Below are 47,457 nucleotides of genomic sequence, written 5' to 3'. Positions count from 1 at the left end.
ATTCAAGCCGGAGTGAGGGCATGCCGAGCCTAGGCGAGGTGCCGAGTGGTGGGGCAAGAGCCCTTTTGGTTACTTTTGGGGCTCTTTTCCAAAAGTGACCCGCTGTAAGAGCGGAACCCATATCCGCCATCACCCAAATAACGGATATGTACACAACCAACCCCGTCTAATCTCGAAGAAACATTACCAACACGAATAAAAATATCAATAAATAATGAAAGTAGAGAATATTAGCTTATGCCCAAATAGCATTATATTTTTAAAATCCATTCCGTTATGTTTGATCGCAACAGCCTACCCCTGACCTCGGATGGTACCCAGCGTGATTCAGATTCTGCGCGCCATAACCGGGTAAAGACCCCGCGGCAGAATCGTTGGAACGGAGTTCAACGTATGTTGCCCATTCAAACCCCTCGCTCGCCCCACACCTAGTTTCCAATCGCCGAAACACCTCGGAAAAAACCGAGCACCGCGCACGACCGCTCGACTGCCCGACTTCGCGATTTGGAAAGTTTGGAGCGACCATGAAGCAAGTTCTACCCCCCACCGCCGCACTGGCGCTGGCCCTGCTGACAAGCACGGCCCAGGCCCAGGACGACAGCACCTTGTCCACCGTGGTGGTCACCGGCAACCGTGGCGCCGAACAGCGCACCGTCACCAGTAGCCCGGTGCCGATTGATGTGGTCAGCGCCAAGCAACTGCAAAGCACCGGCAAGCCCGGCCTGATGGAAGCCCTGAGCGCCGTCATCCCATCCCTGACCCTGCCGGAAAAAACCGGTTGGGACGCCAGCGGCATTGCCCGCGCCCCGAACCTGCGTGGCCTGAGCGCCGCCGAAGTGCTGGTGCTGGTCAACGGCAAGCGCCGCCACACCAGCGCCACCTTGAACATCAACGGTATCAACACCGGCGCCGCGCCCGCCGACCTTGACTTGATCCCCATCAGCGCCATCGACCATGTCGAAGTGCTGCGCGACGGCGCCGCCGCCCAATACGGTTCCGATGCCATCGCCGGGGTGATCAACGTGATCCTCAAGGCCGACACCAGCGGCACTTCGGTGACCAACGTCGGCCAGGGTTACGACGGCAAGAAGCAGACCGTGCAACAAAGCCTCAACAAGGGCTTCGAGATCGGCAACGGCGGTATCGTGCAATTGGCCCTGGATGCGCGCAGCCAGAATGACGACAACAAGGCCAGCGCCAACGGCTACAGCTATGCACAAGCCTATGAGCAGGCGGGTCGTGCAACCTATGGCGGCTATGGCACACCCAAGACCAACCTGCTGACCCTGGGCTACAACGCCGAGCTGCCGATCGACGACAGCCTGAGCCTGTATTCCTTTACCACTTATTCGCGGCGCAAGGCCGAGCAGGGCCAGAATTTCCGCCTGCCGACCATCACCAACACCATCACCACCGGGCCGAATGGCTACCCGGCCGGGTATACGCCGACCTGGTACATCGACGAAGACGATTTCCAGGCCGCGTTCGGCGGCAAAGGCACCGTCGGCGCGTGGGACTGGGACCTGTCGACCACCTACGGGCGCAACGAAGCGGAGCAGGGCACCACGCATAACCAGAACCCGTCGCTGGGCGAGTACACACCCAACAGCTTCACCTCCGGCACCTGGATTTCCACCGAGCTGACCACCAACCTCGACTTCAAGCGCGGCTTCGACATCGGCCTGCAAAAGCCGCTGGACCTGTCCTATGGCTTCGAGCATCGGCGCGACACTTATGAGGTGCAGGCCGGTGACTATGCGTCCTATGCCAATGGCGGCTACTGCGTGGCGCCGGGCAATTGCGCGTCGTCCGGGGCGCAGGTCACCAACGGCATTTCACCGGCTGAAGAGAGCAGCGCCTCGCGCAACAGCCTCGCCACCTATGTGGATGTGGGCTTCAACCCGCTGCCGGACTGGTACGTGGGCACCGCGTTTCGCTATGAGCATTACAACGAAGGCGTCGGCGCGACCCGCAGCGGCAAGCTGACCACGCGCTACGATTTCAACCCGCAATTTGCCGTGCGCGCCACGGTCAGCAATGGCTTCCGCGCGCCGTCCCTGGCCAACAGCCTGTTCAGTGCGCGCTCGACCACCTATGGCGTGGTCGACGGCGTGTATCAGTCGATCAACTACGGCGTGCTGCCGGTGGGCTCGGCGGCGGCCAAGGCTCTCGGCGCCCAGGATTTGAAGCCCGAACGCTCGACCAACTTCAGCCTCGGTTTCACCCTCACGCCCACCGACCGCTTGAACTTCACCGCCGACGCCTACGTGATCAACCTGCGCGACCGCATCACCCTGACCGGCACCTTGCTCGGCCCGGAAGTCACCCAGGTCTTGCAGAACAATGGCATCAATTCCACTTCCGGCGGCCAGTACTTCATCAACGGTGCCGACACCCGCACCAAAGGCGTGGACCTGGTCAGCAACTACAACCAGGACATCGGCCCGTACGGCTCGCTGAAGTGGACGGCGGCGTTCAACTGGAACCAGACCAAGATTCTCAACTACAAGGCCTCCACCGACATCCTCGGCACCTCCTATGACCTGATGGACCGCCAGGCCCGTGGCCTGATCACCGATGTGCAGCCCAAGACCAAGCTGATCCTGGGCGGTGACTGGAGCATCGACCGCTTCAACCTCAACCTGGCCTTGACCCGTTATGGCTCGTACAAAGAGGTCAACGTCTCTGCCGACCGCAGCCTCGACCGGGTCTACAGCGCCAAATGGATCACCGACCTCGACCTTGGCTACAACCTCACCAAAGACCTCAACATCGCCGTCGGCGCCAAGAACCTGTTTGACCAATACCCCAAGAAACAAGGCGTGCCGAGCAGCACCATGCTCGCCAGCTACGGCACGTATTCGCCCTACGGTTTTACCGGCGGGTACTACTACACCCGGCTGACTTACGCCTTCTGAGGCCGCAACCCGCGAGGAATAGACCATGCCCATTGTCGCCAAAACCTATGACCTGATCGATGAGGTCACCGACTACCCGGTGCGCCAGGCGCGCGTCGCCACGCCGATCAAAGCCTTGCACGTGGTGCCGGCCCGGCACCCCTGGCGCTGGGCCGGGTCGATTTTCGCCGCGCTGGTGCTGCTCGCTATCGTGCATTCGCTGGCCACCAACCCGCGCTGGGAGTGGGGCGTGTTCGGCCAGTGGTTCTTCTCGCCGTCGGTGCTGCGTGGCCTCGGCCAGACGCTGTTGCTGACATTGCTCAGTACCGTGTTCAGCATCATCCTCGGCACCGCGCTGGCCCTGGCGCGGTTGTCGGGCTCGCCGCTGCTGGCGGCGTTGGCCTGGGGCTATATCTGGTTTTTCCGCTCGATGCCGGCGCTGCTGGTGCTGATCATCCTCTACAACTTTGCCTACCTCTACGACCACATCGTCGTAGGCGTGCCGTTCACCGGTGTGGTGTTCGCCGAATGGTCGACGGTGGATGTACTCAGCCAATTCACCGTGGCGGTGTTGGGCCTGAGCCTGATGCAAGCGGCCTACGCGGCGGAGATTATTCGCGGCGGCCTGATCGGCGTGGATGCCGGCCAGCATGAAGCGGCGGCGGCCTTGGGTTTGCCGGCTTCGCGCCGCATCTTCCGCATCATCCTGCCCCAGGCGCTGCGCTCTATTCTGCCCTCGGGGTTCAACGAAATCATTGGCCTGGTCAAGGGCACCTCCATCGTCTACGTGCTGGCCTTGCCGGAGCTGTTCTACACCGTGCAGGTCATCTACAACCGCACCCAGGCGGTGATTCCACTGCTGATCGTGGCCACCGTCTGGTACTTGATCATCACCACCGTGCTGACCAGCGCGCAGTACTACGTCGAGCGCCACTTCGCGCGTGGCACCGCGCGCGTGCTGCCGCCGACGCCCCTGCAACGCATCCGCCGCTGGCTCAAGGAGAAAACCCATGAGTGAAGCACGCGCCGGGCGCATCCAGATCCAGGGCGTGGGCAAGCGCTTTGGCAACCAGCAGGTGTTGAAAGACATCGACCTGACCATCGACCCCGGCAAGGTCACGGTGATTCTCGGGCCGTCCGGCTCGGGCAAGTCCACCTTGCTGCGCACCATCAACCACCTGGAGAAAATCGACAGCGGGCACATCACCATCGACGGTGAATACGTCGGCTATCGCCGCAAGGGTGACCTACTCTACGAATTGAAAGAGCGCGAGATTCTTAAGCGCCGCATCGACGTGGGCTTCGTGTTCCAGAACTTCAACCTGTTCCCGCACCTCACCGCCTGGGAAAACATCGCCGAGGCGCCGCTGGCCCACAAACGCTGGAGCAAGGCCGAAGCCCACTTCAAGGCCGCCGAGTTGCTGGCCAAGGTTGGCCTGGCGGACAAGGTCGATGCTTACCCGCGCCAGCTCTCCGGTGGCCAGCAACAGCGCGTCGCCATCGCCCGTGCCCTGGCGCTGGACCCCAAGGTGCTGCTGTTTGACGAACCCACTTCAGCCCTCGACCCGGAACTGGTGGGCGAGGTGCTCGACGTGATCAAGGGCCTGACCCAGCTGGGTGTGACCCTGGTGATCGTCACCCATGAGATCGGTTTTGCCCGCGAGGTGGCCGACCACGTGGTGTTTCTCTGCGATGGCCAACTGATCGAAGAAGGCCCGCCCGAACAGATTTTCCGCCAACCCCGACATCCCCGCACCGTGGCCTTTCTCGGCAAAGTGCTTTAGTTCAAGGAGTGATTGCCATGTTCATCAATACCGCCCGCGTGGCCCTGTTGGCACTTGCCGTCAGCACCGCGCAAAGCGCCTTCGCCGTGCAACAGGTCGACTTCAGCCCCGACCGCGTGCGCATCCATGTGCCGCGCAATGAAGCGGCCATCGCGCAGATCCCGCCAGGCTTCAAGTTCGCCCAGCCGGGCAAATTCACCGTGGCCGTGTCCGGCGTGGCCGGGCCACCCCTGGCGCTGCTGGCCAATGACGACAAGACCACCATCGGCAGCGAGGCCGACACCGCGCAGTTGGTGGCTGACAGTTTGGGCTTGCAACTCAACGTGGTGCAGACCAGCTGGGAGGATTGGCCGCTGGGCGTCAGCTCGGGCAAATACGACGCGGTGATCAGCAATGTCACCGTCACCGAGGCGCGCAAAAAGCGTTTTGACTTCGCCACTTACCGTCAGGATGTGCTCGGGTTTTATGTGAAGAGCACCAGCAAGATCACCGAGATCAAACAGGCCTCGGACATCGCCGGGCTGAAGATCATCGTCGGCTCCGGCACCAACCAGGAAAAAGTCTTGCTGGCGTGGAACGAGGCGAATGAAAAGGCCGGCATCAAGCCGGCGCTGTTGCAGTACTTCGACGACCAGGCCGCCGCGCAACTGGCGGTGCAGTCCGGGCGCAGCGATGCGCTGTTCGGGCCTAACTCGGTGTACGCCTATTCGGCGGCCATTACCGGCGGCATCAAGCTGGTCGGCACGGTGAATGGCGGCTGGCCGTTGAAAGCGGATATCGCCGTGACCACGCGCAAGGACAACGGCCTGGTCAAGCCGATTCACACTGCGCTGGAAGGCGCGATTGCTGGTGGCCAATACGAACAGGTGCTGCAACGCTGGGGCCTGGACATTGAGCGCGTCGACAAATCGCTGATCAACCCACCGGGCCTGCCGGACTAGGAGTCGCGAACATGGGACTGACACGACGTGAAGCGCTGTCGAGCATCGCCGCAGTCGGCGGTGAGCCGGCCGTCAAGGATGCACTCGCGGCATTGGGCCTGGGGCCGTCATCGCACCGGCGCCCGCAACCGCTGAAACTCAAGCCCGGCCTGGGCCAGGGCACCCGCGTGCTGGTGCTGGGCGGGGGGGTTGCCGGGCTGGTCACTGCGCTGGAACTGACCCGCGCCGGGTTTGATGTGCAAGTGCTGGAAGCCCGAGACCGGGTCGGCGGGCGCACCTGGACCCTGCGCAATGGCGATCGCGTGGACTACAAGGACGGCCGCACGCAAACCGTGGCGTTTGATCAGGGCCTGTATTTCAACGCCGGCCCGGCCAGGATTCCCAGCCAGCACCGTACGATTCTCGACTATTGCAGCGAGCTGGGCGTGCCGCTCGAAGTCCTGGTCAACAGCAGCCATGGCGCCCAGGTGCGCCCGGACCTGCAACAGCCCGCGTTCACCGTCGGCCAGGCGATCAACGATGCACGCGGGCACTTGTCCGGCTTGCTGGCCACAGCGGTGCAGCGTGATGCGCTCGACGATGTGCTGAGCAGTGAAGAGCGCACGCGCTTGCTGGCATTCCTGCAGGTATACGGCGACCTGTCGCAGGAGCTGGCCTATGAAGGCAGCCTGCGCGCCGGCCACCTGGAGTCGCCCGCGCACCCCGGCGCATTGCCCGCCAGCCGCAGCCCGCTGGCGCTTGATCGGCTGCTGCACCCCGAACTCTGGGGCGCGTTATTGCACACGGAGTTCCCGGAGTTCTCGGCGACCATGTTTCAACCCGTCGGCGGCATGGACCGCATCACCGACGCCTTCTACCAGCGCGTGCGCGACCACGTGCAACTCGGCGCCCAGGTGCGCCAGATCCGTCAGCTGGAAGACGGCGTGGCGGTGACCTACCACGATAAAAACAGTGGCCGCGAACAGGTGGTGCGCGCCGATTACCTGGTCTCGACCTTGCCGCTGCCGCTGCTGGCCAAGCTCGACACCGATTTCAGCGACCCGATCAAGGCCGCGTTGCTCAGCACCCGCAGCGACCAGGCGACCAAAGTGGCGTGGCAATCGCCGCGCTTCTGGGAAACCGATTACCGCACCTACGGCGGCCTGTCCTGGATCGAGCATCCGGCGCGGTTGCTCTGGTATCCGAGCAACGACCTCAACACCCGCGAAGGTTTGCTGGTGGCCGGTTACGTAACCGGGGAGGGCGCCGACGTGTTTGGCGCGCAACCGTTCGAGCAGCAGTACGCCACTTCGCAGGAAGCCGTCGAGCTGTTGCATCCGGGTTATTCCAAACACCTGCGCAACCCGCTGGCGGTGTCCTGGGAACAGATTCCCTACAGCGAAGGCCCGTGGCTGCAACGCGAACATTTCCCCGCCGACGCCAGTGCCTTGCTCGAACAGGCCCATGGCCGCGTGTACTTCGCCGGTGACGGCCTGGTGCAAAGCGGCGTGGGCATCTGGCAGGAATCGGCGGCCAACTCGGCGCGTCATGTGGTTGCGCAATTGGCTGACCGTGTGGCCCAACAAACCTACCTTGCGGCAGTGGCCGCCTCTTAAGGAGCACCCTCATGAGCGACAGCATTCAACGTACCAGCGTCGGTGATTTTCCGATTTCGCAAACCGTGACTGTGCCGGCCTCCGCCAGCCTGATTTTCGTCAGCGGCACCTTGCCGGATCTTGCCGACGCCCAGGCACCCGCTGGCACGCCAGCCGCGTACGGCAGCACTGAAGTGCAGACGGTGTCGGTGTTCAACAAGCTGCGCAAGATCCTTCAACAGCAAGACCTGGACCTGGGCGATATCGTGCAGCTGCGGGTGTTCCTGGTCGGCGCCGAAGAGACCGGCGGCAAGCTCGACTTTGCCGGGTTGCAGCGCGGTTACACGCAGTTTTTCGGCACGCCCGAACAGCCGAACAAACCGGCGCGCACCGCGTTGCAAGTGGTGGCGTTGCCGCTGCCGGGGGCACTGGTGGAAGTCGAAGCCATCGCCGCTAGAACCGCTTGATTTGAAGTGAGCTGGCTTGTTGTGGCGCGCGGGGCTTTTGTGGCAAGCCCGCTCACCACATCAAGCCCTGCTTGCCACAACAAGCCCTGCTTGCGACATTACCCCGGCTACTTAGGGCAAATGCCTAGGCACCCTTGCCGGGCAGTGGCCAGATCTGCTCGCGCACCGATTCGCCGAGCCAAACCATGCCGTGCATGAAGGTATCGCGCTCCTGTGGCGTGGTGAGGGGGAAGCTGGCGTAGTGCGTGTGCGCCATCACCCGCAGTTCTTCGGCCCACGCCTGCTTTTCCTGCTCACTGTCGAGGTTGCAGCCCTCAAGGACGTCAGCCGCAAGGAAGGTGCTCAACGCTATGGGCAGCGCATCGTGGGTGCCCAGGCGCGCGTTGAGCGTGGCGCTGCAGATCTCTACGGTCAGCCCGCTGATACCCTTGGCGAGGAGCTTTTTCAGCGGTTTTATTTTGTTGTTGGCGGCGAAGTTGGTGGACTTGAGCAGGGTGTTGTAATGCGGTTTGAAGTGGTTGATCAGGGCGGCCTCAGCCAGTGTGATGACCTCATCACGGTTCAGGCGCACATTGCGCAGCCGCTCAAAATGCTCCGCCTCATCCTGCTCGCTGGCCACCGGTTCAGCATTGAAGTCTCCGCCGTTGCTGATCATCGTCCGGCCGTGCTCGAACCGGTAGAGCAGGATCGACACCTCCAGCTCGGGGTTGTTGGTTGAGGTTTCTGCAAGGATGCGTTGCAAGGTGGTGTGGTTCAACAGCCGGTCCACCGCCGTACGCGCGTGAACCTTGCCGATGCCCTGGCCGACATACAGCACGTTCATGTCCCGATGTTCGGCTTGCAGGGCGCTGGTCGCGTTTGCCACGACGATGTGCGCGGCGGTGGTCATTTGCCGTGAGGTCGAGAGGATAGTCAGGTGCGTGCCGTTGGGCGCGACCAGCACCTGTTCGATGTCATCCTGATCGTCAGGCCCGATCCTCGGAATGTCATAACGGAAAGGGATGGACTGCACGCCCTGTTCGCTTATCACGATAAAACTGCCGTGCGCCGATCGACCGAGCAGGTACAGGTCATGCGGGTTGATCAGCACCCGACGCCTGGCGGTGATCAGGTAGATATTGCTGCCGGCAATCGCCTCTCGGAAATGCCCATCGCCCTTGGCGCGGTAGAGGTCGGCGGGTGTCAATACCGTGGGTGGGCTGGAATAGAGGTGAGTTGCGCCTTCGGCAGAAAACTGTCGAATGATCGAGTCCATGCTGGTCATCGTTCCGTCCTGGCGGGGCTGCGCGCAACGGCAGCGTCGCGCCGCAGTGTGGCAAAAAAACGCGGCCATGGGCACTGACTGAACGGATAGGTATTCAGTTTTACCCATGGGACGTACACCTGACTGTGGCCGGGGCTTACTACCATTTCCAGCGACCCTGTTTTTTCAGGGTCGCGATGATGGCTTCGCGTTTATGGCGGATCTCTACCATCTTGTGGCGCAGTTCGCGGCAGCGGTGGCTGTTGAGGATCAAGAGGCCGGTCAGCGGGCCGAGGAGGGCTGTGGAGTAGAGGTAAATATTGGGGGCGTGGATGATTGAGGCCAGTGAGACCATAAAACAGATGATGTATAAGCCGACATGTATCCAGACCCAATGAATGTGACCGTACAACACTCGAGCTTTGGCGATACCAAACACTATCGTGATTGCCAGCCCGGAAAAAAACCAATTTCGCAACGTTGTATCGTCCGGTGCACCGGAAAGATAGGTGACCAATACCAGCAAACCGGTCAGTGCAATTGAGAAACACCCGGCAAGCACCCATCCAGCAATGACGGGTGTGTAGCGTTTGCGCAGTAAACGAGGGTCTTCTAAATAGAAAACTGAATAATTGAAGTCTTCTGCGCTCATATTTTTCCAGTCAAGAGCGGATTGATTGCTGTAACCCATTTCGTCCAGGGCTTTTTGGGCTCGCTGCTTTTTCACGGTCTGACTTCCTCGTAAAGACCGATAGCGAGGGTCTTGACGTTCCCTGACATTGCGCTGCTTGTTATCCCCAGTACTCCTGCACATGCATCCCTTATGTGATTGGCTGTGGCACGTTGCATGTGTGTCGCACTGATGCGCTTAGACGCGTTGCCAGCAGCTTTTTTCAACTTGAGTAGTTTCGTCGTCAGTCGCGCATCGTTGATTCTGAGCAATTCATCATTGAGTTTTACCCGCTCTTGTCGTGTAAGCCCTTTGAGTATTTGTCTGAGGGGTTTACCCGTTACCCTGGTACCGACATTAATGGCTTTGACTGTCGTCAGGGCTGATGTTCCAATCCCAAGTAAAGCGACGCCATCCAGCACAGAGGTAGCGGCCTCATACCAAACCTCGTTGTCGAGACGATCAAGAATTTGCGGAGCAATCAACTCAGCGCCGGTTCTACCAACGCCGATAAAACATTGGGCGAGACTGGCTGCCAAGGCAGCCTGGCCAATAAACGTAATTGCCGTACTCGCTCCCGCTGAAAACGGTATTAACGCAATTCCACTCGAAACTACCATCCAACTCAACAACGCACCCGTACAAGTGACCGCCGTATTCAGAGACTCCGCTACCAGTTCCGACTCCCGCGGCTCATGCTCCAACATCCGCTTGAACTCCGCAGGCCCTACATAGCGAGGCGCCTCGCGTAACACCACCTTCTTCGGCACCACGCTGCATACCGCCTGAAACTCACGCAGTGTCACGACATTGAATTCATCATCGATATACACCACCCCCGCGCCAATCAGCGCCGGATCAGCATCAATGGCGAAGAACAGCTTGCGTAGATCAATACGGCTTTCAATCCGCTGACGCGCAGTGCGGTGAGCCGAGGGGAATCCATCGTTCAACAGGGACGCAGTCATCCTTAACTCCTGGTTTTTGCGAGAGTCGAGAGCGTAAAGACGAGCAGGCAGCTATGAATGTCGGAAGGTTCGCCAATTCAAGTGGGGTGCGTCTCTATCCCGATTTGGCGTCTTGCGTGCAGCGTGGTGGCTAAGGAAAAGTGCGCCCCACGTCACTACCGACGCACACCAAGACAGGGAACAAGCATGGCCGTCGATATGTTTTTGAAACTGGGCGACATCAAGGGTGAGTCAAGGGATCAAGCCCATCGCGATGAGATTGATATCACCCACTGGGCGTGGGGAATGTCGCAGTCGGGGTCGATGCACAGCGGCACGGGTGGTGGTGCGGGCAAGGTCAATATTGCCAATTTGAACCTGACAAAGCCGCTGGATAAATCCAGCCCCAACCTGATGATGGCCTGCGCCAGCGGCAAGCATTATCCGGAAGCGAAACTGGTGGTGCGCAAGGCGGGAGGCGCGAGCCCGGTGGAGTATTTGGTGATCACCCTGAAGGAGGTCATGGTGGTGTCCTACAGCACCAGTGCTGAAAACGGCGCCGATGTGCTGCATGACAGCTTTGCCTTGAATTTCGCCACCGTCGACGTCAGCTACCAGCCGCAAAAAGCCGACGGCGGCAAGGACGGTGGACCGGTGAAATTTGGCTGGAACATCCGGCAGAACGTGAAGGCCTGAGCCCCAGCCAGTCCTTTATTGCTGCAACTGCAATGCCTGCTGCTTAAGTTGGCGTTTACGCTCAAACGGCAACTTCTCATCATCCCCATACGGCGCGCTGTACCAGTTGCCATAACTCGGGTTAGGCAGCAAAAACCAGCGTTGTCCCAGCCAATTCAGGTAGGGCGCTACGGCCTTGCGCTGGTCCGCGAGGGTGTTGTGTTCGGCCTGCACGAAATCCCCCAGGGAATCGCCCGCCATCAACAACACGCGGGCGTGGCTGGCGACCCATTGGCGGCGGCAATTTTTGCCATAACCGGCGCTTTCGCAATGGCCGGTCGGCGTGCTGGCGGCGAGCACCTGCTCGTCGCTGTCCACCGGGAAGCCGCGCAGGCGCAGGTTGGCGACCGTGGCCGCGACCTGGCTGTGTTCGCGGTTGGTGAGGTAGTAAACCTTGATGCCTTTTTGTTGTGCTGCTTGCAGGAACGCCACCGCGCCGGGCAGCGCCTGGGCCTTGGCCTGGTCGACCCAGGTGTTCCAGCGGTCGTAGGAGTAGACCTGATTATTGATGATGTCGCGGGCATTGAGCGGCACGTTGTCGAGCAGGGTTTCGTCGATATCCACGACCACCGCGGGCGGCAGGCCAGCCAGGTTGCGCGGCGGGAAGGGCAGGGCATCCCAGGTTGGGTCGGCCAGCGCCACGTCGAGCTGGCGGGTGGCGTTGGCGAACAGCTGGCGGTAGATCAACTCATGTTCGATGGAGGTTTGGGTCCAGAGCACGGCGTCGAGTTGGTCGTTGGCCGGTGGGGTTTGCTGGCAGCCGGCGAGGGCGGTGGTCAGCAGGCAGGCACCGGCGAAAATCAGGTTACGCATGGGCAAGTCTCGAAGAGGAGGGCGCGTCGGCAGCACCTTAGCCTAAACACCGACCTTAAGCTGTACCTCAACCTAAATGTGGGAGCGGGCTTGCTCGCGAAGGCAGTGTGTCAGTTGATATTTCCGGCGACTGACACTCCGCCTTCGCGAGCAAGCCCGCTCCCACATTTGGATCTTCGTGAATCAGACAGAGAGGATGTGGAGTGCCCCCTTCAAGGCCCGCACACCAACGCCTGGCGCTCATAGTTCAGTGCTTTATTCTGCGGCGCTAACGCATAGCTTGCGCTGCACTGTTGATCGCCCCACTTGATGATCAACGTACCCTGGTCCTGTTCCACCAGCGCCAGTGCATTGCCGTTCGGGTCCGCAATCGCCAGTTGCTTGCCGGCCGAGTCTTCCAGCGAAGCGCCAAACGCCAGCGGCTTGTGTTGCGCATCAAACAATTCAAACAACACCCGCCGCCCGGTGGTGCCGCTGTAGTGCGCCACCACGATTGCGCCACGGCGCGGCACCACTTGCTGGGTGGCGTTGGTGATTTCCACATCGCCGCCGAGGTCGCGGGTGTCCAGGCTCACCCAGTTGACGCGGTAAGGCTGGGCATTCGGGATTACGGCGTAGCCGTTGTAGCCGGTCTCGACGCCGCTGTAGCTGCTGATTTTCGCCCCGGAGATGCCCGGCACTTCGGCCAAGGCGAACGTCTCGCTGACGGTCTGGCCAAGGTTGATGCCGCCGGCGTGCGCCACCACGGAACCGGCCAGGTTGAGGTTCTGCGAGTTATAACCCTGGCCCTGGCTGTAGCCGAGGCTGACGTCCGCCACCGACGTGCGGCTGTTGAGGTTCACCGAGCCGGAATCGCCGCTGGTGTCGCTGTGGCCTGCCTGTACCGAGTAGAACGTGTCGCTGGTGTCGGCGACATAGCCGTTGACGCCCGCCTGCGTGGTGGTGTCGCCGTGCTGCCGGCTGGTGGTGACAAATGCGCGTGGCGCGCGCGCCTGGCTGCCCAGCGGGAATGAGACGGACAGGTTCAACTGGGTGTCGCTGCTCGGCTGGCCCCAGGCGACGATTTGCTTGGTGCGCGTCACGCCGAGGTTGTAGCTCAGGTCGCCCCAGTTGCTGGTGTAGCCGGCCGAAAAGCTCTGCGAGCCGCCACGGTTCCAGTAGCGCTGGTCGCTGGCGTTCACGTACACGCTGCCGAACTCGCTGTTGCGGCCGATGCTCTGGTTGATGGTCAGGTCGGTGCGGGTTTTCGAGTGGCCAGTGCGCACACGCACATCCTGGCTGTTGTCTTCGACGTGGTCGGTGAGGGTGCGGTAGCCCTCGGTGGAATAGCGGTAGGCGGCCAGGGTGAAGTTGGTATCGGTGCCGGTAAAGGTTTTTGCATACAGCGCGCGCACGCTGCTGCCCTGGGTGGTTTTCCCCTGGGCCTTGCTGGACGAGTGGGTGGTGTCCAGCGAGAAGGCGCCGAACGCGGTGTTCTTGCCGGCGCCGACGGACAGCGCGTTGTAGTCCTCGCTGGCCTGCAACCCGACAATCCCGCTGAGGTTGCTGGTCAAGCCATACGCCAGGGTGCCGCTGAGAAAACGCGGGCTCGCCAGACCCTCGGCATTGCTCTTGAACGTACCCGCCGAGAGGCTGTACTTGACCTGGCCTTCACGCACCATGATCGGCAGGCTGGAAAACGCCTGCGTTGTCACCCGGCGCGTGCCATCGGCCTCGATCACGGTGATTTGCAGGTCGCCGTTGGAGCCGCTGGGGTAAATATCATTGATCTCGAACGGCCCCGGCGCGACGTTGGCGGTGTAGAGGATGTAGTCGTTCTGGCGGATTTCCACGGTCGCGTTGGTCTGTGCCACGCCACGAATCACCGGCGCATAACCGCGCTCGCTGTCGGCGCGCATGCCGTCATCGGAGGCCAGTTTCAGGCCACGATAACGCACACTGTCGAACAGGTCGGTGTCGGAGAAAATCTCACCGGCGCTGAACTGGCCCTTGAGCGCGGTCACGTCGTGCTGCACGTAGGTGCGGTTGCTGGTGTAGGTGTTCGGGCGGCCGGTGCCGCCACTCAGGTTCGACTCGTTGCGCAGGCGCCAGGCGCCGAGGTTGATGCCGTTGCGCAGGCCGAGGTTATTCGAGATGCGCGCTTTAGCGTCGCCCGCCGTGCGGCTGCTGTTGAGTTGGTAGTTGATGAACGCAGCGGGCACGCCGTCATCCCATAACTGTGGGTCGACATACCCGCGCAGGCCACGCTGCATGGCCACTTGCGGAATGCTCGCCATCAGGCGCAGGCGGCTGCTGTCGTAGCGCACGCTGGCGTCCTCTATCATGTCGGCGAGGGCGTAGCATTCCTGGGGTTGCTGCGGGTCGACTTTGCCGTCGGCCTGCAGGCGTTTCATGTCGATGCCCAACTGCGTGAGCAGGTCGAGGGTCAGGCAGGCTTCGACCCGGCCGTTTTGCGGGTTGCGCTTGAAGTCGATGTCGCGCCGGCCCACCAGCACTTCGTTGCTGTACAGGTCGACGCGGTAGTTGCCCGGCAGCACGCTGTTGGCCGAGAGCAACTGCTGCAGGTCGACCGGTGACTGTGAGCCTTGCAGGAACGTGGTGTTGAAGGTTTCCGCTGCCTCATCGGCCATGGCCCAGGCCGGCAGGCTGGCGGCAATCGCAAGCGACAGCGTCCTCAACTTCAGTGCGCTACGCGCGGGCCTGTTGCTGGAAAGAAAAGACATGCGAAGACCTGTGACATCCCTGATTGGCGAACAGGCGGGCACGCAAACACGCACGCAACGTGAGCCTGTGGGTTAGAGAAAGTACTTAGGGGGTGAGGCGTGATTCAGTCGCGTGCGCTACGGCGCTCGACAGGGCTGCGCTGTAGTGGTTCTGCGCGCCGTAATCATTGATGCTGGAAAACGTCAGTTGCACCGGGCCGGGCGCTGGCGCCGCCTTGAGCGGGAACTGTTTTTCCTCGCCGGGCGCAACCATGGTCGAGTCACTGGCCAGTTGCGCCTGCACTTTCACGTCGGCCATGGACACGTGGTACAGCGTCGGGTTTTTCACCCGCAGCAGCGTTTGCGCGCCGTGTTTGACCAGGCTCCATTCGAGCTGCGCCGGGGCCTGCAACGCACTGCCCGTCAGGCCGGCAGGGCGGTAAAAAATCTTGATGCGTTGGCGGATGGCCAACTGCAAGGTGTTCTCGGTCTCACTGGCCTTGGGGATTTCCTGCACATTGAGCCACACCACCGACTCACGGTCCGTGGGCATGCCCGTGCCTTCATACAAGATGCGCAGCAGTTGCTGTTCCTTGGCGAAGACGCGCGCCAACGGCGGGGTGACGGCAAACGGGGCGCGGCTGCCGCTGGTGTCGTTCATGTCGACCCAGGACTGAATCAGCACGTCCTGGTTACCGTTGCGCACGGTGATATTGGCTTCTTTGTGGTCGCCATCGAACACGATACGGGTGGCGTTCAATGAAATGCTGGCGGCGGCCTGGGTAGCCATAAGCATGCCCAGCAGCCCCAGGCACGCGGCGATAGAACGAGGCAGCATGAGGGTTATCCGGTGTAATCAAAAAGAGAATGGCGAGGCCGTTTGGCCTCGCGCGTTCGGTGCACGGGGTGCCGGGGTTACTCGTATTGCAGGATGAACGGCAGGGTGGCATCACCACGACCCGCGGTAGACGCACCGGCGGCACCGGTGGTGACGTAGGCCGCCGCGAAGCTCAGGGTGGCGTCGCCGCCGGCAGCGCCGTTGCCGTGCATGGTGCTTTCGATGCGCGCAGTGGCTGCCGAGCTGAGGTCGATCAGGGTGCCGTTGCTGTCGAGCAGGGCGATACCGACGTTTTTAGCCGAAGCGGAACCAGCGTTCAAAGCCAGCACGTTCTTGCCGGTCACCAGGCCCGAACCGCCGTTGTTGGCGTCAAAGATCATCGCGACTTTGGTGCCCTGGTTGCAGTTGACGTTCAAGTTGAAGTCTTTGGCGGTCACACGGCCTGCGGTTGGGTTTTCTGCGGTGCCCATGTCTTTGATCGACACGTTGCCCATGTCCACCGAAATAGTACGGTCGGAGTTGGCGCCGTCGACCGAGCAGGCGTCGTTGTTGATCACGCCGGTGAAGGTAATTTTACCGCTGCCGCCCAGGGTAGGCGTCGGTGCCGGGTCTGCGGCAAATGCACTGCCGGAGGCAGCGATAACGGCCGAGGCGATAACAGCCAGGGAAAACTTCTTCATGATGATGTCCGTAAGTGTTAGTTGGAAAATGCGGTTGTTGAACTGCGAGGAAAGAGTAAGCGGCAAGACGCGGCGAGCGAATAAGACGATTCTTATAAGCCGCGCAATAGACGGGTTAGTTGCACCGGGAGAGGGGACAGGGGAGAGGGGGGAGAGGAAAGGGGGCCAGTAAATAAAGGACCAAGCCATTGTCCAGGAATGGCTTGCAAGGGGTGCTTAGTTGAACAGGTTACGCGTCAGGCAATAGGTGAGAAGGTCCTGGTCGCTGCTCACTTCAAGTTTGCGCATCGCCGATATCTTTTGCGCACTGATGGTCTTTGAACTGCGGTTCTGGCTGCGCGCAATATCACTCACGCTCATGCCGGAAATAAACAAACGCAAGATCTCGAACTCTTTGGGCGACAAACTGGTGAAGCGCTCGTCGATGGCGGTCAACGTCTCGATCACCGAGGTTTTCGGCGGCTCCAGGCTGCGGTAGGCGCTCTGTTGTGCAATCGCCTTCAGCGCCAGCTGGATCTCGGTGTGCAACTGGCTTTTCTGGATGATACCGACCACGCCCAGCTCCTGCAGACGGGTGAGGATCAGGTGGTTGGAAATCATCGTCAGGATCAGAATCTGCACCTGCGGGAAATGCCGTTTCAGGTACTCCACCAGTTTCAGGCCATCGCCGTAGGGCGAGTCGCCCGGCATGTTGTAATCGGTGATCACAATGTCGGCGCCCTGGCGCTGCAACAGCTCGATCAGGCCCGCCGAACACACGGCTTCGCCCACGACCTGAAAGCGCGTGTCGCGCTCCACCAGCTCGCGTACCCCAAGCAGCACGATCGGGTGATCGTCCGCGATAACCACGTTGAATTTTTTCATAAAGGGCCGTCCGTAGTGCCAGTTCAAGTGAGGGAAGTGTGCCCGGGCTGGAGCATGTCCAGGACGGCTGACAGTCGCTGCATCACAGCCTTCACCTTAAGCTCAAGCGAGGTGTCGAGGCTGCCGCGATTCAGTGCGCTTTCCAGTTCGATGCAGGCCTGGGCCAGGTCGAGCGCCTGCACTGCGCCGAGGGCACCGGCGGCCGAGTGCAGCAGTTGGCCGAGGGTGCGCGCATCGCGCTGTGCCAGGGCCGCGCCGATACGCTGCAAGTCTTGCTGCACGCTGCTGATGAACAGCGGGCGCATCTTGTCCGACAGCTGCACGCTGTCATTGAACGTCTGCGGCGGTGGTTCTACCGGTGGCTTGCCTTTGCAGTGCTTGGCCAACTGCGCGCGCAAGGTTTGCAGGCTCAGGGGTTTGACGATCCAGGCATTCATGCCCACCGCCAGGCAGCGCACGCCTTCTTCGCGCATGGCGTTGGCGGTCACGCCGATAATCGGCAACTGCCGATCATGCGCCCTGAGGGTCTTGGTCAGTTCATAGCCATTCATCAAGGGCATGTTCACGTCAGTCAGCACCAGGTCGAACGCCTGCGGTTGCCACAGCTGCAGCGCCTGCTCGCCGTTGGCGGCCAGGGTCACCGAGCAGCCGAGCGCTTCCAGTTGTTCCTTGATGATCGCCTGGTTGACTGGGTTGTCCTCCGCCACCAGGATGCGCAGCTCCAGCCGCCCAGCGCTTTGCGGCAAGGTAGCCGGCGGATGCTCGTGCTTGCCGTGCTGCGCCAACGACACGGTGGCTGCAATGGCGCGCATGGCGTGCATGTCCACCACCCAGCCCTGTTCCGTGTGCAGCGGCGGGGAGTGCGCGCCCGGCAGGCACAGCACACGTTGGCCGGGCCAGGGGCGCAGCGGCTCATTGGGCAGCACATCGATCAGCACCGCGCGGCGGCTATCCTGCTCGGGCGTGGACGCCGCCAGGGCCGCCGTAATGCCCAGACGGTTGAGCCAGTCACACAGCGACTGCGCCAACTCCCGCACCGGTGCTTGCACATACACGGGCGTTGGGCTGGGTTCGATCAGCGGCATGTTGGTCAGGGCACCGCTGCACAACGGCAGGCGCATTTTCAGGGTAAAGCTGCTGCCCAGGCCCGGTTCGCTGACCACCTTGATTTCACCGCCCATCATCTGCGCCAGCCAGCGGCAAATCGGCAGTCCCAGCCCGGCGCCGCCTTCGCCGGCGGTGTCCGGTGCCTGGTAAAATACGTCGAACAGCTTGGCCTGTTGCGCCTCGGGAATGCCCACGCCGGAGTCGGTGACCTGCCATTCGAGGTCGACGTTGTTGGCGTCGAGTGCGGTGACTCGGGCGCGAATGACCACGCGCCCGATATCGGTGAACTTGATGGCGTTGCTCACCAGGTTATTCAGAATCTGGCGGATCCGCATCGGGTCGCCCATCACACAGTCCGGTAGCTGCGGATCGATGCAGCTGTAGAGTTGCAAACCTTTGCGCTGGGCGAAGGCGGCATAGGTGTGCAAGGTGTCTTCGAGCATGTCCAGCGGGCAGAACTCCACGGCTTCAATCGCCATTTGCCCGGACTCGATTTTCGAGACGTCCAGCACATCACTGATCAACTGGAACAGCGTGGCGGAGGAACGCTGGATCGTATGCAGGTAAGTTTGCTGATGGGGGTCCAGGTCGGTCAGGCCGAGCAATTCCAGGGTGCCAAGCACGCCATACAACGGCGTGCGAATTTCATGGCTCATGGTCGCCAGGAACAGCGTCTTTGCCTTGTTGGCGGCATCGGCGGTGCGGCGGGCGTCCTCCAAGGCCTGGGCGTCGTCGATATGCCGGGTGATGTCGTTGAACGCATACAGGCGCACGTCTTCGGCCTGATAGCGGGTGGAGACAAAGCCGACTTGCAAGTGCCGGCCTTCGATCTCCAGGTGCGTTTCGCCGCTCTCGCCGCTCTCGCCGCTCTCGCCGCTCTCGCCGCTGTCGTGCACACCGGCCATGGCGGCCACCAGGCGCGCGGTGCCCGGCCATTGCTGGGCGCGTTGGTTTTCGATCAAGACCTTGCCGTCACTGCGCCGTACCACACACAAACCGGTGGGCGCGGTGTCGATGATCACGCGGCTGAAAGCCACGCTTTCGGCAATGCGTTCGTGGGCCAGGCGCGCGGGCGTGATCACCTGGCGCCGATACCAACGGCTGCCGGCCCAGCCCAGGCTGATCAAACTGGCAAGGAACAACGCCAGGCTGCTCAACGGCCATAAGGCCGAGTGGAAGAAGTGCGAGTAGTTCAGGCCATACACCGCGCTCCACGGCTGGTCACCGGCCTGGGTGATCTTGAACTCAAAGCCGTAGGCGTTAACGTGTATGCCGTCGCTGAGCGTCGCGTCGGTCTCGGGCCCGATCAACCGGCTGCCATCGGGCGCAATCAGGGTAAAGCTATCAAAGGCCGAATGCTCGAGGGTACGCTGCACGTCGTCGACCTGGGCCACGTCGAGCACGGTGCCGACCACCGCCTGGCCCTGGCCGTCGAGGGGCAAACCGATATAAGCCAGCAGATGATCGGGCGCGGGGCCGGCTTGCCAGTACACGCGGTTCTGTTCCAGCGGCTGCGGCGTCTGCTCGAGGGTTTGCTGCACCGCATTGACCAGCGCCACCAGGTTGCCGGTTTCCTCGGTGTTTTCTCGGCGCTGATAGCCCACCGACGGAATGGTGATGATGTAAGGCGTCTGGCGATTGAGCAGAAAGGTTTGCGGCGCCTCGTACGGCGATGAGGACCAGAACGCGCTGAAGTAGCTGGTCAGGTGCGCGCCCAAGGCAAAGATCTGCGGCCGGGCGGCGGGGCTGACCTGCTGCTCATCGAACTTGACGCTGAACGGCACCGAAAACGAATACTTCTGGCCTTCGTACAGCGTGCGGTGGTTGTCGACCATGCGGCTTTTGAGGCTGACCTGCACGTCGGTGGCGCGCAGCAGTTCGGCCTGGATGCCCGGATGCGTCAGGCTCTTGAGGTACGACGCCTGTTCCGCCAGGTTCTCCATCAAGCGCGCAAAATGAAAGCGGGTGGCGCCGTAGCGGGTTTCGACCCCGCGTTGCAGCGACCAGTAGTTGGTCAGGACCAGCAGCAACGCGATCCCGATCAACACCATCAGGCCTTTGTTCAGGCGCACGGAGCTGCGGGTAAAGGCTTCGAGGACCGCGTTGTTGTGCTTCATCAGGGGTTTCCGCAAGCGCAGGATAAATCGGCACTGGATGGAGCTTACTCCTTACTATCTAACAGATAATCCACGGCCACCAGCTAGTGAGATGTCGCGGGGCCATCATTGTTCAGAAGTTGTTGAAATTGTTCGGAAGAAACTGCGTGTGAAATCAGAAAACCTTGCACCTGATTGCAGTCGACCTTGCGCAGCAGGGCCAGCTGCTGCGGTGTTTCCACGCCTTCGGCGACCACCGTCAAGCCGAGTTTGCGCCCCAGCGCGATGATGCTCGCCAACGCCTGGGCCATGCCCTCGTTGTCGTGGCAGCCCTGCACCAGCGCCTGGTCGATCTTCAATTCGGTAAATGGCGTGGAGACCAGGTTCAAGTACGAGCTGTAACCCTTGCCAAAATCATCCTGGGACAAGCCGAAGCCCTTGATGCGCAGGCGGCAGGCACCGGCGTAGAAGTTGCTGATGTCCTGGGGCACCGAGCACTCCATCAACTCGAAGCAGATCATTCCCGGAATGCCGTCGTGGTGCAGCACGAATTCCAGCAAACGGTCGGCCAGGTCGTGGCTGTTGAGCAGGTGCGTGGGCAGGTTGATCGACACCGGGATTTCATACCCACGCTGGCGCCAGCGTTCCTGGGCGTGAATCGCCTGTTTGAGCACCACCCACAACAGGCGTTCTTCCAGCTCGAATGCCTTGATCGCCGGCAGGAATGCGGCGGGCAGCATCACGCCTTGCTCGGGGTGCATCCAGCGCACCAGCGCTTCGGCGGCGACAATGCGCCCGTTGGCGAGGGATTTTTTCGGTTGGAACCAGGCCTGCAACTGGCCGCTGCTCATGGCCTGCACCAGGGTGTGGCGGTCGATATCCAGGTGTTCGGGCAAATCGGGGGAGGGCTTGCGCACGCTGGTCCTGAGCTGGTCCACCAGGCTGCGCAGGGCGTCGGCAGCGACCGGTTTGGAGATCAGCCCGATGACTTCCACGTCGAGGTTTTTCGCCACCAGGCTTGCAGCCATCAACATGCGCCGCGATGCCGCGCTCATGATTGCCAGCGCCGGCTTGCACCGCAGGCTGGCCAGGCACTGAATGAACTGCACGCCGTCCATGCCGGGCATCAACAGGTCGGTCAGTACCAGGTCGAAATCGCGCTGGCGCAGGCGCTCCAGCGCTTCTTTACCGTCCTCGGCGGTTTCGAGCATGAAATCCCCCAACTCACTGAGCAAGTGCTGCAGGTAGATGTGCTGCAGGGGATGGTCCTCAACAATCAAAATACTAAGGGGCTTCATGGGTGATCCGTGCATAAGGCGCCAGGGAGTTGAATAGAGCCCGCAACGCAAAGGGTTTGACCAGGCAATGGTTCATGCCGGCGGCCAGGCACAGGTCGGCCTCGCCGCGCATGGCGTTGGCGGTGGCCCCGATAATCGGCAACGGGCAGCCCTGGCGCCGCAGTTCACGCGCCAGTTCATAGCCGTTGATGTGGGGCATGTTCACGTCCGTCAACACCACGTCGAAGTTGCCGGCGGTGTACAGCTGCAACGCTTCCTGACCATCGGCCGCCAGCTCCACGGTGCAGCCGAGTTCTTCGAGTTGGTCACGCAAAATCAGCTGGTTGATGATGTTGTCCTCCGCCACCAGCAAGTGCAGGTTGAGTTTGTTCAAGTCACGCTGGTGCGTGTGCTCATCGGCGCGGGCCACCCACAGCCCCTGCGCCTGGCTCACGGCTTGGTGAATGGCGCCGAGGTGGTTGAGGTTGACGTGCCAGGCGCCGGCGTCGGCTTCCAGCGGCGTGCAGGCATTACTGCTGACGTGGATCACCGGGCCCGGCCATTCCGGCACCAGCAACGGGTCGACGCTGCCGGGGTGTACTTGCAGCAGCAGGTGGCTGTCGGGCAGCGTCGGCAGCCCGGCCTGGGCGCGTGCGCCCCAGCGGCGCAACCAGCCGCTGATGGCATGCGCGAGTTCCGGGATGGGCGAGACCACGTAAATGGTCTCGGCCAACAGCGGTGTCATCGGTGGGGTCGGCGCTTCTTCCAGCGGCAGGATCAGGCTGAAGCTACTGCCCAGCCCCAGTTCGCTGACCATGCGGATATTGCCGTTCATCAATTCGGTCAGGCGCTGGCAGATCGGCAGGCCCAGGCCGGTGCCGGCGACCACGTTGGTATTGCCTTCGCTCTGGTAGAACGGCTCGAAAATCATCGCCTGGTCTTCCTGAGCGATGCCTTTGCCGGTGTCCGAGACTTGCCATAGCAGGCTGGAGCGCTCGCCGTCGCGGCCGAGCACTTTGACCCGCAGCACCACGCGGCCGTAGTCGGTGAACTTCACCGCGTTGTTGAGCAGGTTATTCAGGATCTGGCGGATGCGCGTCACGTCGCCGATCAAGCGCTCCGGCAACTTCGGGTCGAAGCACGCATACAGTTGCAGGCCTTTGCCCTGGGCGGCCGCGGCATAGCCCTGGATGATTTCGTGGACCAGGTCCAGCGGCGAGAACTCACTCAACTCCAGCGCCAGTTGCCCGGCCTCGATCTTCGACACATCGAGCACGTCGCAAATCAGCTGCAGCAAGGTTGAAGACGAGCCTTCGATGGCATGCAGGTAGTCCTTTTGCTGGGTATCCAGTTGCGTGCGCGCCAGCAATTCCAGGGTGCCAAGCACGCCGTACAGCGGCGTGCGGATTTCATGGCTCATGGTCGCCAGGAACAGCGTCTTGGCGGCGTTGGCCGCGTCCGCCGACTGCCGCGCTTCCTCCAGTGCCGCTTCGACTTGCTTGCGCGCACTGATATCGCTGAACGCGCAAAACAGCACGTCCTCGCCTTTGTAGCGGGTCGGCGCACTGCTCAAGTACAGGTGGCGGCCGTCGATGGTTTCAAAATAGTCGCTGCGTTCGGACGGTTCGCCGGCGAACGCCTGTTCGATCCAGCCGGCACGCAGGGTTTCGCGCTCCGGGCCGTTGCCCAGCCATTGCTGGGCCAGGGTGTTTTCCAGCACCACCTGGCCGTCGGTGCGGCGCAGTACGCACAGGGCAACAGGCGCGGTCTGGATCACATCACGGCCGAACGCCTCGCTTTCGATCAACGCCTGGATGCGATGGATCGAAGGAATGATGAAACGCTGGTCGACGCGGCGCATCACCAGCCAGATCAGCGTCAGGCTCAGCAGGCAAAACAGCAGCGAACCGAGCAGCTGTTTCCACAGGCCGGTGACCACGGCGCGCAGGTCGATGGAATACATCAGCTGCCAGTCGGAGGATTTCAAGTGCTTGCGAATCACCAGGTGGTCGGGCAGCCAACCGCCGCCGACAAAGCCGAAGAAGTTGTCTTCCTTGGGCTTGAGGCGTTGCTGGCGCATCTGCGTGTCATCGCTGTTGGTGAACACCAGCATGCCCTGGGAGTTGAGCATCCTGAATTCACCGGCACTCTGGTCGCCGAGGGCCTGGGACACTTCGCGGCTTTCCATCTCCAGGCCCAGCCAGCCGGAGTTGGGGTCTTGGCGGTCCAGGCGGATAAAAATGTACAGGTGCGAGTGCTGCTCGGTGCGGTCACTCAGCCACAGCTCGTTGAGCGTGGCCGGGTCGCTGTGTTGCAAGGTCTTGAGGCGCTTGAGCATGCACTTGGAGATCGGCAGCACTTGCGCGGTTGCGTCGTACAGCCGCATCACTTGCGGGTTGGGGCCGGCGTTCACATACAGCAGGTTGAGCTGCTTGGCCTTGAGGTAGTCGCGCAGGCGCGCGGTCAGCCAGATGCTCCATTGGTTGCCGGGCGTGTCGCCCAGGTACACATGTTCTTCTTCCGGGGACGAGGGGTAAATTTTCGACTGCTTGCGCACCGCTGACAGGCTCAGGCTTTCGAGCAGGGCCTGGCGGTTGGTGAAAAAGGTATGCGCTTCGGCGATGGCGCTGCTCATGTAGCCGCGGCGCTCGGAGATATCGTTATTGAAGGTGGACAGCAGAAAGGTATAGACCCCGCTCAAGATGCCGATGAGCAGCACGGTCGCAAAAATACGAAGCAGCCTTCTGGCTGCTTCGGGTCGGGAGAGGACGGGGTTGATCTGGAGCAGATAACTTTTCAATCGCATCGGCGGACTGTAAGCGCGAGCGTACGTCGATGGCATAAGACGATCCTTAAAGCATGCCCGATTAATTAAGGGCTTACTTGTAATACATATCTACCACCACCGCCGCGTCGAACGCGCCCGGGATCGGCAGGGTGCGCCATTTCAGGTCGGCGCGAAATTCATCGTGGCTCTGGCCCAGGCCCATCAGCTCCTGCAGGGTGAACCAGTTATTGAATGCCAGCGGCTGCTGGCTCTCGGCGCGCGACAATGAGATGCCCACTGACTTGTTGTTGTCCGGCACCAGCAAGCCGTTGACCACACTGCCGCCGCCCGGCGTGGTCGCGAAGCGTGCGCTGACGGTGTAGGGCGTGTCGCAGCCCTTGCGCAGGTTCAGGCTGAAGTTCGCGCTGCTGGCGACTTCGCCGATTGCAAACTTGCGTGAGGGCATCGGGAAGCTGACCACGTTGGGAGTGATGGTCAGCTCGGGGGTGCACGGCACGAAGCGGATGCCGTTCATGCCGGTGACCACGTAGTTGAAGTTGCTGTTGGGCCTTGAGTTGAGCCCGCGTACGCCGTCCAGCTGGAACACGCGGTATGAGGTCAAGGTACTGGCCTGGCCGCTGGGGGGCGTGGGGTCGTATTTTTCGATGAACACGCTGAAGTTGAGGGTGAAGCGCGCCTTGTCCCAACCGACGCAGTTGGAGGTGCAGCCGCGGTCGGAAAAGAACCCGGTGCCGACCTTGCCGGTACTTTGGGTGATCGGCTGGTTGTTGTAGCGAATGCCCACACGGATACCCGTGCCAATGCTGACGTTGGCCGGGTTGACGTAGAAGTAGATTTCCTCGCGGCCGTAGTTGTAGTCGTCTTTGCAGATCACATTGGTGGAGCGTGGGCCGGACTCCCAGATGATGCTGCCGTTGGGCGCATCGGCCGCCACCGCCAGTGCGGTGCCCAGCGCTTCCTGGGTAATGATCGAGCCGGTGCCGTCCTCACGGCAGGCCAGCGCATGGCTGGTGGCCGGCAAGATGGCGCAGGCCCACAGCAGTAGGGGTAAGCAGCGTTTGGTCAGTGACATGGGGGCAAATACCTCGCGAACTATCAGTTCAGCGCCGCGCTGTGGCGGGCCTGCAAACCGATGTCGGTGATTTCGGTGAAGTGAAGCGTGGTGCCTTTGGGCAAGGGGCTTGGCGCCGTCAGGGTTTTGCGCTCGTACGGCTTGAGCAGCAGGTAATCACTGAGCGCCAGGTTGTCGGTTTGCAGGTTCACCAGTGACAGGTGGAACGCGCTGGGGTTGTGGACCGTGACGGTGCGCCCGTCGTCGCTGCGCCATTGCAGTTGCTGCACGGCTTCGGCCGAACCGCCCTTGAGCGCGGGCGGCCGATAGAACAGCTTGAGCCGCTGGCGTATCGCAAACTGCACACTGTTGGGGTCTTCGGGCTTGAGCGGGATTTCCATGATGTTGAGCCAGAACAACGATTCGCGGTCGCTGGGCAAGCCTTCACCGGCATACAGGATGCGTAACGGGTGATGCTCGCCGGCACCCAGCTGCACCAGCGGTTCAGTGGCGGCAAATGGCACGGTGCGGCCCGCCGAATCGTCCTCGCCGGTGATCCAGGTTTGCACCACGACCTCACGTGATGCCTGGTTGACCACGTTAATGGTGGCGCCCTTGTCCTGGCCGAAATAGATCAGGCGTGTGCCTTCGATTTTCAGCGCCGCGCTGGCGGGCGGCGGCGCGAGGGCGAATAAACCGCCGGCTAAAATCACCATTCTGAGTAGAAACATGAGCACAGGTGCAATCCATGGGAGCGTGTGGGAACGCAGCGCATGGTAGAGGCCGGACTGTGCGAAGGCTTTCAGGCGATTCTTAAAAGGTGCGGCGAGCCCCCGGTTACCGTTTCAGAATCGCCTTAAAGTCTGTTTCGGCCCTGACGGGTAACGTGATCAGCGTTGAATGATCGACGCGGATGCCCACCTGCCAGGTTTACCCTATGTCCAATAAAGCGTTACGCCTTCTGATTGCCGATGCAGACCTTCTGCAACGGATCAAGATCGAGAAAATGCTCAACCAGTTGGGCTATCACCGCATCGCCCCCTTGAGCTCGTTCGACGAGCTGCAGGCATTGACGCGTACGGACGGCGTGGCGTTCGATCTGTTGATCATCAACACCGCGCTGGTGCATTCGCGCCAGGTCAACCTGTTGAAGTACTGCCACGACAACCCGCTGATTCGCCACACACTGATCTACGACGGGCAATGTGCACAGAGCTCGGTGGTGTCGGTATCGGTGAGCCAGACGTTGCACCTGTCGCTGTCGCAATCGCCGGACTTCAACTCGCTGCGCCGCTGCATGGAAATGGTCGACCCCGACCATAGCCTGCCGACGGTCGAGCGCCCGACACTGCGCGCCGTCGAAAGCCGGGTCAGCCAGTTCTCCAGCGTGCCGCGCGCCAATTACCAGGGCGATCCGGCGGTGGTGGCGTGCGCGGTCGGGTTGTCGCCCAAGCGTTGAGCGTCAGCCGCGCCAGACGGGCAGGTTGTCGTCGCCCAGCGTCCAGTGCGGCTGGCGGGGTGTGAGACAGACCCCGCCGACCCAGCGCGGCTAACCCGGCGTCCTGCCGGGTTACCCACGGATTCAAGCCTGCGTGCGGCCATCGTGGTTTACGGGGCCTGTCAGATCAAGATCAAAATCTACAGCACGGCGGCCTGGTAGCCGACTTGAGTGGTAGAAGCTAAAGCAGGGCAAAGGCACAGCACCACAGCATCCATCTGATGGAATGCGATCCAAATGTGGGAGCTGGCTTGCCTGCGAAAGCGGTGGCTCAGTTACACATGAGTTGGCTGATACACCGCTATCGCGAGCAAGCCCACCTTAAGTTGGCGGCGTCTTACCTATCTTTTCTGGCATCCATGGTCTTCTGATGCTCGGCCAGGAACGGCTGCTCCGCTGGGTCGAAGCGATCAATTCCGGCGGTAAAGCGATGCCAGTACGGGTACAACGGCTGGCGCCGTGTCACGGCCTCGATGCGTGAAGATTGCTCTTCGGTGAGTTTCAGTTCGGTCGCTGCGAGGTTGTCGCGCAGGTGCGCTTCGGTACGCGCGCCGACGATCAACGAGGTGATCCCAGGCCGATCCTTGAGCCACGCCAGGCAGGTACGCGCCACCGACACGCCATGTTCATCACCAACGGCAGCGAGGGTCTCGATGATGTCCAGCGCACGTTCCCTGTCATGCACGTAGGGTTCCGGCCAGCCGCTGCCCTGGCGGGTAGTGGTTGGCGGTTTTTGCCCACGGCGGGTCGAACCGGTCAACAGGCCTTCGCCCATCGGGCCCCACACCAGCGTGCCGATGGACTGGTCCAGCGCCAGCGGCAGCAGTTCGTACTCGGCTTCGCGCGATTCCGGGGTGTAGTAAATCTGCTGGGTGATCGGTTTGAGCATGCCGTGCAGCTCGGCCTTGCCCAGGGTTTTCATCATCTGCCAGGCGGTGAAGTTGCTGGTGCCGAAGTAGCGAATCTTGCCCGAACCCACCAACAGCCGCAGCGCTTCGAGGGTTTCCTCGATGGGCGTCATGCCGTCCCAGTTATGCAGTTGGTAGAGGTCGATGTGGTCAGTGCCCAGGCGTTTCAAACTGGCTTCGCAGGCGCGAATCAGGTGGTAGCGCGAGGAACCGGAGTTGTTCGGGTTGTTGTCCACGGGGCTGCGGCCCTTGGTGGCCAGCAGGATGTCGTGGCGCTTGTCGCCCAGGGCTTTGCCCACCACTTCTTCGGCGAGGCCGTGGGAGTAGAGGTCGGCGGTGTCGACCATATTCACCCCGGCGTCGAACGCGATGTCGAACATGCGCTTGGCCAGGGGCACGTCCACCGCGCCGCATTTTTCGAACTCGGCGCGACCGCCGAAGGGCACGGTGCCCAGGATGATTTCGGATACCAGCAGGCCTGAGTGGCCCAGTTGTCGGTATTGCATGTCGCCTCCTGTTTACGTTGCACGTGAAGGTGTGAACGACATGAATGGCGATAGTTTGAATTTTTTCATGAAATCTTCGTGCGCCTGCCGCACCATTGCGCCAACAGGCTTTGAGAGGAACACCGCGTCCATGAGCGCACTGATAGAAACCCGCGCCCTCACGCGCAGGGACGAGCGCCGTCAGCTGGCATTGCTCCAGCCCACGGATTTCACCTTGAACCACGGCGACCGCGTGTCGATCACCGGCTCCTCCGGCTCCGGCAAGAGCGTGTTCCTGCGCGCGCTGGCGTTGCTGGATGCGCCCACCTCCGGGCAGATTTTGTGGAATGGCCAGGCTATCGCCAACGCCGAGATTCCCCACTACCGCAGCCATATCAGCTACCTGTCGCAACGCCCGGCGTTGCTGGAAGGCACGGTGGAAGACAACCTGCGTTTTCCCTTCAGCCTCAAGACGCTGCGCACGCGCAGTTTCGATCTGCAGGCTGTGACGACGCTGCTCGGGCATGCCGGTAAAACCCCGGACTTCTTGCAGAAAAACGCCGGTGACCTGTCGGGCGGTGAGTCCCAGGTGGTGTCGTTGATTCGCACCTTGCAACTGAACCCGGAAGTGCTGTTGCTCGACGAACCCACGGCGGCCCTCGATCCCACGTCATCGCGTGATGTGGAGGCACTGATCGACGTCTGGTTTGCCGGCGACAAATCGCGCGCTTATATCTGGGTGTCCCACGACCTCGATCAGGCCCAGCGCATGAGCGCCATCCACTTGCAGATGAACGCCGGAGTGTTGAGCGGAGCGACCCAGCCATGAATTATCAAAACCTCAGCGCGCTGGACATGGGCATCGCCGCCTCGCTGATCCTGATCAATGGCGCGCTGTCCTTGCTGCTGCGCCTGGGCCTTGGCCGCCAATTGCTGTGGGCGGCGGTGCGCACCGTGGTGCAGCTGCTGGCCATCGGTTACCTGCTGGGCTGGGTGTTCGAGTTCGCGTATTGGTACGTGGTGCTGCCGCTGATGTGTGCGATGACCTTGATCGCCGGCCTGTCGGCGGCAGGGCGCGGGCGCCGCACTTACCGTGGGCAACGGGTCGACAGCATCCTGTCGGTGTGGGGCAGTTCGTGGCTGGTTACGGCGGTGGGGTTGTTTGCGGTGATCCGCATCCACCCGTGGTACGAGCCGCAATACGCGATTCCGATTCTGGGGATGATCCTCGGCAATACCCTGACCGGCGTGTCTCTGGGCATCGAACGCATGACCCAGGAACTGACCTCGGGCCGCAACACCATCGAAATGATCCTGGCCCTCGGCGGTTCACGCTGGGAAGCCGCGCAAGAAGCCATTCGCCAGGCCGTGCGCGCCGGGATGATCCCGACGCTGAACCAGATGACCGTGGTCGGCATCGTCAGCTTGCCCGGCATGATGACCGGCCAGGTGCTGGCGGGGGAGAGCCCGGTGGACGCGGTGCGCTATCAGATCGTGATCATGTTTCTGATCGCCGCGTCGTCAGCGTTGGGCACGGTAGGTGCGGTACTGCTCACCTACCGGCGGTTGTTTTCCACCAGCCACCGGTTTTTGCGGGATCGGCTCGAAGAGCGCGCCTGAGCCTCAGGTGTTGTTGCAGCCCTTGGCAATCGAGTCTTCATTGGAGGTGTAGGGCCGTGACGGCTCCAGGTTCCACTCCGGCTTGTTGCGGGCGATATTGAAGTGGCACACCAGTCGGCTTCAGCAACGCAGATCAAATGTGGGAGCTGGCTTGCCTGCGATAGCGGTGGGGCAGCCAAATCAAGGTCGACTGATGTGCCGCCATCGCAGGCAAGCCAGCTCCCACAGGGGGATCCAATTTTGCTGGGGGGATTGCATGCCAGGCCAGGCGTCAGCCCAGGTCAGGCACACCAAAATCCAGCACCACTTTCATCGCCTGGGTCTTGTCCGCCGCCAACTCAAATGCCTGCACCGCCTCGCCAAATGGCACGGTGTGGGAGATCACCGGGCGGACGTCCACAATCTGGCGATTGAGCAAATCCACCGCCTGGGCGAACTCGCTGTGGAAGCGGAAGGTGCCGCGCAAATCGATCTCGCGGCTGACCAGCAGATTCAACGGCAACGATACATCGCCGCCCAACCCCACCGTCACCAGCACACCACGCGGGGCGATGCATTCCAGGCCGTTGCGCAGGGCCTGGGCGCTGCCGGAGACCTCGAACATCACGTCGAAGTAGCCCTTTTCGGCGGTGTAGCGCTTCAGTGCATCGGTACCGTCGGCGATGTTATGGGTGCGCGTGGCGCCCATTTTTTCGGCGCAGGCGAGGGCGCTGGCGGACAGGTCCACGGCCACGATTTCACCGGCGCCCGCAGCGCGCAAGCTACCGATCAGCAGGTTGCCGATTGGGCCGCAACCGGTCACCAGTACGCGTTTGCCGAACACCGCACCGGCGCGTTGGATCGCGTGCAAACCCACGGACAGCGGCTCAGCCAAAGCGCCCTCGGTGAGGCTGACGTGGTCGGCCAGGCGATGGGCCTGATGGGTTTCGATCACCAGGCTTTGGCGAAACGCGCCCTGGATATGCGGAAAGGGCATCGCGCTGCCGTAGAAGCGCATGTTCAGGCAATGGTTCGGCAAACCTTGATGGCAATAGCGGCAGGCGCCGCACGGGCGCGAGGGCGACACTGCAATGCGCTGGCCGACCTTGAACAACCCGGCGTCGCTGCCCACCGCATCGATCACCGCCGACACTTCATGGCCAAGCACCATCGGCTCACGCAGGCGCACGGTGCCGAAGCCGCCGTGCTGGTAATAGTGCAAATCCGAACCGCAGATGCCGCCCCGCGCAATGCGCACGCGCAGTTGGTCGGGGGCGAGGGTTTGCGGTTCGTCCTGAGGGTCGACCCGCAAGTCTTTTGAAGCGTGACAGACGATAGCGTGCATAACGTTCTCCAGGATTACAGCGACGCGGTGATGCCACCGTCGACGTACAGGATATGGCCATTGACGAAGCTGGCGGCGTCGCTGGCGAGGAACACGGCGGCACCGGCCAGTTCGGCCACGTCGCCCCAACGGCGGCTCGGCGTGCGTTGCACCAGCCAGTCGCTGAACTCGGGGTTGGCCACCAGGTTGGCGTTCAGTTCGGTCTTGAAGTAGCCAGGGCCGATACCGTTGACCGTCAACCCATGCGGGCCCCAGTCGATGGCCATGCCCTTGGTGAGCATTTTCAACGCGCCCTTGCTGGCCGCATACGGCGCAATCCCAGGGCGGCCCAGTTCACTTTGTACCGAACAGATGTTGATGATGCGCCCACGCTTGCGCGGGATCATCGCCCGCGCCACCGCCTGGCCGACCAGAAACGCGCTGTCGAGGTTGGTGCTGATCAGCTCGCGCCAGTGCTGCTCGCTGTAGTTCTCCAGTGGGCCACGGCGCTGCATGCCGGCGTTGTTAACGAGGATTTCCAGCGCCCCAAGGCGTTCTTCGATATCGGCCACGGCAGCCTGGATCGCCGCGCTGTCGGTCACGTCAAACGCCTGGGTGTGCACTTCCAGCCCTTCGGCGGCGAGCAGTGCCGCCGCATCGCGCAAGGTGCTGCGGTTGCGCCCGTTAAGCACCACCCGCGCACCGGCCTGGGCCAGGCCACGGGCAATCGCCAGGCCGATACCGGCGCTGGAACCGGTGACCAGCGCGAGCCGGCCATCGAGGCGAAAGTTGTCTAAAACGCTTTGCATGGGCTACCTCTCCTAACGCTTCACACCACCAACGACAGCAGCATGATGAACCCCAGCGCACTGAAGGAAAGCACAGTCTCCATCAGCGTCCAGGTCTTGAAAGTTTCGACGACGGTCATGTTGAAGTACTGCTTCACCAGCCAGAAACCGGCGTCATTGACGTGCGACAGCACCAGGGAACCGGCGCCGGTGGCGAGCACCAGCAGCTCGCGGTTCACACCCGGCATCAAGCCGATCACCGGCGCGACAATCCCCGCGCCGGTGATGGTCGCCACGGTGGCCGAGCCGGTGGCCACGCGAATCACCGCCGCCACCAGCCACGCGAGCAGGATCGGCGAGATCTCGGCGCGCACCGCCATATGCCCGATCACATCCCCCACACCGCTGGCCACCAGCATCTGCTTGAAGCCGCCGCCCGCACCGACGATCAGCACAATGGCGGCGGTCGGGGCCAGGCTCGAATCCAACAGCTTGCTCAGCTGTTCACGCGAGAAACCGCGGGCCGCCCCAAAGGTATAGAACGCCAGCAGCAGCGCCGCGAGCAGCGCGGTGATCGGGTGGCCGATAAAGTCCATCCACACGCGGAACACGCTGTCGGCAGCGAAGGCCACGTCGGCGAAGGTCTTGAGCAGCATCAGCACCACCGGCAGCAGGATGGTGGTGACGGTGATGCCAAAACCCGGCAGGTTGTCGCCCGAGGACTCTTTGGCCAACTGCTCCATCAGTTCCGGCGAGGCCTGGCCGGGTACGTAGCGTGAAATCAGGTTGCCGAACAGCGGCCCGGCGATCACTGCCGTGGGCAGGCCGACAATCAACCCGTAGAAAATCGTCTTGCCGATGTCCGCGCCAAAAATCCCGATGGCCAGCAGCGGCCCCGGATGCGGCGGCACCAGCCCATGTACCACCGACAACCCGGCGAGCAGCGGCATGCCGACCTTGATCAGCGACAACCCGGTGCGCCGCGCGACGATAAATACCAGCGGAATCAGCAGCACAAAACCGATTTCGAAAAACAGCGGAATGCCCACCAGAAACGCCGAGAACATCATCGCCCAGTGCACGCGTTGCTTGCCGAACGCACGAATCAAGGTGCGCGCGATCTGGTCGGCGCCGCCGGAGTCGGCCATCAACTTGCCGAGCATGGTGCCCAGGCCAAGGATGATGCCGACAAACCCCAATACGCCGCCGAAACCGTCCTGGAACGACTTCATCACCTTGTCCACCGGCATGCCGGACGTCAGGCCGAGAAAGCCTGCGGCCACGGTCAGCGCAACAAAAGGGTGAACCTTTAAATGGGTGATCAACAATATCAATCCGACAATCGTGACCAGCGCATCTAGTAGCAGATAAGTGTCGTTAGCCATGCCGAGCATGGTGCCTCCTTGTTGTCATTGTTATAGGCAAAGCCCTGTCATATCGTGTATGACGGTGACTTACTTCACCGCAGCGGCGCTCAAGCGTCCAATTTTCATTTGTGATCGGGTGATCATTTTTCATGATTACCGAGGGAATTCGATGGAGTTAAAGCACTTGCGCGCCTTTGTGGTGCTCGCTGAAACCCTGCACTTCGGCCGGGCGGCGGCGCAGCTGTCGATCGTGCAACCGGCGCTGAGCATGCAGATCAAGCTGCTCGAAAGTGGCCTGGGCGTGCGCCTGCTGGATCGCAATCGCCATTCGGTGACCTTGACCGACGCTGGGCGTGCCTTCTTGCCCGAGGCCCAGGCCACCTTGCACCAGGCAGCAAAGGCCGCGGATGCGGCGCGGGCGTCCAGCCGTGGCGAAATCGGCCGGGTGCGCCTGGGGTTCGTGTCTTCAGTGCTGCCGCAACTGTTGCCGCAGTTGATCCGCGCGGTGCACCAGCGGTATCCGCGTATCGAACTGGAACTCAAGGACATGCCCGGCCCCGACCAGGCCGCTGCGTTGAAAAACGGCCTGCTGGATTTCGGCCTGATGCGCCTGCCCGCTGCCCATCCCGGCGTGCAGACCCGCGCCGTGCTGCGTGAAAGTTTTTGCGTGGCGCTGCCGATCGAGCATCCCCTGGCCGCCCAGGAAACTATCCAACCCACGGATCTGCTCAACGTGCCGGTGTACATCCTCGCGCGGCGTTATGCGCCGGGGTTCTATGACGAATTCATCCACGCGCTGGGCATCACCCTGGACATCGCCTCGGAACTGGGTGAGTTCACCACCATGCTCGCACTGGTTTCTGCCGGGTTGGGCGTTGGTGTGTTGCCGCAGCAGGCCGCGCGTGCGCTGCCGGCCAACTGCGTGTCGCGGCACCTGGAGTTGGGCGCATTTGAGGCCAGTACCGGACTGGCCTGGACCGAGCTGGACAGCGCGGTGAAGACCACCTTGTTCAACCTGATTGTGGAATTGTTTGGCGAGTGATTGTTTCATTGGCTGAAATGCTGGATTGTAAATCCTGGTGATTCCATCGATCAGTGCAGCGGTAGAACATGGCTGGTGTCGATAACCCACTGTTTGGAGCCTCTCATGTCCCAGCCCCTGATCAAACTCTATGGTTTCCCGCTGTCCGGCCACTCCCACCGGGTTGAGCTGATGTTGTCGCTGCTGGGCCTGCCCAGTGAATTTATCCTGGTCGACCTCAAGCAAGGCGCGCAGAAAACGCCTGAGTTTGTCGCCACCCTCAACAGCTTCGGCCAGGTGCCGGTGATTGACGACAATGGCACCGTGTTGGCCGATTCCAATGCGATCCTGGTGTACCTCGCGAACACCTACGGTGACCGCCAATGGCTGCCGAGTGACCCTGTCGGCCAGGCGCGTGTGCAACGCTGGCTGTCGGCTGCGGCCGGGCAACTCCACGCCGGGCCGGCTGCCGCGCGATTGGCCGTGGTGTTTGGCGCCGAGGTCGATACCGTCACCGCCATCAACCGCTCGCATGCTCTGTTGAAGGTGATGGAACAACAATTGAGCCACAGCCGCTTCCTGGCCAGCGAACAGCCGAGCATCGCCGACGTCGCGTTCTACACCTACGTGGCCCATGCGCCGGAAGGCAATGTGTCGCTGGCCGACTACCCTCAGGTAAGCGCCTGGCTCGCCAGCATCGAGGCCTTGCCGGGCTTCGTCGGCATGCCGCGCACGGCGGTGGGGCTGCAATCACAGTAACGAGCGAGAGGCGCCGATGGACCGATTTCATGAAATGCAGGTGTTTCTCGCGGTGGCCGAGGAGCAAGGCTTCGCTGCCGCGGCGCGGCGCCTGAAAACCTCGCCGCCCAGCGTGACGCGGGCCATCGCCGCGATGGAGCAGCGCATCGGCACCCAGTTGCTGGCGCGCACTACTCGTAGCCTGCACCTGACCGAAGCCGGCCAGCGTTATCTGGACGATTGCCGGCGCATCCTCGCCGAACTGGATGAGGCCGAAGAAGCGGCGGCGGGCAGCTATTCGATTCCGTGTGGTCACCTGACGCTGACCGCGCCGGTGCTGTTTGGCGAATTGTATGTGGCGCCAGTGCTGGGCGATTACCTGGACCGTTTCCCCCAAGTGAGCATCAACGCCTTGCTGGTCGACCGCGTGGTGAACATGGTCGATGAAGGCGTGGACGTGGCCGTGCGCATCGGCCATCTGCAGGCGCCGGGGCAGCAGGCGATCAAGGTCGGCGAAGTGCGCCGAGTGGTGTGCGCGGCGCCCGGTTATCTCGACCAGCATGGGCGGCCGTCGCGGCCCGAGCAATTGCGGCAAGCGAAAATCGTCACCTCGTCCTCCAGCCAGTTGGTGAGTGAGTGGCGGTTTGTCGATGGCGACCAGCCACTGACCGTGCCCATCGAACCGCGTTTAGTGGTGACGGCCAACAATGCGGCGATCAACCTCGCGCGTCTGGGCTGGGGCGTGACGCGGGTGTTGTCTTATCAGGTCGCCGCGTCGGTGGCGGCGGGCGAGCTGGAGATTGTGCTTGAGGCGTTCGAGCCGGCACCGCTGCCGATCCAGGTGGTGTTTCAGCAGAGTGGCCGCGTACCGGCCAAGGTCCACACCTTCGTCGACTTCCTCACCCATCGCCTCGGGCAGGACGCGGCCCTGAACCCGTCGATGAAACGGCGCAGCTGATGGAGCGTTATCGCGACATGCAGCTGTTTGCGGCATTGGCCGGGCAACCGAGCCTGGCTTCGGCGGCGCGTGACGCGCACGTTTCCGGCCCAACCCTGGTGCGCGCGATTGCCCGCCTGGAGGCACGCCTGCGCGTGGCGTTGCTGCAACGCAGTACGCGGGGTGTGTGCCTGACCGATGCCGGCAACGCCTACCTGATCGACTGCGTGCGCTTGCTGGCGGCTGTGGACGCTGCCGAAGCCTCGGCCAACGGCTTGCATGTGCGGCCCCAGGGCAACCTGCGGGTGTTTCTGCCGTGGCTGTTCAGCCGCTATGTGATGGCGCCGGTGTTGGCCGGTTACATGGACCGTTACCCCGACGTGCGCCTCGTCGCGCACTATCACGACTATTACCCCAACCTGCATGAAGAAGGGCTGGACGTGGCGGTTCTCGTCGGTGAACTGCCCAGCTCGTCACTGATTGCGCGACCGGTCGGGCAGGTGCGGCATAGGCTCTGCGCAAGCCCCGGCTACCTCGCGGCCCACGGCGAACCCCGGCACCCGGACGACCTCAGACAGCACCACTTGATCGCCAGCGCCGATCAGGTGCACTGGGATTTTCAGCACGGCCACCTGAAGGCGCGCGCACGCCTCAGTTGCACCACGGTGCAAGGCGCGATCAATGCCGCGGTACAGGGTGCAGGAATCATCCGGTGCCAGAGCTACCCGGTTCACCAACACCTGCTGAGCGGCCAGTTATGCCGGGTGTTGCCCGCGTTTGAGCCGCCGCCATTGCCGGTGCATGTGGTCTACCGTGAAGGCCGCCATGCGCCAATGCGCGTGCGCAGTTTTGTCGACCACTGTGTGGCGGCGCTGCGTGAACATCCGGCATTTCAGCTGGCGTAACAGTGGATTGCCAAACCTGGGCATTCTCTCGATGCGGGGCAGGGCATAGCCTCCACACATCTAACTTGAGGTGATCGCCATGAACCTGATCGAACAGTCCCCGTGGCATGCCGGTGAACGGCAGATGCAGGAAAGTGCCGGTGTCGCCGAGCGCATGGCGGTGGTCGGGACCAAGGTGATTCGTGATCATTTGCCCGAACAGCACCGGGATTTCTACCCGTTGTTGCCGTACCTGCTGCTCGGTGTGGTGGATGCGCAGGGCATTCCCTGGGCGACCTTGCTGGAAGGTGCGCCGGGGTTTGCCCATTCGCCGGACCCACAGACGTTGCAGATCGACAGCCTGCCGTCCAAAGCCGATCCGGCGCTGGCGGCCTTGCACAGCGGCGCGTCCGTGGGCCTGCTCGGCATCGACCTCAACACCCGCCGCCGCAACCGCATGAACGGCCGCATCGGCAGCCTGGATCACGAGGGGTTTTCGGTCGACGTGGTGCATACCTTCGGCAACTGCCCCAAGTACATTCAGCTGCGGCCCGTGGATGCAATCGCGCGCAAACCTGGGACCCAGGCCGAGCACTTGAACGGCCTGGACGAGGCTGCGCAAACCATGATTCGCAACGCCGACACCTTCTTCGTCGCCAGCTTCGTGGACGTGGCGGGCGAACGCTCGGTGGACGTTTCTCACCGTGGCGGCAACAGTGGGTTTGTACGCGTCGAAGGTAACGTGCTGACCATCCCGGACTTTGCCGGCAACCTGTTCTTCAACACCTTGGGCAACCTGTCGGCCAACCCGGTGGCGGGGTTGCTGTTTATCGATTTCGAGTCGGGTGACGTGCTGCAGATTGCCGGGCACACGTCGCTGATCCTCAGCGGCCCTGAAGTGGCGAAGTTTGAAGGTGCGCAGCGGTTGTGGACAGTGACCGTCGAGCACGTGGTGCGCCGCCCGGCGGCGTTGGCGTTGCGCTGGCAGTTTGCCGAGTTTTCGCCGTTCAGCCTGGCGATGGGCGGTTGGCAATGATTTAGGGCGCTGCCGGATTCTTTGTGGCAAGCCTGCTCGCCACAACAAGCCTGCTAACCACAACAAGCCAGCTCCCACATTTGGGCTTCATTACATTCAGGTCAGCGCCTTGCCAGCACCGGCGCATTCTCCCAAGCCCCGCCCAGCGCCGTGTACAGATTCACCTCCGCCACCAACTGCGCCAGCCGATCGACAATCAGCGCCTGCTGCGAGCTGAACAGCGAGCGCTGTGCATCGAGGAACGTCAGGTTGCTGTCGACGCCGCTGCGATAGCGGTGTTGGGCCAAATCGTAATAGGCCTGGTTGGCCGCGACAAAATCTCGCTGCGCCTCAAGCTGGTCGTTGAAGGTCTGGCGGGCGGCGAGGCCGTCGGCGACTTCCTGGAAGGCGGTCTGGATCGACTTTTCATACTGCGCCACGCTGATGTCTTTTTGCAGTTTGGCGTAGTCCAGGCTTGCACGCAGGCTGCCGGCGTTGAAGATCGGCAGGTTGATCTGCGGCTGGAAGGTCCAGGTGCCCGAGCCGCCCTTGAACAATCCCGACAGCTCTTTGCTGGTGCTGCCGGCGTTGGCCGTGAGGGTGACCGACGGAAAGAACGCCGCACGGGCCGCGCCGATATTGGCGTTGGCGGCCTGCAATTGGTATTCGGCCTGGAGGATATCCGGGCGACGCTGCAGCAGGTCGGACGGCAGGCCTGCGGGCACGCGCGCCACCAGGTCATCGGCGAGCGGGCGTGCCGGCAGGTTTTCATCCACTGGGCCGCCCACCAGCAGGGCGAGGTTGTTGAGGTCCTGGGCGACTTGGCGTTCATAGCGGGCCACGCTGGCGCGCGTGCTTTCCACCGCCGTGCGCGCTTGCACCACCTCCAGCGCCGAAGCTTTGCCCGCACTTTTGCTGCGGCTGGTCAGTTGCCAGCTGTGGTCGTTGGCCACCAGGGTTTGCTGTGCCAGGGCCAGCAGTTCCTGGTCGGCGCGCCAGGTCAGGTAGGCATTGGCGACGTTGGCCACCAGGCTCAATTGCGTGCTGCGCCGGGCTTCTTCGGTGCTGAAATACGTCAGCAGCGCCTGTTCGCTGAGGCTGCGCACACGGCCGAACAAGTCCAGCTCATACGCGCTGAGCCCCAAGGTGGCAGAGTAGTTGGAGGTAATCGCAGACTTGCCGGTGCCGGTCACATCCCCCGGCACCTTCTGGCGTTTGCCGGCGCCGGTGGCGGACACCGCCGGGAACAGGTCCGCACGCTGGATGCGGTATTGCGCCTGGAAGGCCTCGACGTTCAACGCGGCTACTCGCAGGTCGCGGTTATTCACCAGCGCATGGCCAATCAACTGCTGCAATGCCGGGTCGTGAAACAGCTGCTGCCAGTCGGGCGTCGCCGCCACCGCACCGGCCTGCGCCAGGCGGTAGACGCCGTCTTGAGGGAACTGAGCCGGTACAGGCGCGGCGGGCCGTTGGTAGTCGGGGATCAGCGAACAACCGCTGAGTAACCACGCCATGCTGACGCCAGTGAGCATGCATTTGTTCATCAGGCGCCAACCATCCATTTGGCCAAACCATGGCGGCCACTCACGCCCAACTTGGCGGCGGCGCGCTTGAGGTAGGTTTCAATCGAGCTGTTTTTCACGCTGAGTTTTTCCGCCATTTGCGGCACGGTGCCGCCGGTCAACAGGCCCAGGCAGACTTCCTGCTCCCGCGCCGACAAGGTGACGTCGCTCAGGGACAGCCGCTTGTAGAACTCGCGCTGCAACTGCGATTGCTCCAGTTGGCTGTGCACCGGCTCGGCCTCCGGGTGCGGCGCCTGGCGCAGCAACTGCGCGTGCCGCTCCATCAGCGGTAACAGAGTGTCCGACAGGCACTTGAGAAACGACAACTCGGCCAGGGAAAATCCCTGTTGCGTCGGTGGGCGGTAGAACGAAATCACGCAGCGACGATTGCCCTGGCGCGACACCAGGTTGCACTGGTGAGAACTGCCCAGCGGGTGTGCGCTGTCGGCCTTGGCCTTCATCTGGATCAGCAGCGGGTCTTGCATGCGCAGCATTTGCCGCAGCAGCGGGTGGTCTTTCAGTGGGTGCAGGGTTTGCGGCGCAGACAGGTCCTTCTTCAGCCCGGCGCTGCCCAGCAGCTTGATCTCGCGCACGCTGTCGCGCAGTTCATCGAGGGTCCATTCACTGAGGTCCACGAGGTGGATAGGCACCCACTTGTCCACCAGGTGCAGCATGCTCGCGGCGAAGTTCTGGTGGCCGCTGTTTGAAATCAACTCGCCCATTTCAGCGTAGAAATGCGGGCTTTTGGCAGTGCCAATACTACGGGTCAGACTCATAGCCATCTCATCCTTGATGTCGAAAACCGTCAACGGGTGCCCTGGGTCTGCGTGGGGCGGTCCGTGTTCCTTGAACGTAACTCGGCGTTCGAAAGGTCATTTAGCCATAGCGATTTATCCTACGTATGTAGCGGAAACGAGGGACACAACCTGCCATAAAAACCACGTCATTAATTCGACGTTTCTGACGGCGTATTCCGGCCACGAAACGCAGCCATGGTTTTTTAGAATTTATTAAGTTTTTGATAATAAAAAGAAAAATAAATTTTTTAAAAACTTTTATGCGTTATGGCAGCGGCCATCTATAGCCAATTTCCTACAGCCATTTAATCGTTTCAGCAATGAACCATCAGCCAAGCCCGTTTCCGTCCCGTCAGGTGTCCGGGTTTCGGGTGACAGACACGCCCGGACCCCCATGCTCAAATCCGGCAATTTCGGCGTATTGGGCCAGCGTGAGCGGCCAGTGCCTGACACCCATGAGAAGGATCTTATGAAGTATTCCTCAAGCTTGCCGGCCAGCTTCCCCCTCACCGCCGCTCAACAAGACATCTGGCTCGACCAGCTGCGCGTGGGCGATTCGCCGCTGTACAACATTGGCGGTTATGTCGATTTCGCCGGTGCCGTGGACCCCGACTTGATCCAGCGCGCCGTGGAGCGGTTGGTGGCCAAGCACGATGCGTTGCGCACCCAACTGCACACCGATGCCGAGGGCATGGCGCGGCAAACCTTCGATACCGAATGGGTGGTGGAGGTGGTGCAGCACGACTTTTCCAGGCTGCCCGACCCGCAGGCCGCGACCCAGGCGTTGATGCAGGCGCAAATGGCGCAGCCTTACGCCATGACCGGCGAGCCGCTGTTCAGGTTTTTTCTGGTCAAGCTCGACGACGATCATTACCGCCTCGGCACCCAGGCCCACCACCTGATCCTCGACGGCTGGGGCTTCGGCCAGATGCTGCAGTCCTTGGCGCGCCTCTACACCGACCTGCAACACGGCCGACAATCCGAGCCGCAGGCGCCTTCCTATATCGACTTTATCGACACCGACCAGCGCTACCAGCATTCGGCACGTTACGCCCGCGACCGCGCCTACTGGCTGGACAAATACCAGCAGCTACCCGAGCCATTGCTGACGCCGCGCCATAACGCGCAGGCGCCGAGCAACACCCTCGTGCAGGCATTCCCGGTGGCGTTGCTCAACCGCATGGAGCAAGTCGCCAACCGTTATCAGGCTTCGGCCTTCCATGTATTGCTGGCCGCGATGTATGTGTATTTCACCCGCACCAGCCAGCGTGACGAGTGGGTGGTGGGGCTGCCGATTCTTAACCGTTCCAACGCGCGTTTTCGCTCTACTGTGGGCCTGTTCACCCAGGTCAGCGCGGTGCGTTTTCAGTTCGGCGAGCAGTTGTCGTTCAGCGCTCTGGTGCGCGGCGTGCGTGACCAGCTCAAGCAGGATTTCCGCCACCAGCGTTTTCCCCTGAGCGAGATGAACCGCGAATTGGGCCTGCGCCGCACTGGTCGCGGGCAGTTGTTCGACCTGTCGGTGTCCTATGAGCAGGATGACCACGACCTGCGTTACGGCCAGGTGCAGGCGCGGGCGATCAAGGTGTCCAACCACCATGAGCCGCTGCCGATTGCCATCCACCTGCGCAGCAACCGTTACCAGGACACCGCGTGCCTGCATTGCGTCTACAACGAAGCGTACTTTCAGCACGACGAAGTGCAGGCGTTGGCGCAGCGCTTTACCTGGCTGCTCGAACAGGGCCTGGAAAATACCGCGCTGGCAGTCGGTGAGTTCTCGCTGGTCACACCTGCCGAACAGGCCCAACTGCAGCAGTGGAATGCCACCGCGCAGCCGACTGCCACACTGCAAACCCTGCATGGGCGTATCGAGGCGCAGGCCGCGCGCACACCGGATGCCGTGGCGGCGGTGCACCAGGGCCGGCAACTGACCTACGCCCAGCTCGATCAACAGGCCAATGCCTTGGCCCTGCAACTCTTGGAACACGGTGTGCAGCCGGATGACCGGGTGGCAATTGTGGCCCGGCGCGGCCTGGAGACCTTGGTGGGGCTGTTGGCGATTCTCAAGTCCGGCGGCTGCTATGTGCCGGTAGACCCGGCCCATCCTGCCGAGCGCCTGCATTACCTGTTGCACGACAGCGCGCCGGTGGCGGTGTTGACCCAGCAGGATTTACTCCACCGTTTGCCTGCGCTGGACGTGCCGCTGATTCGGCTTGACCAGCCGACCATTCACCATGCTGGCAGCCCGCGCGTGGCGGTCACGCCGTCGAACCTGGCTTATGTGATCTACACCTCCGGCTCCACAGGGTTGCCCAAGGGCGTGATGGTCGAACACCACAGCGTGTCGAACCTGGTGGACTGGCACTGCCAGGCCTTCAACCTGCACGCGGGCAGCCACACCGCCAGCGTGGCGGGGTTCGGTTTTGATGCGATGGCCTGGGAAGTCTGGCCTGCGCTGTGTGTGGGCGCGACACTGCACTTGCCACCGGCCCACGATGGCCCGGAAGACATCGACGCGCTGCTGGGCTGGTGGCGCGCGCAGCCGTTGGACGTGTGCTTCCTGCCGACCCCGGTGGCCGAGTACGCCTTCAGCCAGCGCCTGGAACACCCGACGTTGCGCACCTTGCTGATCGGCGGCGACCGCCTGCGCGCCTTCAGCCGCGCGCAAACATTTGACGTCATCAACAACTACGGCCCCACCGAAGCCACGGTGGTCGCGACTTCCGGGCGGGTCAAGGTCGGCGCGCCGCTGCACATCGGCGCGCCGATTGCCAATGCCACGGTCTACCTGCTGGATCAACAACAACGCCGGGTGCCCATCGGTGTGGCGGGGGAGTTGTACGTCGGTGGCAAGGGCGTGGCGCGCGGTTACCTGAATCGCCCCGACCTGAGCGCCGAGCGCTTTCTTGATGATCCCTTCAGCAATGGGCGCATGTACCGCACCGGCGACCTGGCGCGCCTGTTGCCCAACGGCAATCTTGAATACCTGGGCCGCAACGACGACCAGGTGAAAATCCGTGGTGTGCGTATCGAGCTGGGCGAGATCGAATCCGCGCTGGCCACCCATCCGGCGATCAAGGAAGCGGTGGTGCAGTTTCGCGAAGGGCAGTTACTCGCCTGGATTATCGAGCAGCACAGTGTCGATATCGAAACCCTGCGCGCCCACCTGCAAGCCTCGTTGCCGGAGTACATGCTGCCGGTGGCTTATGTGAAGCTGGACGTGATGCCCCTCACCGCCAACGGCAAACTCGACCGCAAGGCCCTGCCTGAACCTACGCATCAGGCCTTCGTCACGCGCCTGTTCGAGGCGCCATGTGAGGGCGTGGAAACCACCCTGGCGCAGATCTGGACCGAGCTGCTGCAGGTGCAGCCAATCGGCCGGCACGATCATTTTTTCGAACTGGGCGGGCATTCGCTGCTGGCCGTGCAACTGGTGCAACGCATGCGCCAGGCCGGGTTGCGTGCCGACGTGCAGGTGTTGTTCAGTCAGCCGACCCTGGCGGCGTTGGCGGCAGCGAGCGTCGGCAGCGACGTGCAGGTACCGGCCAATCGCATCCCGACCGCTTGCACGCAGATCACCCCCGACATGCTCGCGCTGGCCGAGCTCGATCAACCCAGCCTTGAGCGCATCGTCGCGGGCATCCCCGGCGGGGCGGCCAATGTGCAGGAAATCTACCCGCTGGCGCCGTTGCAGGAAGGCTTGCTATACCACCACATCACCGATGAACGTGATCCGTACCAGCAATGTGCGATGTTCAGTTTTGCCAGCCGCGAGCAGGTGGATGCGTTTGCCCAGGCGCTGCAACAGGTGATCAACCGCCACGATATCCTGCGCACCAGCCTGGTGTGGGATGCCCTTGAGCAACCGATGCAAGTGGTGTGGCGCCAAGCGCAGTTGCGGCTTGAGCCACTGCGCGAACCGGCTGCAGCGCTGGACTTGCGCCAGGCGCCGTTGATGGCCCTGGACTACGCCGAAGAGCCGCACAACCGGCGCTGGGTCGCTCGCTTGCGCTTTCATCACTTGGTCAACGACGCCACCTCGACCACGGTGCTGGTGGACGAGATCCGCGCCCATCTGCTCGGCCAACAGGCGCAACTGCCGGTGCCGGTGCCGTATCGCAACGTGGTCGCACAGAGCCGTTCGCCGCAACGTCTGGCGGCCCACGAAGCCTTCTTCCGTGAGCGCCTGGCGGATGTCGATGAGCCAACCCTGGCGTTCGGTTTACAGGAGCGCCAGGCGGATCGGGATGAAATCGAAGCCTTCGTCCAGCCGCTCAGCGACGCGCTCAACCAACGCCTGCGGGCGCAGGCGCGTGCCCTTGGGGTCAGCGCGGCGAGCCTGTTTCATTTGGCCTGGGCGCAGGTGCTCATCCGCGTCGCGGGCCGCGACGACGTGGTGTTCGGCACCGTGCTGCTCGGCCGTTTGCAGGCCGGCGAGGGCGCCGACCGCGCCTTGGGTATGTTCATCAACACCTTGCCGCTGCGCCTGCGCCTGGCCGGGCAAACCGTACTCGCTGCACTCAATGACACCCACGCCCAACTCAGCGCCTTGCTCGCCCATGAACAGGCCTCGCTCGCGTTGGCGCAGCGTTGCAGCGGTGCGTCGCCGCTGTTCAACAGCTTGCTCAACTACCGTCACACCAGCGCCGACACCGACGTGAACCTGGTGCCGGGCATCGCCTTGCTCAGCAGTGAAGACATTCTCAGCTACCCGCTGATGCTCACGGTGGACGACGTGGCCAGCGGTTTTCGGCTCAAGGCCAAGGCGCCACGCAAGGTCGGCGCGCAGCGCCTGTTGAGCTACCTCGACACGGCCTTGCATGGCCTGGCGCATGCACTTGAGCACGCACCGGGCACGCCATTGCGCGACGTGCAGGTGCTGCCTGCCAGCGAATTGCAACGCTTGTTGGTGGACTTCAACGCCACCGCCACCGACTACCCCGACACCCTCACCGTACAGGCCTTGTTCGAAGCCCATGCGCGGCATATTCCGCATGCCATCGCGGTGCAAGCGGGCGAGCGGCAACTGACGTATCGCGAACTCAACGAGCGTGCTAACCAGCTGGCCTTCCACCTGCGCGAGCGCGGCGTGCAGCCGGATTCGCGGGTGGCGCTGTGCGTCGAACGCGGGTTGGACCTGGTGGTGGGGTTGCTGGCGATTCTCAAGGCGGGCGGCGCGTATGTGCCGCTCGACCCAGGCTACCCGCGCGAGCGCCTGGCCTACATGCTCAACGACAGCCAGCCGGTGGCGCTGCTGGTGCACGCCGCCACGCGCGACCTGCCGGGCGAGGTGTCGATGCCGGTGATCGATTTTGACCACAATGCCTGGAGCCAGGCGCCTGTCGGCAATCCTTCGGTGCCCGGTTTGAGCATGGCCAACCTGGCCTACGTGATGTACACCTCCGGGTCCACCGGCACGCCCAAAGGCGTGATGATCGAACACCGCGGCCTGGGCAATCTCATGCACTGGGGTTCACAGCTGTGCCCGAATGCTGAAGGCGGCGCGTTGTTGCAACGTGCGCCGTTCAGCTTCGATGGCTCGGTGTGGGAGCTGTTCTGGCCGCTGGCCAACGGCATGCGCCTGGTACTCGCACGGCCTGACGGGCACCGTGAACCGGCGTATCTGGCGCAGGTGATTCGCGAGCAGCAGATCACCGTGATCAAGTTCGTACCGGCGATGTTGCAGCAGTTCCTCGAACTGGAAGCGTCAGCCTTGTGCACCAGCCTCACCGACGTGCTCTGCGGCGGCGGCGAACTCACCGAAGCCCTGGCCCGAGGCGTGCAGGCGCGTTTGCCCAAGGTGCGCTTGCATAACGTCTACGGCCCCACCGAAGCCACGGTCGACAGCAGCGCCTGGACCCTGGAACCCGGTGAACCGGTGCCGACCCTGCAACTGCCGATTGGTCGGGCAATCAACAACACGCGCCTGTATGTGCTGGATGAACACGACGCGCCGGTGCCGTTCGGTGTCAGCGGGCAGTTGCATATTGGCGGTGTGGGCGTGGCCCGTGGGTATTTGGGCCTGGAGCAGATGACCGCCGAACGGTTTATCGACAGCCCGTTTGTGGCCGGTGACCGGCTGTATCGCACCGGCGACCTGGTGCGCTACCTGCCCGATGGCAACCTGGAGTTCCTGGGGCGCAATGACTTCCAGGTCAAGCTGCGTGGCGTACGCCTGGAGCTGGGCGAAATTGAATCACGCCTGGCGGCGCACCCGGCCTTGCGTGAAGTGGCGGTGCTGATTCGTGATGAGCGTTTGGTCGCGTACTTCACCTTGCACGGGCCAGCGCCAAGCCTGGACGCCTTGCGCGCCCACGTGCTGGAGCAATTACCGGAGTACATGGTGCCGGCGGCCTTTGTGCAGCTTGACGTATTGCCGCTCAACCCTGCCGGCAAGCTGGACCGCAAGGCACTGCCTGCGCCTGGGTTGGAGTCGGTGGTCAGCCGTGCTTATGAAGCGCCGGTGGGGGAGGTGGAAACCTTGATGTCCGGGATTTGGGCCGAGGTGTTGAAGCTGGAGCGGGTAGGGCGCCACGACCATTTCTTCGAGTTGGGCGGGCATTCGTTGCTGGCGGTGAATGTGGTGGCGCGCATGCGCAAGGCGGGGTTGGAGGTGGATGCGCGAACCTTGTTCAGCCAGCCGACCCTGGCGCAACTTGCGGCGTGTACCGCGACACAGGTGCAGCGTGTGGAAGTGCCCCAGACCGCGATTCCCCAACTTAACCGCCGGCGGCGAATTTGAAGAATGGAGATGGCGAATGTGGGAGCTGGTTTGCCTGCGATGGCCATAGGTATCTACACAACGTTGAGTGCGGCGCTAGTGCCAGGAGAGGGAACTTGCTGTCTGGCAGCTTATAGCTATCTAACTGATGCACCGCGTTCCAAATGTGGGAGGGGGCTTGCCCCCGATGGCGGCCTGACAGCCGACCAGGGTGCTGGATCAGACTGGGTACATATCCATTCCTGCGGTAACGGCCACTTAGGGTTCCGCTCTTACAGCGGCTCACTTTGGAAAAGCCCCAAAGTAAGCAAAGGGCTCTTGCCCCACCACTCGGCACCTCGC

Annotated in this window: 35 protein-coding genes and 1 pseudogene; 16 read left to right on the top strand and 20 right to left on the bottom strand. The window is 62.3% G+C overall.

Features of this window, described 5'->3' with window-relative positions:
* The first annotated feature begins 524 nt into the window (after window positions 1-524).
* From HX783_RS24350 to HX783_RS24325, 6 genes are read left to right on the top strand one after another with little or no spacing between them, the layout of a single operon-like run.
* Window positions 525-2,918, top strand: a complete 2,394-nt coding sequence (locus HX783_RS24350) for a TonB-dependent siderophore receptor (RefSeq protein WP_177018533.1) — start codon at window positions 525-527, stop codon at window positions 2,916-2,918.
* 25 nt (window positions 2,919-2,943) lie between these two features.
* The gene (locus HX783_RS24345) at window positions 2,944-3,915 is read left to right on the top strand and encodes an amino acid ABC transporter permease (protein ID WP_177018532.1); all 972 of its coding nucleotides are present in this window, start codon (window positions 2,944-2,946) and stop codon (window positions 3,913-3,915) included.
* Window positions 3,908-4,681, top strand: coding sequence for an amino acid ABC transporter ATP-binding protein (locus HX783_RS24340; RefSeq protein WP_177018531.1), 774 nt, complete (start codon window positions 3,908-3,910; stop codon window positions 4,679-4,681). The genes HX783_RS24345 and HX783_RS24340 overlap by 8 nt, the downstream gene beginning before the upstream one ends.
* Window positions 4,682-4,698: 17 nt before the next feature.
* Window positions 4,699-5,622: an ABC transporter substrate-binding protein gene (locus tag HX783_RS24335; protein WP_177018530.1), complete on the top strand. Its 924-nt coding sequence runs from the start codon at window positions 4,699-4,701 to the stop codon at window positions 5,620-5,622.
* 11 nt (window positions 5,623-5,633) lie between these two features.
* A complete protein-coding gene (locus tag HX783_RS24330) occupies window positions 5,634-7,217 on the top strand; it encodes an FAD-dependent oxidoreductase (protein ID WP_177018529.1) in 1,584 nt (527 codons plus the stop codon).
* Window positions 7,218-7,228: 11 nt separating this feature from the next.
* Window positions 7,229-7,663: a RidA family protein gene (locus HX783_RS24325; protein WP_177018528.1), complete on the top strand. Its 435-nt coding sequence runs from the start codon at window positions 7,229-7,231 to the stop codon at window positions 7,661-7,663.
* A 124-nt stretch (window positions 7,664-7,787) separates the two neighbouring features.
* On the opposite strand, the gene HX783_RS24320 is transcribed toward HX783_RS24325, so the two are convergent.
* From HX783_RS24320 to HX783_RS24310, 3 genes are all read right to left on the bottom strand, one after another.
* The gene (locus HX783_RS24320) at window positions 7,788-8,927 is read right to left on the bottom strand and encodes a hypothetical protein (protein ID WP_177018527.1); all 1,140 of its coding nucleotides are present in this window, start codon (window positions 8,925-8,927) and stop codon (window positions 7,788-7,790) included.
* A gap of 139 nt (window positions 8,928-9,066) precedes the next feature.
* Complete coding sequence (locus HX783_RS24315; RefSeq protein ID WP_371317708.1) at window positions 9,067-9,633, bottom strand: hypothetical protein; 567 nt, start codon at window positions 9,631-9,633, stop codon at window positions 9,067-9,069.
* Window positions 9,630-10,544, bottom strand: a complete 915-nt coding sequence (locus HX783_RS24310) for an NAD synthetase (protein ID WP_177018526.1) — start codon at window positions 10,542-10,544, stop codon at window positions 9,630-9,632. Before HX783_RS24310 ends, HX783_RS24315 begins: the two co-directional genes overlap by 4 nt.
* Before the next feature lie 186 nt (window positions 10,545-10,730).
* Here HX783_RS24310 and HX783_RS24305 point away from each other — a divergent pair, with 186 nt between their 5' ends.
* Entirely contained in the window at window positions 10,731-11,219 is a 489-nt protein-coding gene (locus HX783_RS24305) for a type VI secretion system tube protein Hcp (protein WP_177018538.1), read from the top strand.
* Between the two features lie 15 nt (window positions 11,220-11,234).
* Here HX783_RS24305 and HX783_RS24300 read toward each other — a convergent pair whose 3' ends face one another.
* From HX783_RS24300 to HX783_RS24255, 10 genes are all read right to left on the bottom strand, one after another.
* Window positions 11,235-12,071: a 5'-nucleotidase, lipoprotein e(P4) family gene (locus HX783_RS24300; protein WP_177018525.1), complete on the bottom strand. Its 837-nt coding sequence runs from the start codon at window positions 12,069-12,071 to the stop codon at window positions 11,235-11,237.
* A gap of 212 nt (window positions 12,072-12,283) precedes the next feature.
* Window positions 12,284-14,794, bottom strand: a complete 2,511-nt coding sequence (locus tag HX783_RS24295; RefSeq protein ID WP_177018524.1) for a fimbria/pilus outer membrane usher protein — start codon at window positions 14,792-14,794, stop codon at window positions 12,284-12,286.
* 85 nt (window positions 14,795-14,879) lie between these two features.
* Window positions 14,880-15,611, bottom strand: coding sequence for a molecular chaperone (locus tag HX783_RS24290; RefSeq protein WP_177018523.1), 732 nt, complete (start codon window positions 15,609-15,611; stop codon window positions 14,880-14,882).
* 77 nt (window positions 15,612-15,688) lie between these two features.
* Window positions 15,689-16,291, bottom strand: coding sequence for a fimbrial protein (locus HX783_RS24285; protein WP_159957959.1), 603 nt, complete (start codon window positions 16,289-16,291; stop codon window positions 15,689-15,691).
* A gap of 216 nt (window positions 16,292-16,507) precedes the next feature.
* Entirely contained in the window at window positions 16,508-17,155 is a 648-nt protein-coding gene (locus HX783_RS24280; protein WP_177018522.1) for a response regulator, read from the bottom strand.
* A gap of 23 nt (window positions 17,156-17,178) precedes the next feature.
* The gene (locus HX783_RS24275) at window positions 17,179-20,379 is read right to left on the bottom strand and encodes a hybrid sensor histidine kinase/response regulator (protein WP_177018521.1); all 3,201 of its coding nucleotides are present in this window, start codon (window positions 20,377-20,379) and stop codon (window positions 17,179-17,181) included.
* Window positions 20,380-20,462: 83 nt separating this feature from the next.
* Window positions 20,463-21,656 (bottom strand): EAL domain-containing protein, encoded by a 1,194-nt coding sequence (locus HX783_RS24270; RefSeq protein ID WP_159957953.1) that lies wholly within the window; start codon window positions 21,654-21,656, stop codon window positions 20,463-20,465.
* The gene (locus HX783_RS24265) at window positions 21,643-24,441 is read right to left on the bottom strand and encodes an ATP-binding protein (RefSeq protein ID WP_177018537.1); all 2,799 of its coding nucleotides are present in this window, start codon (window positions 24,439-24,441) and stop codon (window positions 21,643-21,645) included. Before HX783_RS24265 ends, HX783_RS24270 begins: the two co-directional genes overlap by 14 nt.
* A gap of 73 nt (window positions 24,442-24,514) precedes the next feature.
* Window positions 24,515-25,495 carry a fimbrial protein gene (locus HX783_RS24260; protein WP_177018520.1) on the bottom strand — a complete coding sequence of 327 codons (981 nt, stop codon included), beginning with the start codon at window positions 25,493-25,495 and terminating at the stop codon, window positions 24,515-24,517.
* 23 nt (window positions 25,496-25,518) lie between these two features.
* Complete coding sequence (locus HX783_RS24255; protein WP_237235678.1) at window positions 25,519-26,205, bottom strand: molecular chaperone; 687 nt, start codon at window positions 26,203-26,205, stop codon at window positions 25,519-25,521.
* Window positions 26,206-26,411: 206 nt separating this feature from the next.
* Between HX783_RS24255 and HX783_RS24250 the strand changes: the two genes are divergently transcribed.
* Window positions 26,412-26,933, top strand: coding sequence for a chemotaxis protein CheY (locus HX783_RS24250; protein WP_177018519.1), 522 nt, complete (start codon window positions 26,412-26,414; stop codon window positions 26,931-26,933).
* A gap of 376 nt (window positions 26,934-27,309) precedes the next feature.
* Here the strand turns inward: HX783_RS24250 and HX783_RS24245 are convergent, their stop codons facing one another.
* Entirely contained in the window at window positions 27,310-28,386 is a 1,077-nt protein-coding gene (locus HX783_RS24245) for an aldo/keto reductase (protein WP_177018518.1), read from the bottom strand.
* Between the two features lie 130 nt (window positions 28,387-28,516).
* On the opposite strand from HX783_RS24245, the gene HX783_RS24240 reads away from it, so the two are divergent.
* Both HX783_RS24240 and fetB read left to right on the top strand, forming a co-directional pair.
* Window positions 28,517-29,194: an ATP-binding cassette domain-containing protein gene (locus HX783_RS24240; protein WP_177018517.1), complete on the top strand. Its 678-nt coding sequence runs from the start codon at window positions 28,517-28,519 to the stop codon at window positions 29,192-29,194.
* The gene (fetB, locus tag HX783_RS24235) at window positions 29,191-29,985 is read left to right on the top strand and encodes an iron export ABC transporter permease subunit FetB (RefSeq protein WP_177018516.1); all 795 of its coding nucleotides are present in this window, start codon (window positions 29,191-29,193) and stop codon (window positions 29,983-29,985) included. The genes HX783_RS24240 and fetB overlap by 4 nt, the downstream gene beginning before the upstream one ends.
* Before the next feature lie 3 nt (window positions 29,986-29,988).
* Here fetB and HX783_RS24230 read toward each other — a convergent pair.
* The 4 genes and pseudogenes from HX783_RS24230 to HX783_RS24215 form a co-directional block, all read right to left on the bottom strand.
* Window positions 29,989-30,102: pseudogene (locus HX783_RS24230) on the bottom strand (DUF2599 domain-containing protein); the annotation flags it as partial.
* Between the two features lie 154 nt (window positions 30,103-30,256).
* Entirely contained in the window at window positions 30,257-31,309 is a 1,053-nt protein-coding gene (locus HX783_RS24225) for an L-idonate 5-dehydrogenase (RefSeq protein ID WP_177018515.1), read from the bottom strand.
* Window positions 31,310-31,323: 14 nt separating this feature from the next.
* Window positions 31,324-32,097 carry a glucose 1-dehydrogenase gene (locus HX783_RS24220; RefSeq protein ID WP_177018514.1) on the bottom strand — a complete coding sequence of 258 codons (774 nt, stop codon included), beginning with the start codon at window positions 32,095-32,097 and terminating at the stop codon, window positions 31,324-31,326.
* A 20-nt stretch (window positions 32,098-32,117) separates the two neighbouring features.
* Window positions 32,118-33,470 (bottom strand): GntP family permease, encoded by a 1,353-nt coding sequence (locus HX783_RS24215; RefSeq protein ID WP_177018513.1) that lies wholly within the window; start codon window positions 33,468-33,470, stop codon window positions 32,118-32,120.
* Between the two features lie 142 nt (window positions 33,471-33,612).
* Here HX783_RS24215 and HX783_RS24210 point away from each other — a divergent pair, with 142 nt between their 5' ends.
* The 5 genes from HX783_RS24210 (at window position 33,613) to HX783_RS24190 (ending at window position 38,059) form a co-directional block, all read left to right on the top strand.
* The gene (locus tag HX783_RS24210; RefSeq protein WP_177018512.1) at window positions 33,613-34,485 is read left to right on the top strand and encodes a LysR family transcriptional regulator; all 873 of its coding nucleotides are present in this window, start codon (window positions 33,613-33,615) and stop codon (window positions 34,483-34,485) included.
* A 105-nt stretch (window positions 34,486-34,590) separates the two neighbouring features.
* A complete protein-coding gene (locus HX783_RS24205; RefSeq protein WP_177018511.1) occupies window positions 34,591-35,223 on the top strand; it encodes a glutathione S-transferase family protein in 633 nt (210 codons plus the stop codon).
* A gap of 16 nt (window positions 35,224-35,239) precedes the next feature.
* On the top strand, window positions 35,240-36,160 hold the full coding sequence (locus tag HX783_RS24200) for a LysR family transcriptional regulator (RefSeq protein WP_177018510.1): 921 nt from the start codon (window positions 35,240-35,242) through the stop codon (window positions 36,158-36,160).
* Window positions 36,160-37,044, top strand: a complete 885-nt coding sequence (locus HX783_RS24195; protein WP_177018509.1) for a LysR family transcriptional regulator — start codon at window positions 36,160-36,162, stop codon at window positions 37,042-37,044. Before HX783_RS24200 ends, HX783_RS24195 begins: the two co-directional genes overlap by 1 nt.
* 79 nt (window positions 37,045-37,123) lie before the next feature.
* Entirely contained in the window at window positions 37,124-38,059 is a 936-nt protein-coding gene (locus tag HX783_RS24190) for a pyridoxamine 5'-phosphate oxidase family protein (RefSeq protein WP_177018508.1), read from the top strand.
* A 101-nt stretch (window positions 38,060-38,160) separates the two neighbouring features.
* Here the strand turns inward: HX783_RS24190 and adeC are convergent, their stop codons facing one another.
* Window positions 38,161-39,582 (bottom strand): AdeC/AdeK/OprM family multidrug efflux complex outer membrane factor, encoded by a 1,422-nt coding sequence (gene adeC / locus HX783_RS24185; protein ID WP_177018536.1) that lies wholly within the window; start codon window positions 39,580-39,582, stop codon window positions 38,161-38,163.
* Complete coding sequence (locus tag HX783_RS24180) at window positions 39,582-40,376, bottom strand: helix-turn-helix transcriptional regulator (protein ID WP_159957921.1); 795 nt, start codon at window positions 40,374-40,376, stop codon at window positions 39,582-39,584. Before HX783_RS24180 ends, adeC begins: the two co-directional genes overlap by 1 nt.
* A gap of 490 nt (window positions 40,377-40,866) precedes the next feature.
* On the opposite strand from HX783_RS24180, the gene HX783_RS24175 reads away from it, so the two are divergent.
* The gene (locus HX783_RS24175; RefSeq protein ID WP_177018507.1) at window positions 40,867-47,136 is read left to right on the top strand and encodes a non-ribosomal peptide synthetase; all 6,270 of its coding nucleotides are present in this window, start codon (window positions 40,867-40,869) and stop codon (window positions 47,134-47,136) included.
* Window positions 47,137-47,457 lie beyond the last annotated feature (321 nt).

Origin of the sequence: Pseudomonas sp. D2002, assembly GCF_013385735.1 — a bacterium.
Taxonomy (GTDB): Bacteria; Pseudomonadota; Gammaproteobacteria; order Pseudomonadales; family Pseudomonadaceae; genus Aquipseudomonas.
Note: the sequence above shows the minus strand (reverse complement) of the source record. Positions and strands in the feature narration are given on the sequence as shown.

Coding starts and splice junctions, on each gene's coding strand:
- HX783_RS24350 (WP_177018533.1), top strand. CDS start 525: ATGAAGCAAGTTCTACCCCCCACCGCCGCACTGGCGCTGGCCCTGCTG.
- HX783_RS24345 (WP_177018532.1), top strand. CDS start 2,944: ATGCCCATTGTCGCCAAAACCTATGACCTGATCGATGAGGTCACCGAC.
- HX783_RS24340 (WP_177018531.1), top strand. CDS start 3,908: ATGAGTGAAGCACGCGCCGGGCGCATCCAGATCCAGGGCGTGGGCAAG.
- HX783_RS24335 (WP_177018530.1), top strand. CDS start 4,699: ATGTTCATCAATACCGCCCGCGTGGCCCTGTTGGCACTTGCCGTCAGC.
- HX783_RS24330 (WP_177018529.1), top strand. CDS start 5,634: ATGGGACTGACACGACGTGAAGCGCTGTCGAGCATCGCCGCAGTCGGC.
- HX783_RS24325 (WP_177018528.1), top strand. CDS start 7,229: ATGAGCGACAGCATTCAACGTACCAGCGTCGGTGATTTTCCGATTTCG.
- HX783_RS24320 (WP_177018527.1), bottom strand. CDS start 8,927: ATGACCAGCATGGACTCGATCATTCGACAGTTTTCTGCCGAAGGCGCA.
- HX783_RS24310 (WP_177018526.1), bottom strand. CDS start 10,544: ATGACTGCGTCCCTGTTGAACGATGGATTCCCCTCGGCTCACCGCACT.
- HX783_RS24305 (WP_177018538.1), top strand. CDS start 10,731: ATGGCCGTCGATATGTTTTTGAAACTGGGCGACATCAAGGGTGAGTCA.
- HX783_RS24300 (WP_177018525.1), bottom strand. CDS start 12,071: ATGCGTAACCTGATTTTCGCCGGTGCCTGCCTGCTGACCACCGCCCTC.
- HX783_RS24295 (WP_177018524.1), bottom strand. CDS start 14,794: ATGTCTTTTCTTTCCAGCAACAGGCCCGCGCGTAGCGCACTGAAGTTG.
- HX783_RS24290 (WP_177018523.1), bottom strand. CDS start 15,611: ATGCTGCCTCGTTCTATCGCCGCGTGCCTGGGGCTGCTGGGCATGCTT.
- HX783_RS24285 (WP_159957959.1), bottom strand. CDS start 16,291: ATGAAGAAGTTTTCCCTGGCTGTTATCGCCTCGGCCGTTATCGCTGCC.
- HX783_RS24280 (WP_177018522.1), bottom strand. CDS start 17,155: ATGAAAAAATTCAACGTGGTTATCGCGGACGATCACCCGATCGTGCTG.
- HX783_RS24275 (WP_177018521.1), bottom strand. CDS start 20,379: ATGAAGCACAACAACGCGGTCCTCGAAGCCTTTACCCGCAGCTCCGTG.
- HX783_RS24270 (WP_159957953.1), bottom strand. CDS start 21,656: ATGAAGCCCCTTAGTATTTTGATTGTTGAGGACCATCCCCTGCAGCAC.
- HX783_RS24265 (WP_177018537.1), bottom strand. CDS start 24,441: ATGCGATTGAAAAGTTATCTGCTCCAGATCAACCCCGTCCTCTCCCGA.
- HX783_RS24260 (WP_177018520.1), bottom strand. CDS start 25,495: ATGTCACTGACCAAACGCTGCTTACCCCTACTGCTGTGGGCCTGCGCC.
- HX783_RS24255 (WP_237235678.1), bottom strand. CDS start 26,205: ATGTTTCTACTCAGAATGGTGATTTTAGCCGGCGGTTTATTCGCCCTC.
- HX783_RS24250 (WP_177018519.1), top strand. CDS start 26,412: ATGTCCAATAAAGCGTTACGCCTTCTGATTGCCGATGCAGACCTTCTG.
- HX783_RS24245 (WP_177018518.1), bottom strand. CDS start 28,386: ATGCAATACCGACAACTGGGCCACTCAGGCCTGCTGGTATCCGAAATC.
- HX783_RS24240 (WP_177018517.1), top strand. CDS start 28,517: ATGAGCGCACTGATAGAAACCCGCGCCCTCACGCGCAGGGACGAGCGC.
- fetB (WP_177018516.1), top strand. CDS start 29,191: ATGAATTATCAAAACCTCAGCGCGCTGGACATGGGCATCGCCGCCTCG.
- HX783_RS24225 (WP_177018515.1), bottom strand. CDS start 31,309: ATGCACGCTATCGTCTGTCACGCTTCAAAAGACTTGCGGGTCGACCCT.
- HX783_RS24220 (WP_177018514.1), bottom strand. CDS start 32,097: ATGCAAAGCGTTTTAGACAACTTTCGCCTCGATGGCCGGCTCGCGCTG.
- HX783_RS24215 (WP_177018513.1), bottom strand. CDS start 33,470: ATGCTCGGCATGGCTAACGACACTTATCTGCTACTAGATGCGCTGGTC.
- HX783_RS24210 (WP_177018512.1), top strand. CDS start 33,613: ATGGAGTTAAAGCACTTGCGCGCCTTTGTGGTGCTCGCTGAAACCCTG.
- HX783_RS24205 (WP_177018511.1), top strand. CDS start 34,591: ATGTCCCAGCCCCTGATCAAACTCTATGGTTTCCCGCTGTCCGGCCAC.
- HX783_RS24200 (WP_177018510.1), top strand. CDS start 35,240: ATGGACCGATTTCATGAAATGCAGGTGTTTCTCGCGGTGGCCGAGGAG.
- HX783_RS24195 (WP_177018509.1), top strand. CDS start 36,160: ATGGAGCGTTATCGCGACATGCAGCTGTTTGCGGCATTGGCCGGGCAA.
- HX783_RS24190 (WP_177018508.1), top strand. CDS start 37,124: ATGAACCTGATCGAACAGTCCCCGTGGCATGCCGGTGAACGGCAGATG.
- adeC (WP_177018536.1), bottom strand. CDS start 39,582: ATGAACAAATGCATGCTCACTGGCGTCAGCATGGCGTGGTTACTCAGC.
- HX783_RS24180 (WP_159957921.1), bottom strand. CDS start 40,376: ATGAGTCTGACCCGTAGTATTGGCACTGCCAAAAGCCCGCATTTCTAC.
- HX783_RS24175 (WP_177018507.1), top strand. CDS start 40,867: ATGAAGTATTCCTCAAGCTTGCCGGCCAGCTTCCCCCTCACCGCCGCT.